Consider the following 49,241-nt stretch of genomic DNA (forward strand, 5'->3'; position numbering starts at 1 on the left):
AGATCGGGATCATTTTGAGGTTCGCGATCCCCAGCGGGATGCCGATGATCGAGATGAACAGCGGGATCGCGGTGGCGATGTGCCCGATCGCCAACCAGATCCCGGCGATGAGCAGCCAGATGACGTTGCCGAGCACCGACCACGCGCCGGCGGACGGCTTATCGGCGACGGTCCGGCCGAACGGCCACAGCGCGTAGCCCGCGATCCGGAACGACGCGATGCCGAACGGGATGGTGACGATGAGGACGCAGCAGATGATCCCCGCCACGACGTAGCCTAACGCGAGCCACAGGCCGGCGAAGATCAGCCAGATGACATTAAGGACGGTGTTCATAGGGCTAACTGTCCCACCCGGCCGGACTCAGCAGGTAGTGGAGGCTCCGGGGGGCAGATCGGGGTCAGACGATCGAAAAGCCGGATCCTCGCTCTTAGGATCCGGCCGCTGACCTGGGAAAATATGGTGGGCGATACTGGGATCGAACCAGTGACCTCTTCGGTGTGAACGAAGCGCTCTCCCGCTGAGCTAATCGCCCGGGACGACCGGCGCCTTGCGGTGCCGACGGGGAAAACCATACCGCACCATCGGGGGTGCTGGCGAAAGGACGCCCGTCGCGGAGGAGGTTCCCCGGACCGCCCCCGGCGTGACGGTCTGGTGGCATAGCATCGTGATACTTCATGCTCGACCGATACGCACCACCTACCCGCAACGACGGCGCAAGGAAGGCCACATCGACGCGCAAACCAGAGGTAAGTATGTGCCTGTCAGCGATGTATGAGCAGGTAGATGACCGAATGTCAAGCTGTGATGTGCGTTACAGAAGGGCCTGGAGGCGGAATCTTTCCTACAGGTCTCATCGTTCGCCTCGTAGCACGAGCAGCGGACGGAGCCCGTCCGAGCAGCGAAAGCCCCGGTCAGGGGACCCGACGACGAAGAGGTTTGGCTGACGATGAACAGCACCAGCGTCTCTGCCGAGCTGGGCCTTCGGCTTGTGGTCCCCGACCGTACGACCGTCCCGCTGCTCGCCGGGCTGAGCTACACCGCGGACGACCCGTACGCCATCCGGATGGCGTTCCACGTGGGGAACGACGAACCGGTCGAGTGGATCTTCGCTCGCGAGTTGCTGACGGTGGGCATCGTGCGTCGAGTGGGAGATGGGGACGTCGAGGTCTGGCCGGCCCGCTCCGACCGGGAGCGATCGCTGCACATCAGCCTCACCTCCCCCTTCGGGCAGGCCCTGTTCGAGGTGCCGCTCGCCCCGCTGACCGAGTTCCTGCACCGCACCTATGAGCTGGTCCCGGCCGGCCGCGAGACCGACTTCATGGATCTCGACGAGGAGCTCGGCAACATGCTCTGGAGCTCCTAGCTTCCAAACCGTTACGAAACTCGCCCGCATCGTCCTCTCGCGCCGCATAGCCTCCGAAGTGGATCATCTCTTCCCTCCGGAGGGCGCGCGATGAGTCGACCGAGGCCGTTGATCGCACTGGCCGGGCTCCTCCTCATGACCGCCGCCTGCACCACGGCCCCGCCTTCATCCCAGCCTCCATCGCAACCCCCGTCCCAGCAATCGGTCCCACCCTCGACGGACGAGATCAAGCACAGCGCGAACATGAAGCTGGTCGCCAACGTGCCGCTCGATCCGCCGTTCGACGGGCCGAACGCGTGGGGCACCGATCTGGCTTTCCAGGGCGGCTACGCCTTCGTCGGCAACTTCGAGGGCTTCACGATCCACGACATCAGCGACCCGACGCAGCCGAAGGTGACGGCCCGGGTGAAGTGCCCCGGCGGGCAGAACGACATCTCGGTCTCCGGCGACCTGCTGTTCGTCTCGGTCGACATGGCCCGCAGCAACGACACCTGCGAGAGCGGCAGAGGCTCGTTCGCCGACACCAACTGGGAGGGCATCCGGATCTTCGACATCTCGGACAAGGCTCGCCCCCGCTATGTGAAGTCCGTGCAGACCGATTGCGGCTCGCACACGCACACGATCGTTCCGGGGAAGCAGGCGGACCGCCTCTACCTCTACACGTCCTCCACCGGGCAGCCCGAATCCGCGATCTGCCCGGCGCCGCAGGGCATCTCCATCGTCGAGGTGCCGGTCCAGAATCCCGAGGCCGCCCGGGTCGTGGCCAAGCCCCGGCTGTTCAAGACCTGCCACGACGTCACCTCCTACCCGGAGAAGGACCTGGCCGCCGCGGCCTGCATCGGCGACGGCTGGCTCCTCGACATCTCCGACCCGGTGAAGCCGCGGGTGCTCCAGCGGATCACCGACAAGGTCAACTTCTCCATCTGGCACTCGGCGACGTTCAACGACGCCGGAACCAAGATCGTCTTCAGTGACGAGCTGGGCGGCGGCGCGCAGCCGACCTGCAGTTCGCCCGACGAGCGCACGAAGGGAGCCGCCGCCATCTACGACCTCACCCCGGACCGACGGCTGGAGCTACGCGGCTACTACAAGATCCCACGGCTGCAGGGGCCGACGGAGAACTGCGTCGCCCACAACGGGGCGCTGATCCCCGTACCGGGCCGGGACATCATGGTCCAGGCCTGGTATCAGGGGGGCGTCTCGGTCTGGGACTTCACCGACTCCCGACGTCCGCGGGAGATCGCCTTCTTCGAACGCGGGCCGCTGGACCCCAAGCTCCAACTCGGCGGGTCCTGGTCCGCCTATTACTACAACGGCTACATCTACTCCAGCGACATCACCAAGGGTCTCGACGTCCTGCGCCTCGACGACCCGATCACCGATCCCGCCGAGTCCCTGCGACTGACCGAGCTCAACGCCCAGACCCAGCGGTCGTACGGCGGAGCCTGAGCGATCAGGGATCGAGGTCGGCGGCCGACCGCTCGGCGAAGGCCTTCATCGCCGCCAGCGTGATCGGGCCGGGGGCCTGGGGCAACGCCGTGCCGTCCACCATCCGGATCGGTTGGATGTTGCGGGTCGTGGAGGTGAGGAACGCCTCCTGTGCCTCGTGCAGCGCGGAGATCGGCACGTCGACCTCCTCGCCGCCGCACCATTCCAGCGTCAGCGCCCTGGTGACCCCGGCCAGGCAGCCCGAGGCGAGGGTGGGGGTGATCAGGCGTCCGCCGGTCACGATGAAGATGTTGCTGCCCGTGCCCTCGCAGAGGTTCCCGGTCAGGTTCTCGAAGATCGCCTCACTGGCGCCGCGCTCCTTGGCGTAGGCGAGGGCCTTGGCGTTGTCGCCGTACGACGTGCTCTTGACCCCGGCCAGCGCGCCGCGCTCGTTACGCGGCCACGGCACGACGGCGACGTCGGCGGTGGCGGGGAACTGCTTCTGCTCGCCCACGATGACGATCGTGCTCGGACCGGCGGCGCCCCGGTCGGAGCCCAACGGGCCCGGCCCGCTGGTGTAGGTGATCCTGATCCTGGCCAACGGCCACTTCGGCGCGGCGGCCAGGCAGCGGCGTACGCCGTCGGCGATCGCGCCGAGGTCCGGGTCGGGCAGGTCCATCCGCTTGGCCGACAGAGCCAGGCGGTCCAGGTGCCGGGTCAGGGCGAAGGACTCCCCGTGCGTCGCCTTGACCGTCTCGAACACCCCGTCGCCGACCATCAGCCCGTGGTCGTAGACCGAGACCACGGCCTTGTCCGGCTCGTACAGCTCCCCGTTCACCCAGATGGGTACCGACATCTCCCTCTCCGTTCTCGCCCTCACGGCCCGCCCCCCGAAGCGAGCCCGATCAGCCGGGCGGCCTTCAACTCGGTCTCCTGCCACTCCAGCCCGGGGTTGGAGCCCCATGTGATGCCCGCACCCGTGCCGAAGCAGATCATGTCGTGCTCGACCCAGAATGTGCGGATGCCGACGGCCAGCGCCGCCTGCCTCCGGTCGGCGTCGACCCAGCCCACAGCCCCACAGTACGGCCCCCTGGGCTGTGGTTCGAGCTCATTGATAATGCGCAGCGCCGAGGACTTCGGTGCGCCGGTCACCGATCCGGGCGGGAAGGTGGCGGCGAACAGCTCCGGCCAGCCGGCTCCGCGCAGCAGCCGCGCCCGGACCGTCGACACCAGGTGGACCAGGCCGGGATGCTCCTCGATCTCGAACAGCGAGGGCACCGAAACGCTGCCCACCTCCGCGACCCTGCCGAGGTCGTTGCGGACCAGGTCGACGATCATCAGGTTCTCGGGGTAGTCCTTGTCGAGCAGGTCGCCGGCGGTGGCTCCGGTCCCCTTGATCGGCCTGGACTCGATCACGTCGCCGTGCCGTGACAGGTACAGCTCCGGCGAGGCCGACACGACGGTCAGGCCGGGCACGTCGATCACGGCCGCGTGGGGGGCGGGGTTGCCCTCCGCCAGCCGTACGGCGAGGCCGAGCGGGCCGGCCCGCCCGCTCCCGGGCAGCGGCGCGGACAGGACCCGGCACAGGTTGGCCTGGTAGACCTCGCCGCGCTCGATGTGGTCCCTGATCCGCTGGACGCCGCGTTCGTAGCCGTCCTGGTCGAGCGAGCTGCGCCAGGCCGTACGGTCCGGCCCGTTCCAGGGGGTCGCGGATCGGGGCAGCGGCGCGCGGCGCACGTCGTCGAAGCGCGCACAGGTGACCTTGCCCTCGTAGGAGACGACGACCGCCCACCAGCCGGCCCCGTCTAAGGCGGCCAGGTCCGTGGTCACCTCCCGCAATCCGGTGGCCAGGAAGCCCCCGATGTGGGCGAAGGAGTCGTGCACGGATCCCATTCTCTCAGCGCGGCCCGGGGTCTCGGCCCGGCGTCTCGGCGCGGAGCGACTCCAGCAGGGCGGCGGCGGCCGGCAGGGGCGTGGTGCGCGGCAGCGCCGCGTAGACAGTGCGGCGCGGCGCGAACTCACCGAGCGGGCGCAGCGCCAGGTCGCCACGGACGGCGGATACGGCCAGGGCCGGCACGAGGGTCACGCCGAGCCCGGCGGCCACATATCCCAGCTTGCCGGTCCACTCCGCGATCCGAATGTCGACGCGCGGAGTGAAACCGGCCTTGGCGCAGGCGGCGGCGAGCATGGTGAGACGGCCGGGCGGCGTCCCCTCGATCCAGCTCTCGTCCCGCAGATCGCGCAGGTCGACCACCTCGGCGTCGGCCAGGCGGTGATCGGCGGGAAGGGCGACGAGCAACTCGTCCTCCATCAGCGGGGTGATCTCCACGTCCTCGGCCGGCCCGAGCCCGGACGGGTAGTCGCTCACCACCGCGACGTCGATCTCCGCGCGCCGCAGGGCGTCGATGAGCGTGCCGCTGAGCCCCTCCACGATGCCGACGGCCACCTCCGGGCGGGCCTTCCGGAAGGCCCGCAGCGCGTTGGGGACGAGCACGGCATTGGCCGTCGCGAACGCCCCGACCCGCAGCCGCCCGCCGGTCCCGTGGTGGATCGCGGCCAGTTCCTCCCGGGCCCGGCCGAGTCGTTCCAGGACTTCACGGGCATGCCGGCGCAGCGCCTGACCGGCCGGCGTGAGCCGTACACCGCGGGGAAGCCGCGCGAAGAGCGGACCACCGGCGGTCACCTCGAGCGAGGCGACCCGCCGGGAGACGGCCGACTGCGTGTAGTTCAGCTCCAGGGCGGCCGCCGTGAACGACCCGGTGCGGGCGATGACGTCGAGCAGAAGCAGCGCGTCGGTCTCAAACATGAGAGAATCGTATGGCTTCCATGCCATCCAGTCGTTGGTGGAATGGGTCAGCCGCCCCGGCCTGATGATCGAGGTCGAGGTGGCGGCGGCGACTGACGTCAGGCCAGCGGGCCGGTGACGGACTCGGCGGCGGCCGGCACCGAGCCGTCGGCGACGAGCCGGACAACCGCCTCGATCTCCGGGGCGAGGAACCGGTCCGCGCCCGGTCCCGCCACCGCCTCGCGCAGCAGCGCCACGACCGAGCCGGTACCGGGGGCGGGCTCGTGCGGCCGGCGCAGATCGATGGCCCGGGCGGCGGTCAGGATCTCGATCGCCAGCACCCGGGTGAGGCCGTCCAGGGCCCGGCGCAGCTTGCGCCCGGCGGACCACCCCATCGAGACGTGGTCCTCCTGCATCGCGGAGCTCGGGATCGAGTCGACGCTGGCGGGCGCGGCCAGGCGCTTGAGCTCGGACACGATCGCGGCCTGCGTGTACTGGGCGATCATGTGCCCGGAGTCCACGCCCGGGTCGTCGGCCAGGAACGGCGGGAGGCCGTGGCTGCGCGCGACGTCCAGCATCCGGTCGGTCCGCCGCTCGGCCATCGACGCCACGTCCGCGACCGCGATGGCCAGGAAGTCCAGGACGTACCCCACGGGGGCGCCGTGGAAGTTGCCGTTGGACTCCACCCGCCCGTCCGCGAGCACCACCGGGTTGTCGATGGCGCTGGCCAGCTCCCGCGAGGCCACGAGTGCGGCGTGGGCGACGGTGTCGCGGGCCGCCCCGGCGACCTGGGGGGCGCAGCGCAGCGAGTAGGCGTCCTGGACGCGTGTGCAGGAGCCGTCCCGGTGCGAGGCCATGATGCCCGAGTCGCGCAGCAGGGCCCGCATGTTGGCCGCGGCGGCGGCCTGGCCCGGGTGCGGGCGCAGCGCCTGCAGGTCGGCCGCGAACACGTGGTCGGTGCCGAGCAGGGCCTCCACGCTCATGGCCGCGCCGATGTCGGCGGTCTTCAGCAGACGGGTCAGGTCGTCGATGGCGAGCACGAGCATGCCCAGCATGCCGTCGGTGCCGTTGATCAGGGCCAGCCCCTCCTTGGCGGCCAGCTCGACGGGCTCGATGCGGCATTCCTTCAGCACGTCCGCTGCGGGCCTGACCTGCCCGCCGGCGTCACGGACGACGCCCTCCCCCATGATCGTCAAAGCGACGTGCGCCAGTGGGGCGAGGTCGCCCGAGCAGCCCAGGCTGCCGTACTCGTGGACCACCGGCGTGACGCGGGCGTTGAGCAGCGCCTCCAGCACCCGCGCGGTCTCCGGGCGGACTCCCGTGTGCCCGGTGGCGAGCGTGTGCAGCCGCAGCAGCATCAGCGCCCGCGTCACCTCGGTCTCCACCTCCGGGCCGGAGCCGGCCGCGTGGGAGCGGACCAGGCTGCGCTGGAGCCGGGCCCGCATCGACGGCTCGATGTGCAGGGTCGCCAGGGCTCCGAATCCGGTGGACACGCCGTAGGCGGGGGTCTCGGCCCGCGCGAGCTCCTCCACCCTGCTCCGGGACGCGGCCATCTTCGCGATGGCGTCGTCGGTCAGCCGTACGGCCGTGCCGTACCTGGCGACCTGGACGACGTCGGTGAAGGACAGCGGCTCTGGCCCGACCGCCACGACCTCGTTGTCGCGCATCTTCCAACTCTCTCGCACCGGGGGAAGTCATCTGTTGTAACCAGCGTATCGGAGGTTGGGTCCTTACTTCGCGGCACGATTTGGGGAGCGGACGGGAATTGGATAAGGTGCTCTGCGTGAGTCCGGCTCACGGACGACACGCGGAAGTGGCTCAGTTGGTAGAGCATCACCTTGCCAAGGTGAGGGTCGCGGGTTCGAATCCCGTCTTCCGCTCGCGGCTACACCTGGTGGAGTGGCCGAGAGGCGAGGCAGCGGCCTGCAAAGCCGTGCACACGGGTTCAAATCCCGTCTCCACCTCTTGAGGGCGATTAGCTCAGCGGGAGAGCGCTTCCCTGACACGGAAGAGGTCACTGGTTCAATCCCAGTATCGCCCACCACGAAGTCCCACATCAGAGGCCGGATCCCAAGACCGCGGATCCGGCCTCTCGATCGTTTGACTGTCACGCTTCATCCTGGCGGTGTCGTTGGAATGGTGCCGACGGCCCGATGCCGCCGGTGGGCGAGCGCCAGGACGAGCAGTCCGAGCAGCGCCGTCCAGACGGCGGCGAGCAGCCAGCCCGCCACGACATCGGTGAGCCAGTGCACGCCCAGGTAGACGCGGCTGGCCCCGACGCCCAGCGCCCACAGCCCCGGCACGGCGAGCAGCACGGGACGTGCCCGCCCGCGCACGCCACGCGCGATCCCGACGGTGAGGACGACGGCGGTGATCACGGCGGTCGTGGTGTGTCCCGACGGCATGGCGAACCCGCTCGCGGTCCAGGCCCAGTCCACCGAGGGCGGCCGTGGCCGGTGAAGGCCGACGGCGAGCACGAAGCGCACGATCTGGCCCAGGCCGAGAACGGCCACACCCGCGAGGGCGCCGCACCACCGGATGCGGCGGCAGGCCAGTAGACCGCCCGCCGCCGCGAAAACGTAGGCCGCGAATCCGGTGCCGGACGTGGTCACCACCACCGCGACGTTCACCGCGACGCGCCCGCGGTGGGTGAGCGCCCAGCGATGGGCGTCGACGTCCACCGGGTAGGGCGCTCCGTGCCGTTCCACGGTCGCCACCGCCAGCACGGTGAGCAGCACCGCGGACAGCACGGCGAATCCCGCCAGCACGTGTACCGCCCGGCGCCGCGGGCCTGGATGTCTGTCTTCGCCGTCCACCACCCCAGCATCCCGCCCAGCATCCCGCCCGGCTTCGTCATCAGGCGAGGATCACGCGAAGAGGCCCGCGAGGGCGTGGCCTCCGGCGGCGGCCAGGACGCCGAGGAACAGGCTGCCGACGGCATTGAGCCCGGCTTCCCGAGCCGATCCTTCCTCAAGCAGGCGCATGGTCTCGAAGCCGAAGGTGCTGAAGGTGGTGAGCGCCCCGCAGAAGCCGGTCCCGGCAAGCGCGACCACCCCCTGCGGCAGCCCCAGGCCGGATCTCGCGCCGAGCAGGAATCCGAGGATGAGCGACCCGACGATGTTGACCGTGAGGGTGCCCCAGGGGAAGACGTTGTCGTGGCGACGCTGGACGAACCGGTCGATCAGGTAGCGCGCGGGCGCGCCGACGGCTCCGCCGAGGAAGACGAGCAGGAGGGTCATGAGGCCGTCTCCGCCGCCGGTTCCTTCCCCTGCCGTACGGGCAGGCCGGCGATGGTCCGGGCGAGGACGATGCCGGCCCAGACGGCGGCCAGTCCGACGATCAGGCTCGCGGAGGTGTACATGGCGACCGGCGTCCAGGCCGCGCGGGATACGAGGTCGACGATCTCCGCGGTGAAGGTGGAGAACGTGGTGAATCCGCCGATGAAGCCGACCCCGAGGAAGGGCCGCGCATAACGGCTGGGCGGCCACACGTCCAGGACGAACACCATCAGGGCGCCGAGCGCGAAGCAGCCGATGGCGTTGACGAGGAACGACGCCCACGGGAAGGCCCCGGGCTGTACGGGGATCGCCTGGCCGGCCAGGTAACGGGCGAGGCTGCCCAGGCCGCCGCCTGCCGCGATCATCGCGAGGATGTCCCAGGTCCGTCTGCGACCTCTCGGAAAACGCGACGCCGGTGGCCGGAAGGCATCCCGTTCCGGATGAGCGCGTTCATCGCGGACATCTACGTCGGGGTCGATGGGCAGGTCGCCTGAGGATTCGTTCAACCGGCGTCGGCGCATCGGTCCTCCTTGGGATGAGCTGATGAAGGCACGCAAGGGTGGACCGTTGTGGCATCGGACGGTGAAGGGTCACCAGACGATGAGAACGGAGCAGTGGGCGTGCCGACCCCCATGTTCCGCCCTCCTCCGAAACGACAAAAGCTCCCGACGTGTCGTCAGGAGCCATCAGCCGTCAGTGGCGGTTCGGGCGGCAGTGGATGGAGTGATCGAAGAATGTCGCCCCGGCGGGATCCATCGCCGTACGGATCAGTCTAGGCGTACGGATTCGCGAATCGTCAATCCCCACGGGGGCACGATGACTGATTCCGGAGGGATGTTTCAGGAGGTGAATGTGCTCGCGTGAGCGAGATTCTCAAGCATCTGATGGCGGACTACCCTTGAGAACGAAGAGCATGCGGCGGTGGGGCCCGCGCCGTCGACCATGGGGCGTTCCGGCTCCGCCGACGGTCCCTGGCCTCGAATGTTTGACTCTGCAGGAGGAGGCAGCCCGGTTGACCGAGCTGATCCGGACACTGGAGAGCCACGAGCCAGGCCACGGAAGCCGATGACGCAGGGGAAGGAGCCGGAGGTGAAACTGCGTGGTCATGCCAAGAGACTGATGATCTTTATCGGGGAGACCGATCAGTACCGGCATCGGCCGCTGTACGCCGAGATCGTGCACCGGGCGCACAAGATGGGCCTGGCCGGGGCGAGCGTCTTCCGCGGCGTGGAAGGCTACGGCGCCTCCTCGCTCATCCACACCAGCCGCCTGCTGTCGCTGAGTGAGGACCTGCCGGTCGCCATCGTCATCGTCGACACCCGGGAGAAGATCGATGCCTTCCTCCCCGAACTCGACGAGATGGTCGCCGAGGGCCTCGTCCTCGTCGACGAAGTCGAGGCCCACCGCTACACCGACCAGCACGGAAGCCGCGTTCACTCCTCGCGGTGGCGCCCATGGCAGTCCGCCGGATGACACGCGGACCGCAGTCCCGCGTCGGCTCGTCCAACTATGCCCGCAACCATTCGGCGTCACGCCCATGGCAGGCGAGACGTACGATTCTCGGGTGACCAGCAGACCCGTCTCGGCGCAGCGTCTGCGCGACCTCGCGCTGCTGCGCCGCGTCCGTGACCGCATCGACCGGGAGTACGCGCAGCCGCTGAACGTCGAGGAGCTCGCCCGCGGTGCGAACATGTCGGCCGGCCACCTCAGCCGCGAGTTCCGGCACGCCTACGGCGAATCGCCGTACAGTTACCTGATGACGCGGCGCATCGAACGCGCGATGGCGCTGCTGCGCCGCGGTGACCTCAGCGTCACCGAGGTCTGTTTCGCGGTCGGCTGCTCGTCACTGGGCACTTTCAGCACACGCTTCACCGAGTTGGTCGGTGTGCCGCCCAGCGTCTATCGGCGCGAGGCGACGGGTGCGACGGCGGGCATGCCCTCGTGCGTCGCGAAACAGGTGACCAGGCCGATCAGGAATCCGATCAGGAATCGAGAAGCGCCGGTCGGCGAGCCGCAGCTAGCGTGACCGTCATGGACATCACCATTCACTCGGCTTTCCTCCCCCACGACGATCCGGACACCGCTCTGGCCTTCTACCGCGACACGCTCGGCTTCGAGGTCCGGGGCGACGTCGGCTACGGAGGGATGCGCTGGATCACGGTGGGCCCCGTCGGCCAGCCCGGTACGTCCGTCGTCCTGTATCCGCCGACCGCAAGCCCCGGCATGACCGACGACGAGCGCCGCGTCATCGCCGAGATGATGGCCAAGGGCACCTACGGCATCATCACTCTGGCCACCACCGACCTCGACGGCACCTTCGAGCGGCTGCAGTCCGGCGACGCCGAGGTCGTCCAGGAGCCGACCGAGCAGCCGTACGGCATCCGTGACTGCGCCTTCCGCGATCCCGCGGGCAACCTCATCCGCATCAACGAGATGCGCTGAGCCGTCCGCGCCGACGACGGAGAACCAGACGTACCGTTCGAGGCTGGTCGGATCGAACGGGCGACACCGACGGAGACCGCGAGGCGGTCCCGTCCGACAGACGTTCAAGATGTTCAACAGATGTTCAAACGACGTTCAAACGATGGAGACAGGGTGAGCATGGCCACGAGGACGGATGAACAGCCGTCTGTGCCGCACGCTGCGGACAGCCACGATCTGATCCGCGTGCACGGCGCGCGCGTGAACAACCTCAAGGACGTCAGCGTCGAACTCCCCAAGCGCCGGCTGACGGTGTTCACCGGCGTCTCCGGCTCGGGCAAGAGCTCCCTGGTGTTCGACACGATCGCCGCGGAGTCGCAGCGGCTGATCAACGAGACCTACAGTGCCTTCATACAGGGCTTCATGCCGACGCTGGCGCGGCCCGAGGTCGACGTACTCGATGGGCTGACGACCGCGATCCTCGTCGACCAGCGGCGGATGGGCGCCGACCCCCGCTCCACGGTCGGCACCGCCACCGACGCCAACGCGATGCTGCGCATCCTGTTCAGCCGGCTCGGGCAGCCGCACATCGGCTCGCCCCAGGCGTTCTCCTTCAACGTCGCCTCAATCAGCGGAGCGGGCGCGGTCACACTCGAGCGCGGCGGGAAGACCGTGAAGGAGCGGCGCGACTTCAACATCACCGGCGGCATGTGTCCACGTTGCGAAGGCCGGGGGTCGGTCACCGACTTCGACCTGTCCCAGCTGTACGACGACGGCAAGTCGCTCAACGAGGGCGCGCTCACGATCCCCGGCTACAGCGTCGACGGCTGGTACGGCCGCATCTTCAGCGGCTGCGGCTTCTTCGACCCGGACAAGCCGATCCGCGAGTTCACCAAGAAGGAGCTCCACGACCTGCTCCACAAGGAGCCGACCAAGATCAAGGTCGACAACGTCAACCTGACGTACGAGGGCCTGATCCCGAAGATCCAGAAGTCGTTCCTGTCGAAGGACGTCGACGCGCTGCAGCCGCACGTCCGCGCCTTCGTGGAGCGGGCGGTCACCTTCACCGCCTGTCCCGACTGCGACGGCACCCGGCTGAGCGAGGCGGCCCGGTCGTCGAAGATCAAGGGGCTCAACATCGCCGACGCCTGCGCGATGCAGATCACCGACCTGGCCGAATGGGTCCGTGGCCTGGACGAGCCGTCGGTGGCGCCGCTGCTCGGCAAGCTGCTGCACGCCCTCGACTCGTTCGTGGAGATCGGGCTGGGCTACCTCTCGCTCGAACGGCCGGCGGGAACGCTGTCGGGCGGTGAGGCGCAGCGCGTCAAGATGATCCGCCACCTCGGCTCCTCGCTCACCGACGTCACCTATGTCTTCGACGAGCCCACGATCGGGCTGCACCCCCATGACATCCAGCGGATGAACCGGCTGCTGCTGCGGCTGCGGGACAAGGGCAACACGGTGCTCGTCGTGGAGCACAAGCCGGAGGCGATCGCGATCGCCGACCACGTCGTCGACCTCGGCCCCGGCGCCGGTACGGCGGGCGGCACCGTCTGCTTCGAAGGCACCCTCGATGGGCTGCGTGCCAGCGGCACGCTGACCGGGCGGCACCTGGACGACCGGGCCGCCCTCAAGGAGAAGGTGCGGACACCCACCGGCACGCTGGAGATCCGCGGCGCGACGGCGAACAACCTGCGCGATGTCGACGTCGACATCCCGCTCGGGGTGCTCGTCGTCGTCACCGGCGTCGCCGGCTCCGGCAAGAGTTCGCTCGTGCACGGGTCGATCCCCGCCGGCGCTGATGTGGTGTCGATCGACCAGGGCGCGATCCGCGGTTCACGACGGAGCAACCCGGCGACCTACACCGGACTGCTCGACCCGATCCGCAAGGCGTTCGCGAAGGCCAACGGCGTGAAGCCGGCGCTGTTCAGCGCCAACTCCGAGGGCGCCTGCCCCGGTTGCAACGGCGCCGGCGTCATCTACACCGATCTGGCGATGATGGCGGGCGTCGCCACCATCTGCGAGGAGTGCGAGGGCAGGCGCTTCCAGGCATCGGTGCTGGAGTATCACCTCGGCGGCCGCGACATCAGCGAGGTGCTCGCGATGTCGGTGACCGAGGCCGCGGAGTTCTTCGGCGCCGGCCAGGCGCGCACCCCGGCCGCGCACGCCATCCTCGGCCGGCTCTCCGACGTCGGGCTCGGCTACCTCAGCCTCGGTCAGCCGCTCACCACGCTGTCCGGCGGCGAGCGGCAGCGACTCAAGCTGGCCACCCACATGGCCGCGGACGGCGGCGTCTACGTCCTCGACGAGCCGACCACCGGCCTCCACCTCGCCGACGTCGAGCAGCTGCTCGGCCTGCTCGACCGGCTCGTCGACTCCGGCAAGTCGGTCATCGTCATCGAGCACCACCAGGCGGTCATGGCGCACGCCGACTGGATCGTCGACCTCGGCCCCGGCGCCGGCCACGACGGCGGCCGGATCGTCTTCGAAGGCACACCCGCCGACCTCGTCGCCGCCCGCTCCACCCTCACCGGCGAGCACCTCGCGGCCTACGTCGGCCGATGATCAGGACTCGGGTGCGGCGGACAGCCGGTCGAAGAGTTCCAGCGCGGCCTTGCGGACGTCCTCCGGTGTGAGGCCGTCCAGGGTGGTCCGCGCCTGGTCGGCGTCCCGGGTGGTGGCGCACGTGATCGCGACGGATCTGGCCGCGGCGTGGTGGAGCGACCCGGCGGGCGCGCGGTCGGCCAGCTCCTGGGCGCTCGCGGCCAGATCGAGATTGTCCCTGCTGAACGAACCGGTCAAGGCGATCTCCCTGAGGTCGTGGCGGCTGTGCCCATTATTCCGCGACACCTCCGTCACCATGCGTGATCCCTCACAACGACGCCCTTCGTACATCCGTCAGGAACTCCTCGACCGCCTCTCGATCTGGAAGCTCCGGCAGCGTGCTTTCGGCCGCACCGATCTCGGCCAGCAACCCGTCACGCCACCCGCACACTTCGCCCCAATCCAGATCGCCGTTCCGTACGGCGAGCAGGCGGTCGCGGTGCTCACCGACCTGGACCAGCGGCTCACCATGACGGACCAGGTGCAGGCCGCTGAGCAGCAGCCGGATCACGTGCATGGCCGCCTTCCTCTGCCGAGGACGGCCGAAGTCGGACCAGCGGAACAGCCGCTCCGCGTAGCCGACGAACGTCTGCTCCGCCCTTCGGGGCAGGAACGCCCGCCGGATGGACAGCAGACGATCACCTACCGAGGTGGAACGCTCAATCAACGGCGACCACAGGCATTCCAGGACCGTGGGGTTCGCCCGGAGCGCGAGCAGGCAGAAACGCTCGATCTCCCAGGAGAACTGCTCGGGCAGCGGTCCCTCGACATGCGTCGGCGGCTTGTCCAGGCGCCAGAACAGCTCCGTCGGAGTCACGAACACGCCCCGCCGGTCGACGTCGGAGCCGTCGACGGCCAGGCCGTACGCGCGCGAGCCCGTCACCACGGACAGCACCGTCCACTGTGGCATCTGGAGCTCCATGGTTCATAAATCTTGCCATGAGCCCCGTCCCGGTCAATCCGTCACGTGGTAGGTGGCACCGGTCCTGGTGGTCCAGATGAGATAGCCGGGGCGGACCTGCTGGACCCGGACCCCAGGGATGGTGCCCTTGATCCGGTGATGGCGACGGTGGAGGGCGGCGAGGTTGCCGTAGGCAGTTGGCCCGCCCCGGTCGTAGGGGCGGGTGTGATCCAGGTCGGCGTGCCAGGCCGAGCGGTTGCACGAGGGGGCGCGGCAGGTGGCGTCCCGGGCCCAGACCTTGGCCTGCATCCGGGCCGAAGGCCGATATCCGGCCTCCGGCGGCGGCACCCGGTCGACCTCGCGGACGGCCTTGCGCACCCGCAGTTCCTGTTGTTGCGGAGCTTGATCGAGGTAGAGCTCGGCGTGCAGGAGGATCCGCCCGGCCGGGTCACGGGTGGCGACCCAGCGACGGGCATGCGGGATCAGCTCCTGTGCCTGGGCGGCGGTGACCAACCCGAACCTCTGTAGCTGTCCGGGCAGTTCCTCATCTCCGGCATAGGCGGCGTACGGCAGCGTCAGCCAGTACGACCGCCGTCCGGACAGATCCGCGTCCGCGGCCCAAGACGGCCCCAACCCCGCCAATCGCAGCCCTGCCAGCCCCGCCTCGGCCAGTCCCGTTCCCGCCGACTCCCTTGTTGGGCCGGTCTGCCCTGGACTGACACCGTGAGCCTCCGGCCCTTCGGAATCTCGTAGGTCTGCGAGGTTGTCCGGGCTCTGCGGTTCTCTCAGTACCACGTCGGTGGCATCAGGCATCGGGGCGCTGGGCCAGGGGACGTCCTCCTCCCCAGTCGGCCACCCCGCAGTTGTGTCACCGAACGTCCACTCCATGCTCGTCGCCCAGCCGTCGCCATCGATCGGGAAGCCGCCGTGGTGTTCCTCTCCCGGCCGGCAGGGGTGGGCCGCTTGATCCGGACGCGGTCCACCGGGGCTGTCCCCGACGGAGCCATCGCCGCCGAAACCGTGTTCATGCGAGCCATCACCCTCGGGTTCGGGCCCCTCACCGCCCGAGGCGTGGTCGTCCCGGTAGCCGCCCCCGTCATCCGCGTCAGAGCCGCCCGGGTCGCCATCGCGGAATGTGCTGCCACGGGAACTGCTGGAGGGCATGGGCGATGGGTCGTTGTCGGAGGCGATCGGGCCGAGCCGTTCGGGGTCATGGCCCAGCAGCAGGGCGTAGGCGATGATCAGCCGCAGCCGCTCGACGGGACGGGCATCACCGTTGTCGCGGGCGGCCCTGGCGAGCGCGTCCACCCGGGAGGATGCCGCCAGCGCCCATCCCACCGGGGACCCGATCAGCGCCAGCGTGGCACTGCCGTCGTCCTGGTTACGCCACACCCGCAGATGCGCGCGGTTCTCCGCCTCCCGGCGCTTCTTGTCCGCCAGGTCTGGGGCGGCTTCCACCGCCAGCCGGTTGACCCTGGCACGCAACTGGGCGGAGGTCAGTTCCCCGGCGACGGGCAGCACCTGAGCCTGCACCACCCTGGCCTGCTCGTCGGCGAGCAGAGCGGTGCCGTTGACCAGCACCAGCACCTTGGGCACGTCCACCAGCCCCGCCCGCAACAACGCGAGCATCTCCGGAAAACGGCCCGTGAGCGTGGTGCCCAGCCGCACCAGGCGCGCGGACGTGCCCTCGGTCACCCGCAGTTTGGCGGCGATCTCCTCCACCACGCACACCCGGTGCAGTTCTTCGAGATCTCGCGAGGCCGGCAGAATCCGTCCGTCCTCACCGCGCACGGGCCGGTTGTACAACTCCACGGCCGCGATCATCTGCACCGCCTCGGCCCAGGAAGCCACCCGCCGTGCGGCCTCCAGCACGTCAAAGATGTACGAGTCGGGTAGTTGAGCGAACCGGGGCAGGGCGGCTTCGATCTCCGCGGCGGCCCGGCCTCCCGGGCGCATCCCCGCCACCACGCAGAACGGGCCCTCCGGCCAGGCCAACGGCGGCACCTGACCCTCGCCAGGCTCCCTACCAGACCCATCAGCCGGTCGGACATCGGTGGATTCGACCGTGCCCGCCTGGGTGCCCACGCCCGACCGCGCCCCGGGAAGGAATCCCGGGACCACCTCCGCGATCGCGAGCATCCACTCCGGCGCACCGTCCAACGGATCCTCGACCGGATCCGCCCATGCCTCCTCGTCCGGCACCGCGGAATCGTCCCACCGCACCATCGGCTGAGAATCGAGCGAATCGGAGCAGGACACCGGCAGTTGGGACCCAACCTTCAGGCTCATCCGACGCCCCCTTCCCCTCGCCCTCTCCTGCCCCAATTATGTCCAACACTCTCCGAAAATACGAACGAACAAAACCGACGAACATGGGTATTTCACAACAGTTTTCGAAGATTTTTTCCAATCACGTCGGTCGTACGGGCAGCTCCGTCTGGGCCCGGTCCTCATCGTCATCGAAGTGAGCCCGGGTTTCCCCCACATGCGGCCGTGCCCTTCTGGGATGATCCCGATGAAAATCTCATCGGACGTCGAGAGACCGTGACTGATGCCCCCCATTGACCAGATAACAACCTTCGTTTCCGATCACCCGATCGAAACGGTCATCATCTCCGTCTTCGCCCTCATCCTGCTGGCCCTGGCCTTCTTCGCGCTGCGCGCGGTCTTCCGCGTGGCGAGCCGGATCCTGCGCGGCTGGGCCGTCGGCCGCCCCGCCGAGGACATCCTGACGATCATCGCCGCCAGCATCGCCACCGGCGTCTCCGCCCAGGGCATGTGGCGCTTCTCCGGCGACGTGCTCGGCTTCGACGGCCCGCTGCGGCTGCTCCTCTTCGCGTTCATCGAAGTCGCCGTGATCACCAGTGCCGTACGGGCCCGCCGCAACATGCGCGAGAACTTCTCGGCCGGCATCGACGGCATCGCCGTGTGGGCGCTCACCTGCCTGTCCGCCGTGCTGTCGAGCATGGACGCCCGCAGTGTCGCCGAGGCCGTGTTCCGTCTCGCCGCGCCGCTCGTGGCCGCCTGGCTGTGGGAGCGGGGCATGGCGATCGAACGGCACCGCATCACCGGCCGCTCCCGCATCAACTGGCGGATCACCCCCGAGCGGATGCTGGTCCGCATCGGGCTGGCCGAGGCCGGCGACCGGACCACGAGCGAGGTGGACGCCCACCGCAGGCTCACCCGGGTGGCCCTGGCGGCCAAGCGGGCCCGTGCACTGCGCGAGGCGGGCGCGTCGGACCGCAAGATCCGCAAGGCGCTCGCCGAGCTCGACAAGGCGATGGACCGCGCCGTCGAGCACACCGGCCTCGCGGTGGACGAGAAGCGGCAGGAGGCGCTGCTCTCCCAGATCGGCGCGCTCTACAACACCTCCGCCCTGATCGACCTCAGCCCACCGGTGCCGTGGGCTCCCGAGCAGCCGCAGGCCGGCGGAGGCGGGGCGGTCGCCGCTCCCCCGGCGGCCCTGCCGGGATCCCGGGTCACCTATCTGGTCGACGACGAGGACGACGAGCACCGTCCCGCCGACCCCGCCCCGCCCGTCGTGGACACGGCCGAGCGTGCGGCGCGGATCCGCGCCGCACGGCAGTACTGGGACCAGCAGATCGAGCGCAGGTACGTCCCCCGGGCCGCGGACATCGCCCAGGAGGTCGGCATCCCCCTCGCGACGGCGAAGAAGTACCGCGCACTGTGGAAGTTGGAGCCCCAGGCACACGCGCTGCTGGAGGCGGCCTACCGGGAGCACGGCATCATCGACACCGGAACGTTCCCGGCCATCGAGGTGCCCGAGCCCGTGCTCACCGTGAACGGTTCGGCCCCTAACGGGAACTGAGGTCGGCGGCGACCTCGGCCGCGGTCGCCAGGTCGGCGGCGAGCGCGTGACGATCGTCGGCCGTCAGTTCCATGGCGCCGACCTCGGTGAGCAGCGCCGCCGCGGCGTCACGGTCACCGGTGCGCAGCCGCAACTCGGCGAGGTAGACCAGCGCGGGCAGGCGCTGGGCGGGTGGGGCGTCGGCGTGCCGGGCGAGGCCGGTCTCCAGCACGCGGATCCCCGCCGCCTCGTCGCCGTGAGCGTCGGCCTGACGTGCGGCGGCGGCCATCACACGCGCCAGCCTGCCCTCCGACGGATCCGGCCCGTCACGGGTGTCCGCGCTCCTGCTGATCCGCAGCCAGTTCCCGCCGGGATCGACGACCGTGAATCCGCCCGGGGTGCCCTGCCTGCGCCGCGGCCGGGTCATCCGCGGGATCCCGGACACCGGGATCTTGCCGAAGGCGGCGCGCAGGCCCGCGGCGAACGCGTCGTACAGCGCCTGTGTGTCGGGGACGAGCACGACCACGCTGCCCATGGAGTCGGCGGGATCGAACTGGGGCACGCCGAAGAAGTGCAACTCGATCCCGCCCCGGCGGACGGCGGCGTACGGATTGGGGCGCTCCTGGCGATAGGTCACCTCGAACCCGAGCGCGGTGTAGAAGGGCAGGACGTCGTCGAGGTGCCGGCAGGGCAGGCCGGGGATGACGGTTTCGGTGCTCATACCGAAACATTCTGAGCGCGCCGTCAAGAGATCGAGTCGTCCCGTTCCGGCATCTGAACACGCCTCAGTGCTTCGGTCCCCGTAGGTATATGACTAGAGGCATGGACAAGGCAGATATCGGAGTGACCGGGCTGGCGACGATGGGGCGCAACCTGGCGAGGAACTTCGCCCATCACGGCCATGTGGTCGCGGTGCACAACCGTACCCAGAACCGCACCACCGCCTTCATGGACCAGCACCGTGACGAGGGCGCCTTCCTGGCGGCCGGCTCGGTCGAGGAGTTCGTCGCCTCCCTGCGGCGCCCCCGCAAGGCGATCATCATGGTCAAGGCCGGGGCGCCCACCGACGCCGTGATCGAGGAGCTCGCCGCCCACATGGAGCCGGGCGACATGATCATTGACGGTGGCAACGCTCTCTACGCCGACACCCGGCGCAGGGAGGCCGCCCTGCGGGAGCGGGGCCTCCACTTCGTCGGCGCCGGGATCTCCGGCGGCGAGGAGGGGGCGCTCAACGGCCCGAGCATCATGCCGGGCGGCGCTCCGGAGGCGTACGAGACGCTCGGTCCGCTGCTGGAGGACGTCGCCGCGAAGGTCGACGGGACGCCGTGCTGCGTGCACGTCGGCCCCGACGGGGCCGGGCATTTCGTGAAAATGGTGCACAACGGCATCGAATACTCCGATATGCAGCTCATCGTGGAGTCCTACGACCTGCTCAGGCAGGCACTCGGGCTCAGTCCGCAGGAGCTGGCCGACGTCTTCCGAGAGTGGAACCGGGGCGACCTGGAGTCGTACCTCATCGAGATCACCACCGAGGTGCTCGGCCACACCGACGCGGCGACGGGCCGGCCCTTCGTCGACGTCGTGGTGGACCAGGCCGAGCAGAAGGGCACCGGCCGCTGGACCGTGCAGAGCGCGCTCGACCTCGGCGTGCCGGTGACGGGCATCGCCGAAGCCGTGTTCGCCCGTGCCCTGTCCGGCCACCCCGACCAGCGGACGGCCGCCCGCTCGCTCGCCGGCCCGCAGGAAAAGGGCGCCGCGGACGGCGCCGACCTGGTCGAAGACGTGCGGCGGGCGCTGTACGCCTCCAAGATCGTGGCGTACGCCCAGGGCTTCGACCAGATCGCCGCGGCGAGCGCGGAGTACGGCTGGAGCATCGATCCGGGCGCCATGGCGACCATCTGGCGGGGCGGCTGCATCATCAGGGCACGATTCCTGGATCGGATCCGGGAGGCGTACGAGGCCCGGCCGACGCTGCCGACGCTGCTGGTCGACCCCACCTTCGCGGCCGCCCTCGCCGACGCCCAGGTCTCCTGGCGGCGCGTGGTCGCGACGGCGGCGACGATCGGCGTTCCGACGCCCGGGTTCTCCTCGGCGCTCGCGTACTACGACGCGCTGCGGCGGGACCGGTTGCCCGCGGCGCTCCTGCAGGGCCTGCGTGACTACTTCGGCGCCCACACCTACCGCCGGGTCGACCGCGAGGGCGCCTTCCACACGGACTGGTCGGGCGACCGGGTCGAGCGGCCCGCCTGATCTCCGGCCATCGGGTACGCGTACGGCTCACGCCCCGCCGGGCATGAGCCGTACGTGACGTGACCGGCGGCCGTCACTCGGCGGCGGCCATCGCGGCGGACTCGGCGGACTCGCCGCCCGGCTCGCCGTTCTGGTCGTTCTGGCCGTCCCGGCCGCTGCGCAGCGGCACGTGCTTGATGAAGGCGGCGATCACCGGGACGAGTGCGGCGAACAGGACCGACCACAGGAAGACTGAGCCGATCGCGTTGGCGAGCGCCTCCAGGAACCCCGCCTTGACCGGCGGCGGGAGCTGCTCGAGAAAGCTCTTCTCGATATGGCCGCCTCCGGCGCCGGCCACGGCGGCCGCCTCCGGGCCGAGCTTGGCGGTGATCTCATCGGCCAGACGGTTGTTGAAGACCGCGCCGAACAGCGAGATGCCGAACGACCCGCCGATGGAGCGGAAGAAGGTGGCGGCGCTGCTGGCCACACCCATGTCCTTCTGCTCGACGCTGTTCTGCGCGATCAGCATGGTCGTCTGCATCAGGAAGCCCATGCCGAGGCCGAGAACGCCGATGAACACGCCGGTCTGCCACAGCGGGGTGTGCACGTCCTGGAATGCCAGCAGGACCATGCCGACCGCCATGATCGCCCCGCCGATCACCGGGAAGCTCTTGTACCTGCCGGTCTGCGTGATCGCCTTGCCGACGAACAGTGACACGACCATGGACGAGGCCATCATCGGGAGCAGGAGCATCCCGGAGTTGGTGGCCGTGGCGCCCTGCACGATCTGCTGGAACATCGGCAGGAACGTGATCGCGCCGAACATCGCGAAGCCGAGCAGGAAACCCAGCACGTTGATCAGCGCGAAGTTCCGGTCGCGGAACACGTGCAGGGGCATGATCGGCTCGGCCGCCCGCCGCTCGACCGGGATGAACAGGGCCAGCGCCACGACCGCCAACCCCGCGAGCCCGAGGATCTGCCAGGAGCCCCAGGGGTAGCCGTGCTTCTGGCCGCCCCACGACGTGATCAGCACGATCGCGGTGATGCCCACCGTGAGCACGGCCGCGCCGGACCAGTCGATGCGGTGCTCGGTGCGGTGCTTGGGCAGGTGAAGCTTGAGGATCAGCCAGATCAGCGCCACCCCGCCCAGCGGGAGGTTCACGTAGAAGGCCCAGCGCCAGTTCAGGTGGTCGGTGATGAAGCCGCCGACGAGCGGGCCCGCGATCATCGCGAGCGACATGATCGCGGCCATGATGCCCTGGTACTGCCCGCGCTCGCGTGGCGGCACCAGGTCGCCGACGATCGCCATCACCCCGACGATGAGCCCGCCGGCGCCGAGGCCCTGCACCGCCCGGAACGCGATCAGCTCGATCATGCCGCCGTCGGTGCCGCCGAACAGCACCGAGCCGGCCATGCCGCACAGCGCGGAGCCGACGAGGAAGATGACGATCGAGCTCAGGAAGATGTTCTTGCGTCCGTAGAGGTCGCCGAGCTTGCCCCAGATCGGGGTCGAGACCGTGGTGCCCAGCACGTACGCGGTGGTGACCCAGGTGAAGTAGTCCAGGCCCTGCAGTTCGCCCACGATCCTCGGCATGGCGGTGCCGACGATCATGTTGTCCAGCATCGCCAGCATCATCGCCAGCAGCAGGCCGGGTAAGACGATCATCACTTCCCGGGACCGGCCGGCGGGTGCGGCCGAGGTCTCCGTCATGGTGGGTGCCCCCTATTTTAAGAAACTTTGCTTACTTGCCGACCGGCTAGTTACCAGCGTTACGGTATTGTCCTTACTTGCCGGCCGTCAAGTTGAATTAAGGAACCAAAGCAGGCATGGGTGCACAGTCAGACACGCGGTCGCGTATCCAGGATGTCGCCATCCGGCTCTTCACCGAGCAGGGATACGAGGCCACCTCGCTGCGGGAGATCGCCGAGGCCCTCGGCGTGACCAAAGCGGCACTTTACTATCACTTCAAGTCCAAAGAAGACATCATCGCCAGTCTCATCGAGGATCACACCCAGGCACTCGATGAGCTGATCGACTGGGCGCGCCGGCAGCCCGCGACCCCGGAGACCCGGCGGGAGGTGATCCGGCGCTACGCCGGGAAGATGACGGGTGGACGCCACCATGAGGTGATGCAGCTCATGCAGCGCAACCAGGCGGCGCTGCACAGCATGCGCAAACCCGAGCGGGTGCGTGAGCGGATGGCCGAGCTCCTCGATGTGCTCACCCGGCCCGAGGATCCCCCGGCGACCCGGCTGAGGCGCGCGATGGCGCTGTTCACGCTGCACGCCGTCTGGTTCGCCCTGCCCGACGACGACCTGACGCCGCGGCAGCGCATGGAGGCGGCCCTCGAAGTCGCCGTGGAACTCGCCGACGCCGCCGATCAGGGTCGAACCAGTGGGACGGCTTCGGCAGGATAGGAGGTGTGAGCGAAAGCATGAGCCTGATCCGGCGCCTCCCCTCTGACCCCGAACCCGACTCGCTGTTCGACACGTTCGTGGCCTGGAACGCCGAACGCGGGCTCACGCTCTATCCGGCCCAGGAGGAGGCGCTGATCGAGGTCGTCTCCGGGAACAACCTGATCCTCGCCACCCCGACGGGGTCGGGCAAGAGCCTGGTCGCCGCCGGAGCTCATTTCGCCGCGCTGGCCAAGGACGAGGTGAGCTTCTACAGCGCGCCCATCAAGGCGCTGGTCTCGGAGAAGTTCTTCGACCTGTGCGCCCTGTTCGGCACCGAGAACGTCGGCATGATGACCGGCGACGCCTCGGTGAACGCCGACGCCCCGATCATCTGCTGCACCGCCGAGATCCTCGCGCAGATCGCGCTGCGGGACGGCGCCGACGCCGACGTCGGCACAGTGATCATGGACGAGTTCCACTTCTACGCCGAGCCGGACCGCGGCTGGGCCTGGCAGGTGCCGCTGCTGGAGCTGCCGCAGGCCCGGTTCGTGCTGATGTCGGCCACCCTCGGCGACGTGGAGCGCTTCGAGAAGGATCTCACCCGCCGCACCGGCCGCCCCACCGCCGTGGTCAAGCACGCCGAGCGCCCGGTCCCCCTGCTGTACTCCTACCGGGTGACGCCGCTGCACGAGACGCTGGAGGAGCTGCTCGCCACCCAGCAGGCCCCGGTGTACGTCGTCCACTTCACCCAGGCCGCCGCGATGGAGCGGGCCCAGGCGCTGATGAGCATCAACATGTGCTCGAAGGCGGAGAAGCAGGCGATCGCCGAGCTGATCGGCAACTTCCGGTTCACCACCCGCTTCGGCCGGGCGCTGTCCCGGCTCGTACGGCACGGCATCGGCGTCCACCACGCGGGGATGCTGCCCAAGTACCGCCGGCTGGTGGAGCGGCTGGCCCAGGCGGGGCTGCTGAAGGTGATCTGCGGCACCGACACCCTGGGCGTCGGGGTCAACGTCCCCATCAGGACGGTCCTGTTCACCGCGCTGTCGAAGTTCGACGGCAACCGGGTGCGGCGGCTGCGGGCGCGGGAGTTCCACCAGATCGCCGGGCGGGCCGGCCGGGCCGGATTCGACACTGTCGGCTACGTCGTCTGCCAGGCCCCCGATCACGTCGTCGAGAACGAGCGGGCCCTGGCCAAGATCGGCGACGATCCGAAGCGGCGGCGCGGCTACGCGCGCAAGAAGCCGCCGGAGGGCTTCGTCGGGTGGAGCGAGGAGACGTTCGAGAAGCTGCAGGCGGCCGAGCCGGAACCGCTGACGTCCCGGTTCAAGGTGAGCAACGCCATGCTGCTGGCCGTGATCAACCGGCCGGGCGACTGCTTCCAGGCGATGAAGCGGCTGCTCACCGACAACCACGAGGACCGCAAGGCCCAGCGGCGGCACATCAGCCACGCGATCGCCATCTATCGCTCGCTGCTGGCCGGCGGCATCGTGGAGACGCTCGAGGAGCCCGACGAGCACGGCCGCCGGGCCCGGCTCACCGTCGACCTGCAGGAGGACTTCGCGCTCAACCAGGCGCTGTCGACGTTCGCGCTCGCCGCGTTCGAGCTGCTCGACGCCGAGTCCCCGACGTACGCGCTGGACCTGGTCTCGATCGTGGAGTCGACGCTCGACGACCCGCGCCAGATCCTGCACGCCCAGCTCAACAAGGCGCGTGCCGAGGCCGTCGCGCAGATGAAGGCCGACGGGATCGAGTACGAGGAGCGCATGGAGCGCCTCGCCGAGATCACCTACCCGATGCCGCTGTCCGATCTGCTCTTCGGGGCGTACGAGACCTACCGGCAGGGTCACCCCTGGGTCGGCGACCACACGGTCAGTCCCAAGACGATCGTGCGCGACATGTACGAGCGGGCCATGACGTTCACCGAGTACATCCAGTTCTACGAGCTGGCCCGCTCGGAGGGGACGGTGCTGCGCTACCTCGCCGACGCGTACCGGACGCTGTCGAAGACGGTCCCCGAGCACCTCAAGACCGGTGACCTGCTCGACCTGATCGAGTGGCTCGGCGAGATGATCCACCAGGTCGACTCCAGCCTGATCGACGAGTGGGAGAAGCTGGCCAACCCGGAGGCGGCGCTGGAGGCCGCCGACGAGCTGGAGGCCAGGACCAGGCCGGTCACCGCCAACACCCGCGCCTTCCGGGTGCTGGTGCGCAACGCGATGTTCCGCCTGGTCGAGCTCGCCGCCCTGGACCGGGAGGAGGAGCTCGTCGAGCTCTACCCCGACTTCGACTGGGGAGCCGCGCTCGACGCCTACTACGAGGAACACGACGAGATCGGCACCGGACCCGCCGCCCGGGGCCCGGCCCTGCTCCTCATCGAGGAGGAGAAGGAGCTGTGGCGGGTACGTCAGATCATCGACGACCCGGCGGGCCACCACGACTGGGGCATCAGCGCCGAGGTCGACCTGGCCGCCTCCGACGAGGAGGGCCACGCCGTGCTCCACATCACCGGCTTCAACCGGCTCTGACCGCCGCATCGCCGATATGCAGCTCTGATCAGCGGATTCGCGGTCAACGAGGATGCGCCGGGCGACGCGTTCAAATGTCCTGTCCGCAGCCCCGTCACTTTGGTGGGGATTGTCCTGCCCACGTCGGGGCGGCGACTCAGAAACCTACGCCGTGAAGGGCGCGGGCGAGGAACCGCACGAATCATGGCGGGCCCGACCACATCCCGCTCCCCTGCGAACCGCGATCACGGACACCGATCACGATTTCGCGAATTCCATATTATGCGGGTATCTCGCCGGCCTTCCGGCTCTACGATTCCTACCGCCCAACCGCGTAGGGATGGGGGTGCGCGAATCTCGGGAAGATCCGCATGTCACACCACCTCGCGTGGCCGAGGGCGATTCTATGACCTGCTCCGCAACCCGACAAACTTCGCATGCGACGCGCGAGCGCGTTTCACCGGCCAGCGAAACGGACGATTCAGCATTTGAAGCGCCGGAAGGATAGTTGGTGACAAGCGACATAGAAGACATCCGAACCCGCCGAGACAGAGTCGAAACCCAACTGAGCAAGATCACTCAAAAGCCCTGGCTTCCCTTGCTCCCCGCCGAACCACTCGCCAACCTCCGCCAAGCCCGAAACGCCCTCGTAGAGGTCGCGGACGGCCCACTCGGCATCGGCGTGCTGGGCGCGTACAACGCGGGCAAGTCGAGCCTGCTCGGCGCCCTACTCGGTGATCCGGACCTGCTGCCCACAGGCAAGACCCCCACGACCGGCAACGTCACCGCGTTGCGCCTGGAACCCACCGACGCCCCCCGCCCCTCCCGGCCGGACGAGGTGCTGGTCACGTTCCTGACCCGCCAGGAGGCCGCGAGCTGCAAGCGGTTCCTGGTGTCGCAGATCGCCGAGCACGCCGGGAAGGTGAAACGGCCGGTGACCGAAGTCGAGGAGGCCCTCGCACTGGCCGAGGACGCCGAGGACGCGCCGCTGGACCGCTGGCAGCGATGGTGCGACCAGACCTGGGGCACCACTGACGACAACGTCCCGAGCCTGCGCCTCAAGATCAAAGAGCTGGTCGACTTCCTCCAGGCCGAGCTGATCGGCGGCGAGGTCATCGGCGGTGACGACAGGGTCGCGGTCCGCGTGCCGTGGAACGTGGTCCGCCAGGCGTCGACCCTCGGCACTCTCCTGCCGATCGGCAGCATGCCGCCCCAGAAGATCATGCGGGCCCCGGCGGTGAGCAGGGGATCGGCCACCGATGCGAGCGGACTGCGCACGGTGCTTCCCCTGATCCGGCGGATCACGGCCGAAATCGGCGTCCCCCGGTCCGTCTGGCCCCTGGACGGCCTGCGCAGCCCGAACGATGTCGTGCTGGTCGACTTCCCCGGCCTCGGCTCCAGCCAGTCGGGCCTGCGCGACAAGTTCCTCGCCCGCCTCGAACTGGCGGACATCGCCACCGTCCTGGTGGTCGTCGACGCCACCGACCCGTTCCGCGGCGAGGCGATGGAGATCAGGACCGACTACCTCACCGGCGTTGAGGACCCCCAGCGGCGCGGCGAGAGCATCCTTTTCGCCGCCTCCATGTTCGACCTCCTGGACCCGCCGTCCCGCGACCTCACCCGCCCGGAGGGCGGCCTGACCGAAGCCCAGGTCATCGGCGCGCACCGGCAGCTGCAGAGCCTGATCAACCTCGCCGACGCACTGGTCAGCCAGGGCCACCCCGAGCGGATCGTCTTCACCAGCGCCCAGATCCACCGCCTGGCCGCCGCCGGCCCGCGCGACGGCGACGGCACGCCGCCCTCCGGGCCCTGGACGGCCGTGGCGGAGCGGCTGGCCATCGGCGGTCCCGGCTTCCTGAACCGCGCCCTGGAGTCGGTAGCCGCGGACGGTGGGATGGACGGGTTGCGGCGCCTGATCGAGTCTCACGTCGAGAGCCACGGCCTGGCACAGCGGGCGGCCCTTGTCCGTCAGCGGGACGCCGAGTTCCACGTGTGCATGCGGGAACTGGCCGACTCGCTGGATGACGAGAGGGCCGTGCCCGAACCGGAGGTCTCCTCGCGGCAGGCCCTGAGCAAGGTGCTGGGCGACGTCGCGGCCGAGCTGCGCAGGATCATCGACTCGGCCCGCAGCGAGCTGACCGACATCGACCGTCCCATCGTCCGTCCCGGCTCGGCGTCAGACGAGGCGGGGCACGGACCGACCCCGCGCCGGCTGGTGGAGGAGATCGCCGCCGACCAGGTGGCGAGCTGGGCGCTGTGGACGGAGTTGCTGGAGGCGCTGGAGGAGCAGCGCATCCCCCGGGGCCGCCCCGACCTGCCCGACACCACGGGCTTGTTCCACCGCAGGTTCGACTCGGCCCTCCAGGACATGGACCGTTCCGTGGCCGAGGTGTCCGACAAGATCGTCCGTTCCTGGGTCCACGCGGCCAAGCGCCGGATGGAGCCGCTGGACACGGCCCTGACGCCTCTGCTGGTCCCGGTGGCCGGCCGTCTGAAGGGCCGCGAGGACGTGCGCGCGCTCGCCCGCGCCCTGCGCCTGTCGACGATCGAGCACGAGGCCGCGGAGGGGGGTCGCGAGTTCGACGCCGCCCCCGCCGAGGGCGCCTTCCCGCTCGCCGACGCCGAGGGCTCCGACGGCCGGTGGCTGCCCTGGCACCCCGACTTCCCCGTCGACAGGGACGCCGACTTCGACCTGTCCAGCCGCAACGGCCACCATCAGACGCGTCTGATGCTGCTGCGCAGGGAGCTGACCAACGCGCTGCTGCGGTCCGGTGTCGTGCGCCTGCGCCGGCGACTGCAGCGGCAGAGCGCCCAGATCGTCTCCACCCTGGAGGCGCTGAGGACGGCCATGCCCCGCAGCACCAGCGGCGAGGACTTCGTCGGCTTCGTCTGCGGCCGCGGCGACCACCTCGGGCCCGCAGACGTGGCGCGCGAGATCGATCTCATGCTCGGCGAGTACGAGGCGTCGACGGACGGCCCCGCGGGATGGAAACCGGACGACGAGGACGACACCCCGGACTGGATGAAGGGAGCGGGCCGGTGACCACTCGGCTGGAATGGGCGCCCGAGCCGCGTCGGGTCGCCAAGAACGACCGGCACAGCGGGTTCGTGGCGATCGACTTCGGCACCACCAACACCACGATGACCCTGTACGACCGCAACGTCGCCGAGCGCCCGCCTCTGCCGGCGGCGCAGCACGCGGCGCTGCTGGAGGCCGTCACGTCGCTGCTCACCGACGGCCTGCCGGTCACCGACATGCCGCGGGAACGCCACCACAAGGAGTGGAAGGGCGTGCTCGACGGGATCGCCGCCGACCGGCTGGACCGTCCGGACGCGACCGCCGCTGCGCTCGTGCAGCTGATCAAAGGGACCACGGCGACCTCGCCAGGAGAGTTGCACGACCTGATCCGCGATCTGGACCGGCGGGCCGCGACCTGCACCGAGGCCGTGCGCCGCTGGTTGCGCTACCGCCTGCACCGCTGCCATGAGGCGGCGTTCACGGCGCCCGCGCTCGAACAGCGCTGGCTGCACGTGGTGACGTTCGGCGACCTCGAGAGCAGCGAGGTGATCAGCCGCGCCGAGGTGCGGCAGGAAAACCCGCTGCTGGTGCGGCTGCGCCCGCAGACGTTCGAGGGGCAGGAGAAGACACCCGTGGCGGTGCTCAACCTCAAGCAGCTCGTGACGCGGGTGCCGCCGGAGAGCCACATCGACCAGGAGAACCGGGCGATCGGCGCCGAAGGGCTGTTCGCGGGCGTCGTCTCGTCCCTTCTCGGCCGGGGTGACGGGTTCATCGAGGAGGGCCGCCCGGCGTTCGGTCCCGGCCGCCTCGACCATGTCGTCCTGACGTACCCCACGATGTCGTCGCCGGACGTGCGGCGGAACCTGCGGCGCATCGTCCACGAGACACTCGGCGTCACCCTGGTCGACACCGACTACGACGAGGCGATCGCCGCCGCCCTGTTCTTCCTCATGCGCGACCTCGGCCCCCACTACGGCACGGGCCTGGAGGCGCTGCGGGCACGCTACCGGCCGGTCAAGGGCGCCACCGGCGCCTACGAGGAGAACGTGCTGGTCATCGACGTCGGCGGCGGGACGACCGACATCGCCCTGGTGCGCTTCCTGCTGAAGGACCGCACCGCCCGCCACCGGGTGGAGATGCTCCCGTACACGGGCCGCGACTACAGCATCGTGCCGACCCTGCGCGGGACCAGCGGCAAGGCGCAGCGCGGCGGCAACTTCCTCACCCTGCGCGTGTTCCACTGGCTCAAGGCCGTGATCGCCGACCTGGTGCTCCGCTCGGCCGCCGAGAGCGGGTCAACCGACGTCCGCCAGTGGCTGGACCTCACCGTGAGCGAGCTCCACCCGTCACGGCGCGACGGCAAGAAGTACCTCGCGGGCAAGCTGCAGGGGGACATGCTGGCCGTCCTGCGGGGCGGAACCGCCGGGCGGCGCATGCACGACCCGGACCTGTTCGCCGACGTCGAACGCGTGGTACGGACGCACTACCGGGGCGACCCACCCCTGGACGAGACCTCGGCCGACCGCGCCGGCCGCCTGTTCGACGGCCTGTGGAGGCTGGCGGAGAAGGTCAAGCTGTCACTCAACGAGCAGCCCGAGCACGTGATCGACGAGCTGGACCTGCGGCCCCTCATCGACATCGCCTTCGAGGAGTCGCAGACCTCGCAGCCCGGGATCCTCCAGAAGCCCGTCCTGGGCCAGGCGACGCTGCACGACATCACCCGGCCGATGTTGGAGGAGATCGCCCAGCTCGCGTTAGGCCTGGCCCAGGCGCGGCTGGACGGGCCGGACGACCGGCTGGACCGGATCGTGCTTACCGGCAAGGCCGGCATGACCCCGCTGCTGCGCACCGTGATCAAGGAGCGTTTCTGCGCCCGCGACGCCGACCCGGCCAAGTTCGACTCGGTGGAGATCGTCGGTGAGCGGCGGTACGCGAAGAACGCGGCGTCCATCGGCGCGGCCTGGGCCGCCGTGGTCCGCGGCTACCACCTGTCCGACGACGAGGTCAGGAACATCGTCGTGCACGGCGGCACGGACGTGGACATCGACATCGACAACCTCTTCCGCAACCTGCCTTACACCCTGATCCGCGGCGGTGGCGGCGACCACGACTCCACCCTCTTCAAGGTCGGCGACGAGTTCCCGCAGCACCGCGGCGGCCGGTCGTTCCTGCGTAGCCGCCTGCTCCGGCTGGGCGACGGCCTCACCGTCCAGAGGGTGGTCTACGGGGGCACCAACCAGGAGTGGGGCTCGTTCAAGTGGGAGAACGCGCTGGTGGACCAGCAGCGCGCCGACCCCTCGTTCGAGATCAACCGCACCATCTGGCCCGCCCAGATATCGGCGCAGGTGGAGGTGGACGACCACCAGGAGCTCCGCCTGCACCTGTGGCGCGGCGAGGAGCCAGGCTACCTGGTCATGGACCGCGACGCCATCGAGGTGGTCCACATGGCGGACCGGCTCGCCGACCAGGACATCGCGTTCGGCCTGGACATGGCTGAGAGGATCACCGTCAACCGGCCGACCGGCAACGACGACCTCGGAGGGTCACGGGTCTTCACCACCCACGACTCCGCGGCGGGCCCGTTCTTCCAGCGGTTCACCGACGACTCCGGCCGCAGCGTGGACGGGGTGATCAGCGGCTGTCCGCTGCCCGACCCGCCCCGCAACGGGCAGTGGGCGTTCTTCCTCGACCAGGACGAGCGCAGCCTCGAACTGGGCACCGTGACGGCGCCGGCCGACGCCGCCTACACCTCCTACTGGGCCACTCTCGACGAGACCGGAAGCTTGCGGATCCACGCGGAGCGGCCGGACTACTGGAAGGCCAGGGACGTCGCCGATCTGCAGGACCATTCCGGAAAGGTGCTGACCCTGGACATCTCCGTGCGCCCGCAGCGCGGCGTGGACCCCGACGACCCCTACAACGGGCAGCAGTGATGGCATTCTCCGACGAACAGGCGATCGCCCTGATCAGAGCCCTGGAAGAGCTGCGCGGCACGCCGGGCCACGAGGACATGGTGCTGGACGTCATGGTCTACGTGCTGGGCCGTCTCCATGAGGTGAGCATGACGACGCTGCGGGCCGGGCCGCCCGACCCGGGCAAGCGAGCGCGCCACGAGCTGAGGTCCCTCGTCGAGGAGTTCCTGGGGGACCGCGGCCCCATGCGGGACTCCCACACGCCCTCGCAGGGCGACGAGCAGCGCGCTGAAGACGACGAGGACAGGTCGAACCCGCGTCCGCGTCCTTCGGGCCCGACGCCTTCCGGCGAAGACACCTCGCTGCTGAGATCGCGCGAGTCCAAGCCGCCCATCTCCCTGGAAGCCGCCGGGGAGGTGACCGCCCTCTACCGGAAGGTCCGCCGGGCCTGTGGGCTTCCCGACGATTCCGACCCCGACTTCGACCGCGACGACCTCACGGCGGAGGGCCTGGCCGGACGGTGGCAGCGGCTGAACGTGATGCTGCTGCGCCTGCCTCGCGATCCCGTGTCCGAGTTCATGCGCGAGGTCGACGCCATCGCCCGCACGTACGCCGGCACCGGCTTCAGTGCGGAGAACACGCTGCTGCTGCCGCTGGTTCCCGGCGACAAGCCGATGGTCATCGTGCGGGGATGGCCGGAGCTCGACGTGCCGACGGTCACCACGCACCATGAGGGACGCCGACGCGCCGGGCTGCCCGGCCCGGGCGACGACGATCTTCTGGGCAGGATGTCGGACCTGGCGACCCTGGTGCTGGCCGTCGCGGACCTCGACCCCTCGCTTTTCTGGTACCGGATGAACCGTGACCGTCCCTACCCGCTGGCGGAGAAGCGAGCGGAGTACGACAAGGCGCTGACGACGGCGATCCGCCGGGTGATGAACGTGAACCCGCCCGGCGGCGACAAGGCGTGGGAGCGCCTGAGCGGCCTGTACGAGATCGACGCCCATCTCGCCTCCGTGGCCCATTATCCGCCCGCCTTCCCCGGAAGCTGGTGGGACCACCTGCGCGATGTCGCCTACAGCATCGTGAACGACGCCACCGCGGAACTCGAGTCGCGCAACGTCGTCGTGCGCCGGTGCACCGGCACCCTGTCCCGCGATGACGAGGCTGACCGCGTCCCCATCGACGTCCCCATGGGGGGCGCGTACCCGATCAGCGGCGTTCTGGCCTGCCTGCGCCTGGAGATCGTCGAGAACGACAGGGTGAGAAAGCCCGCACGCGTGCTGTACCGGGAGGGGCAGCGTTGACCATGTCCGCGAGCCTGCTGCGCCGGGCGGCCTCCCTGACCGGAGCACTGCTGATGATCCTCACCGTCATCCTTGCGGGCACGGCCGCGTCCGCGCCGACCGCGTTCGCCGAGCCGCCACAGAGCAGCCTGGAGGAGGTGCTCGATCGGCTCGGCGTGGACAAGCTGCCCGCCGACTACGTGGTGCTGATCGACACCTCCGGGTCCATGCAGGACGACAAAGGGCCGGATCTGTACCAGAGCGCCCGCGAGGGTCTGGCACCGCTGCTCGACGCGCTGGACGACAAGGACCGGCTCACGCTGATCAACTTCGACAGCCTGGCGCAGATCGACTTCTCCGGGCCGCTGAACGGCGCCGGCAGCAAGGCCCTGCAGAACCTGCCCGACCGGGCCACAGGGACCAGCACCGACATCGGCGCCGCGATCAAGTCGGCGATCGACGCGCTCGGGCGGGCGGGCGACGACCCGGCGATCGTGATCATGCTGACCGACGGCGACCACTCGCCGCCGCCGGGGTCGCAGTACGTGAAGGACACCGCGCAGTGGGTCCCGGGCCTGCGGTCCGAGGCGCAGGCGGTCACCGAGCGGCGGCCCCTGCGCAGCTACGCGCTCGCGCTGGCCGACGATCAGAAGAAGGGGGCCCAGCTGTTCGGCGAGATCTTCGGCCACACCGAGGTGCTGAACCTGCCCGCGGACCAGGTCAAGCCCTACCTGTACCACGTCAAGGACCAGGTGCGGCTGGACAAGGCGGCCGCGGTGCTGCAGGGGGAACGGCTCGCCGTCCAGGCGACGCTCCCCGGCGAGGTCACGGTCGGCGCCGAGGGCAGCGAGATCACGGCGGAGCTGACCTCCCTGGCCGAGCGGGTGCCGTTGCACGTGTCCGGGTTGACGCTGCGTGTCGGCGGGGCATCCGGGCGGGCCGTCGCGCCGGACGTGGACCTGCCGCCCAAGGGCAAGGCCACGGTCCGCTTCAAGCTCACCGCCCCGCAGACCTTCCGGTGGCGGATCGGTGTGCAGGAGGAGGTCGTCCGGGGCGCCGCGCGGCTGTCGGGCACGGTCGAGTCCCCCTGGTTGTCGGTGCTCGCGCGGGACATCCGCGTCCCCTTCTCGCCTCCCGCGGTGAAGGCCGAGGCGAGGTCGCGGGCGGTCAGCATGGTGGGCATCCCGTATTGGCAGATCGCCCTGGCCCTCCTCGCCCTGGTCCTGATGGTCCTGCTGGGCCGCTACCTGACGCAGCGCCGGTGGGTGACGATGAACGGCGAGCAGTTGACGGTGTCCCCGCAGAGCGCCTACCCCGAGGACTTCCGGCTGGCCGGCCGGCGCATGAGGCTGCCGTACCAGAGCCGGTCGGAGGGACCGGCCGGGCAGGTCGAGGTTCGGGCGCAGCGCCGGCGCCGAATCGGCAGGCCCGGCACCGAGAGAGTGCTCTACCTCTGGTACCGGCGCGACGGCCGCACGGCGCACGCGCAGCTGCACCCGGGCCGGTCGGTGATCCTCCTCGATGACACCGAGTTCGCCTACGTCGATCGTTCCAGCCAGTGACACCCGAATCTCGAACATCCGTCCCGGAAGGGGTATCCGATGCGTCCTACTCTCATCGTGGGGCTCGGCGGCACGGGGAGCCAGGCCGTCGTCCAGCTCAAGCAGCGTCTGGACACCCATAAGCGGTGGCGGGAGCTGGAAGGCCGTCCCGAGCGAAGCCCCGCGGTGGTCCTGCGGGCCTTCGACGTGGACCAGGCCCGGCCGCAGGCGGGACGGGTCGGCCTGGACGACGGCAACGAGGACGTCCTGCTCAATGCCGAGGTCGGCCCGGTCATCCGCCGTCTGAAGGACCCTCGGCCCGGGGAGCGGCCGAGCTTCGTCTCCCGGTGGTTCAAGCCCGCCGACGCCCGGCAGATCCGGGAGGCGCAGGCGACGGCGTTCATGAACAACGGCGCCGGACAGATCCGCGCGTTCGGGCGAATCGCCTTTTTTCAGGACATGGGCGGCGATGGACGGGTTCGCCGACACCTGACCTCGGCCTTCGACGAGCTCACCCAGAGGCACTCCGAGGTCGACGTCTACGTGGTGACCTCGATCGCCGGCGGCACGGGGGCCGGGCTGCTCATCGACACGCTGGTCCTGCTGCAGAAGGAGGCCGCCAGGCGGCCCGGCCTCGCGGTCAGCACCTCCCTGTTCTGCGTGATGCCCGCCGCCTTCCGCGGCACGCTGAGCGACCTCACCTACAAGGCGGGCGAGGCCAACGGCTTCGCGGCGCTGCGCGAGCTGCACCGCCTGATCACTACCGAGGACCCGGTGAAGTTCGCCTGGGCCCCCGGCCAGGACTGGGAGATGCGGGAACCTCCGGTCCGGGCAATCTACCTGATCGACGGCACGCGCGGCGGCAACGCCCGGCGGCTGCAGGAGGGGTATCCGGTGGCGATCACCGACGCCATCTACGCCCAGCTCCTGCCGAGCTCCCGCTCCAGCCGCAGCCGCAGGGTGAACGAGGAAGGCCGCCTCAAGGGGCACGAGGACCTGTACTCGACGTTCGGCGTCTACACGGTCGAGTACGCCTGGCAGCCGATCGTCTCCGCGCTCGCGGTCCGCGCGGCGGCCCGGTTCACCGCCGACCTGCTCGACGAGACCACCGTACCGGTGCCGGAGATGGTGGACCGCTTCCTGAGCGGCACCCTGGACGGCGCCACCGGGGTGCCGTACCTGCTCAGACGGGAGCTCGGGGGCAGGGGCGTGCGCCGGGCGGCCCCCCGCTGGCTCGATCCGGCCGAGGAGGCCGCGCCGTTCCCGCTCCTCCCGAACCTGGAGGAGTCCTACCAGGACATCGGGACGTCCATGCTCTCGCGCACCCGACACGGCAACACCGACCTCGACGCCGACATCACACAGCAGGTCCAGCGGTACCTGGGCAAGGCCACGGGCACGCCGGCGGCGCAGCGACAGTTCTACCCGGTCGCCGACCGCAACACCGAGCTGGCCCGCCGGCAGTGGACCGTCGCGCTGCACTCCGCCGTCGGGATCATGCTGAGCGGCGGGCAGGACGGCGGGCAGGGCGGCGTGACCGCCGCCGAGCGGTTCCTGGACGCCGTTGGCGCGCGGGTCCGGCAGTACGAGACCGAACTGCAGCGCGCGCCCGCCCCCGAGCCCGGTGCCAAGCAGGCCCTGGCCGAGCAGGAACGGCAGAGCATGCTGAGCTCCGGGCGCTCGGGACGCAAGCAGCTCCGCTACCTGGCCGCCCGGCAGGGCGCCCTGGAGGCGGAGGTCGAGCGCGAGTGCTGGGAGCGGGCCACGCAGCTGCTCGGCTACATGATCGGCACGATCGGGGCGGCCAAGGCCGAGCTCGCGCGGGTCCGCGACACGCTCGGGGAGGTGTCTCGCGGCTTCGAGGCCGAGTCGGCCGCGGTCGCCGGCGACCGTTCCGAGCTGGACGCTGCGCCGCTGCGCCGCATGGTGCCAACCGTGGAGGAGCAGGTCATGGAGCGCTTCTACGCCCGCTGCGTCGGCGATCCGCCGCAGAAGGGCGGCCTGCCCGAGCGGCTTGCCGCCCGGCGCCGAGCCCTGCTCTGGACGCTGTCCCCGGACGAGCGCGGCGAGGTACGCCTGCACGTCCAGCGGGGGGAGGAGAAGCCGCAGCCGTGCACCCCTGAGGTGCTGACCCGGGCGATCGGCGGTGCGACCGGGCGGCTGTTCGACCGGCTCCGTCACATGTCGGTGTTCGAGGTGCTGGAGACCGCCGGGGAGGACCCCGAGGCGCTGGCGCGCGAGATGATCGAGGGCGGCGCGCTGCTGTCTCATTACGACCGCGACCGGCATTTCGACCTGCAGAGCGGGTACGCGGCACAGGTCCCGCCGCAGATCAGCGAGTACGTCTACGCGGACGTGCCGGCAGAGGGGCCCGGGCACGAGTTCGGCACGCGGTTCACCGACCGGCTGCTCGCCCAGGGGGTCACGCTGATGCCGATCACCGAGCCCGGGGAGCAGGTCGACTACCCCACGACCGACAAGATCCTCTACTTCGCCGTGCAGCACCGGATGGTGCTGCCCGCGTTCACGGGCGTCGAGGGGCTGCGCGAGTCCTACCGCGAGCGCTCGGACGGGGGCATCTCCCCGCACGTCATGGTGGAGGAGAAGGGGGCCGCCCGGCTCGAATTCCACTCGGCCCGGCTCGCCCGAGACGGGGTCCTGGACGATGCCCTCCCCGACCTGACGGGCACGGCGCTCAACCTGTGCGCCGACGTGGACCTGCTGCGGTGTGCCGCGATCGTGTTCGCGCACGGCAGGCTGGAGTTCCGCAGGAACCCCGACCAGGCCGGGGGCACGTGGTACGCCACTCCCCAGGGACGCCAGGAGATCCCCGTCGGCCCGCACCGCGACCTGGCCAAGACCCTGGAGCCGCTCGCCCTCGCCCGCACCACCAGGGACGCCGACCGCGCCAGCGGCATCAAGAACCTCGCCGCCGAACTCTCCGAGGCCTACGACGACGACCAGGACGCCGCCCGCTGGACCCGCGACTTCTTCCTCAAAGGCCCCCCCACCCAACCCGGCGTCCCCATTCCCCCCTGGCTCTGGACCGTTTTCACGGTGGCCTCCCACATTTCATGAGGCCGCGGCTCGCGGTCCATGGCGAGGTCGCTATCTGCCCACCAGGAGTCCGTGCAGGGGCGGCTCTAACCGCCGGAAGTGGCGTCCTCGGCGTCGGCGCCGGGAACGGTCATGTCGCACGGGTCGTCCAGCCACCCGTGCGGCAGCGCCACCTTGGCCCGCTCCCCGCTCTTGCCGCGCGGGCCGTCGGCGACCCCCTCCGGCCATGGCTGACCGCGGTCCAGCTCGGCGAGCCGGTCGCGCAGCTCGGTCAGGGTGGTGACGGCGGTGAACGCGCGGCGGGCGTCCGACCCGATCTCGAAGCCTTTCAGGTACCACCCGATGTGCTTGCGGAAGTCGGCCAGGCCGTACCGCTCGCTCCCGATCACCTCGCACAGCAGCTCGGCGTGCCGGAGCATCATGTCCCCGACCTCCCCGAGGTCGGGCCGCACCCGCTCTGCCGAGCCGTCGAAGGCCAGCGCCAGGTCACGGAAGAGCCACGGCCGGCCCAGGCAGCCGCGCCCGACGACGACGCCGTCGCAGCCGGTCCGCTCGACCATGCGCAGCGCGTCGTCGGCGCTCCAGATGTCGCCGTTGCCGAGCACCGGGATCTCCGGCACCGCCTCCTTGAGCCGGGCGATCGCGTCCCAGTCAGCGGTTCCGCCGTAGTGCTGCCTGGCCGTACGGGCGTGCAGGGCGACGGCGGCGACGCCCTCCTCGGCGGCGATCCGGCCCGCGTCGAGGTAGGTCAGGTGGTCCTCGTCGATGCCCTTGCGCATCTTCATCGTCACCGGCAGCGGCCCGGCGTTGGCGACCGCCTCCCTGAGGATCGCGCGCAGCAGGTTCCGCTTGTACGGCAGGGCCGACCCGCCGCCCCGCCTGGTGACCTTGGGCACCGGGCAGCCGAAGTTCAGATCGATGTGGTCGGCCAGGTCCTCCTCGTGGATCATCCTGGCCGCCCTCCCGATGATCACCGGGTCCACGCCGTAGAGCTGGATGCTGCGCGGCGTCTCGTGTTCCCCGAAGCGGATCATGTGGAACGTCAGCGGCACCCGTTCCACCAGGGCCCGGGAGGTGATCATCTCGGAGACGAACAACCCACCGCCCTGCTCCCGGCACAGCGTGCGGAAGCCGATGTTGGTGATGCCCGCCATGGGGGCGAGCACCACAGGAGGCCAGACGTCGAGCGTGCCGATTTTCACGCCTTACATTGTCGCGGCCCCGCCGGGGTGACGGCGCCGCCTCACGGCTTCGAGTACGCATCCGCATCGAAAACCCGATACAGTTATCACGTCGCCGCGAGGCGGACGCGGAAGTGGCTCAGTTGGTAGAGCATCACCTTGCCAAGGTGAGGGTCGCGGGTTCGAATCCCGTCTTCCGCTCCGAGAGGTCTTTTACGTCAGGGCCTCGCTCGGTGGAGTGGCCGAGAGGCGAGGCAGCGGCCTGCAAAGCCGCGTACACGGGTTCAAATCCCGTCTCCACCTCTATGAACCGTCGTGTGACGGGCGCACACTGGAATCAGACCCGATGGGCGATTCTGGTGGAGTGACTCGTGCACAGTGACATACCTCCGGTGCCTCCTGTCATGCCGATGCTGTCCCGCGGCAAGCATCGCAGTCCCAGCAAGGGCGCGTGCTTCATGGAGTTCGTGTCCTATCTCGCGGGCGAGCGGTGGAGCGACCACCCGGCCTGCACCCACCCGCTGCTCGCCGGAGTGGCACGCCTCGTCAACGATCACACCTCCGACGCGGCGCGGCCCCACCTGGCCACACTGATCCCGTCCGTGATCGGGCTGACCGGCGACGACCCCCGGCTGGACGTGCGGATCGCACTGCGGTGCGCCACCACGGCGCTGCCGGTGGTCGCGCACGAGCGGCAGCTCGCGATGGCGGTGTCGATCCTGTCGGCCGAGCACGTCCTCGCCGAGCTGGAGGGAAGACCCGGCATGGCGGAGCGCAGCCGGGAGGCGCTGGCACAGGTGCCCGACGCCGCGCGGTGGGCGTCGGCGTTCGGCCGCGGCATCCGGGTCTCCGTGAAGGGGTTCCGCCGGTATGCCGCGCCCAACACGGCGCAGCTCGCGGTGCGCGGGATCGCCCAGGCCTGCGTGCCGGACCCGGACGCGCTGCTGCGCGGCCTGCTCGCCGGCGCGATCGTCGACTGCCGCGCGCTGGTCCGGCCGCCCGCGGAGAGGGTCGTCGACCCGGCGCGGTGGGCGGACGCCTGCCGCCTCACCACGCGCTGAGTCCCCCCGCGGCCGTGACCGCCGTCAGTCGCAATCGGCGATCCGGCAGATCTTGCCGAGCATCGTCCTGGCGTCCCTGAGCTGCCGGGTGAAGTCGCTCCTGGCGGGCTTTCCGGTCTCTCCGCCGATGTTGTAGACGACGACGGCGTTGGCCCGGCGGGTCACCAGGGCCCGCTCACCGCCGATGGCCCACTTCCTGCCCCGGTAGCTCTGGCCCGTGATCTTCAGCGCGTCGTCGCCGATGGCGGCCTTGGCCGAGGTCACCCGGTAGGTCAGGCCCGAGGCGCGGGTCGACCGGCACCTGGCCACCGCGGCGCGCAGATCGCGCATGGCCTTTTCGGCAGCCCTGGGCGAGGCGTACAGGATCACCTGCTCGGCCCGAGCGTAGCCCGGGACCGCTGTGTAGGTGGCGGTGCGGGCCGCCACCCGGCCGGACCGGCTCAGGGTGGCCTTGTCACAGAGGTTGACCGCGAACCGGGCGCCCGTCTTCTGACTGACCTCCCACCTCGCCTCGTCGTCGTTGTGGTGCTTGGCCGCCTCCTTCTCGTACAGCAGGAAGCCCTTCGGGATGTGCCCTGCCGCCATCGCCGGCGGTGCCGCCGCGAGGGTCATGCCGAAGGCGACGGCCACGGCCGCGGCACCCAGGATCCTCTTCATCGTGATCTCCTTCCGACGCGTGCGTTGCTGAATGATCAGATGCACGCAACACCGGAAAGGTTCGCGATCTACGAGTGGATCCAGATGTAACCGGCGAATCGGCCGGTGTCCCGCTCGCGCCGGTAGGAGTAGAGGTCGGGTGTCTCGATCGTGCATCGGCCGTCGTGCCTGACGTCGGCGACGCCCGCGCGCCCGAGTTGGGCCGCGATCCCGGCGCGGAGGTCGAGGGCGGGGGTGCCCCGCCGGGTGACGGCCCACGTCTCGGGGACCTGGGCGGCCACCCGATCGCGCATGTCGGCGGGGACCTCGTAGCAACGCCCGCAGGCCGCCGGCCCGACCGCGGCCACCATGCGCGACGGCTCGGCGCCCCGGGCGGCCATCGCCGCCACCAGTGCGGGGACCACCCCGACCTCGGTGCCCGGCCGGCCCGAGTGCGCGCCGCCGACCAGGCCGGCCACCGGGTCGGCCAGCAGCACCGGAGCGCAGTCGGCGACCAGAACCGCGAGCCCGAGGCCGGGCCGGTCGGTGAAGACACCGTCGAGCGCGGGCGGCTCACCGGCGAAGGGCTCCACCGCATAGGCCACGTCGGCGCCGTGGACCTGGCGCATGAAAACGACCCGGTCGAGGCCGAACTCGGCGGCCGTCTTCGCGCGGTTCTCGGCCACCGCCGCCGGATCGTCGCCGACCGCTCCGCCGAGGTTGCGTGAGCCGTACGGCCCGGCACTCACGCCGCCGTGCCGGTCGGTGAAGGCCATCCGGACCCGGTCGATCGCGATCGTCGTCATGCGCGGATCTCCGTGTACAGCTCGTGCGTGCGCTCGGCGATCCGCTGCCAGGAGAACAGGTCGACCGCCCGGCGGCGGCCGGCCCGGCCCATCTCGGCCGCGAGTGCCGGGTCCGCCAGCAGTGTCCCGACGCGCTCGGCGATGGCCGCGGCGAACGCCTCCGGATCGCACGGCTCGCCGTCCGCACCCTGTTCTATGGACACGAGCAGACCGGTCGTGCCGTCGTCGACGACCTCGGGGATGCCGCCGGTCGCGGTCGCCACGACCGCCGTCTCGCAGGCCATCGCCTCGAGGTTCACGATGCCCATCGGCTCGTAGACCGACGGGCACACGAAGACCGTCGCGTGCGTGAGGATCTGGATCACCTCGGCCCTGGGCAGCATCTCGGAGATCCATATGACCCCGGTGCGGGCCGCCGAAAGCTCGCGGACCAGGCCGGTGACCTCGGCGGCGATCGCGGGGGTGTCCGGCGCGCCCGCGCAGAGCACGAGTTGCGCCCCGGGGTCGAACGATCTGGCCGCGTGCAGCAGGTGCACCAGCCCCTTCTGCCGGGTGACGCGCCCCACGAAGACGACGTACGGCCGCCCGGGGTCGATGCCGTGCTTGAGCAGCGCCTCGGCGCCGTCTGACGGGGCGTACTCGTCGGTGTCGATCCCGTTGTGGATCACGCGCACCCGATCGGGTGATATTTCGGGATATGCGGTGAGCACATCGTGGCGCATGCCCGCCGACACCGCGATGATCGCGTCGGCCTCCCGCAGCGCGGTCCGTTCGGCCCACGACGACAGCGTGTACCCGCCGCCGAGCTGCTCGGCCTTCCACGGGCGCAGCGGCTCCAGGCTGTGGGTCGTCACCACGTGCGGCACGCCGTACAGCATCTTGGCGACATGCCCGGCGAAGTTCGCGTACCAGGTGTGGCTGTGCACCACGTCGGCGCCATCGCAGCCGGCGGCCATCTCCAGGTCGACGCCGAGCACCTGGAGCGCGGCGTTGGCCTCGGTCAGCCCTTCGGGGACGCGGTAGGCGCGCACTCCCGGCTCCGTCCGGGCCGCCCCGAAGCAGCGCACCCGTACGTCGGCAAGTTCCCGCAGTTCACGGGCGAGGTATTCCACATGGACCCCGGCCCCGCCGTAGACCTCGGGCGGATATTCACGACTGAGCAGATCGACCCGCATATCGAGGAGCTTAAGTCGTAGGTGTTTGTTTGGGGTTCGGCGGGTTAAGGTCCTGCCTATGAAGGTCCTGGCGATCGTGCTCGCCGGTGGTGAAGGGAAGCGGCTGATGCCGTTGACCGCGGACCGGGCCAAGCCCGCCGTCCCCTTCGGGGGGATCTACCGGCTCGTCGACTTCGTGCTGTCGAATCTGGCCAACGCGGAATATTTCCGGATAGTCGTGCTGACTCAGTACAAGAACCACAGCCTGGACCGGCACATCTCCCGGACGTGGCGGCTGTCGTCGATGCTGGGCAACTACGTGACGCCGGTCCCCGCACAGCAGCGGCTCGGCCCGCGCTGGTTCGCCGGTTCGGCCGACGCGATCTTCCAGAACCTCAACCTGATCTACGACGAGGAACCCGAGCACGTCATCGTCTTCGGCGCCGACCACATCTACCGGATGGACCCGCGGCAGATGGTCGCCCAGCACATCGAGTCGGGGGCCGACGTCACGGTCGCGGCCATCCGGCAGCCCCTGAAGCTGGCCGACCAGTTCGGCGTCATCGAGACCGACCCCCCTTCTCAGGGAACGCAGAGTCGCAGGATCGCCGCGTTCCGGGAGAAGCCGACCGACGCGGTGGGCCTGCCCGACGCGCCGGACGAGATCTACGCCTCGATGGGCAACTACGTGTTCCGGACCCAGTCGCTGATCGCGGCGCTGCGCGAGGACGCCCTGGACCCCGGCAGCAGGCACGACCTCGGCGGGAACATCATCCCCATGTTCGTCAAGAGCGGCGGCGCCGAGGTGTACGACTTCGCGAACAACGTGGTGCCGGGCTCGACGGAGCGTGATCGCGGCTACTGGCGGGACGTGGGGACGCTCGACGCCTACTACGAGGCCAACATGGACCTCATCGCGGTGCATCCGGTGTTCAATCTGTACAACGGCAGGTGGCCGATCTACACCGGCCACGATCCGCTGCCGCCTGCCAAGTTCGTGCACAACGACGGCGATCGGGTCGGACGGGCGATGGAGTCGCTGGTGTCGCCGGGAGTCATCGTCTCCGGGGGTACGGCGCTGCGCTCCATCCTGTCCCCGGGCGTCGTGCTCCACTCGCACTCGCTCGTCGAGGACTCGGTGCTGATGGGCAACGTCCGGATCGGCCGGAACGCGCGGGTCCGGCGGGCGATCATCGACAAGAACGTGGTCGTACCGGACGGCGCCAGGATCGGATTCGACCCCGAGCACGACCGCGAACGCTTCGCGGTCACCAAAGAGGGGATCGTGGTGATCGGCAAGAGCGAGGTCATCGACCTCTGATCGGCGACCGATCAGAACTGATCAGAGGTCGGTCAGCGGCCGTTGATGCGCCAGGTCGGCTCGACGACCGTCCACTGCGCCTCCCACACTCGCTTGGCACGCCGCTGGTTGATGCCCCGGGTCGCGGCGACGACCAGCGCCAGGCCCGTGGCCGCGGCCAGCGGAACGCCGAAGCCGACGGTCAACGCGGACACGACGGTGGTCTCCCGCTCCTGCGGGCGCGGGACCGGCGAACCGCGGCCGTCGGTCCAGATCCGGACCGTGTCACCGTGGTGCTTGCTCGTCGAGGCGTCGATCGTTCCCTCCCACTGCCGCCCGTCGGGTGCCCGCCACTGGGCCTTCACGTGGCCGATCGCCGCTCCGGCCGGTGACAGCCGGGGTGACTTCGGCTCCTCGATCAGGTGAGCGGTCACCTGGTGACGGGTGTGCCGCTGCTGGGCCTCCGTTTTCAGGCCGTCGCCGTACGTTCTGGCACCGAGCGTCACTCCGAAGGCGACGGCGACCATGACGCCCAGCATCGCGGCAAGCCGGACCACCGCCTCGACCCGGTCGCACCGGCGGCGAAGCGGGTTCCTGTCGAGGCCGAGCCATCTGGCGAACCTGGCGAATGGATTCTGCGTCATCTCACACCTCACAGGGTCATTACCACTGCGAGTCACGCTTATGCCTATTTCGCCGCCCAAGAGAGTACGTGGTCAGGGCATGCCGAGCTCTTCAAGCACCCGGCTGGTGCGGCGGGCCTCGTTCGCCAGCCAGCGGCGGAAATCGTCGCCGTCCAGGTACATCGGCACCCATCCGTTGCGGGCGCACAGCCTGGACCAGACGGGCGAGTCGGCGATGGCCCGGCACAGGCGCGCCAGCCCATCGTGCCTGCGCTCACTCAGGGCCTGCGCACCGACCAGCCCTGACCAGTTGGCGTAGACCAGCCGCACCCCCGACTCCATCAGCGTGGGCGCGTCCAGCCCCGCCATCCGCTCGGGTGACGAGACCGCCAGCGGCCGCAGCCGACCGGCGCGGATGTGGGGCGCCATATCCCGCTGCGCGCCGACTCCGACGGCTGCCCGCCCGTCCAGCATCGCCGCGACCGCCTGGTCCCGGTCGTGGTACGACGCGTAGTTGAGCAGCCGGGGATCCGCCCCCAACCCCAGCGCGGTCAGGCCGTACAGCACGTGCTCGGGACCGCCGGCCGTCCCGCCGGCCGCCCTCGGCCCGGCGGGATCGCGCAGCAGGGCGGCGGCGAACTCCTCGAACGTCCGGAAACTCGAATCCCGGGCGGCGACCAGCACCTCCCACTCCCCCGCCAGCCTGGCCAGCGGCGCGGTGCGCGAGACGAGCGGCACGGCATGCCGGATGGCCGCCGCGCCGAGCAGGGCCGGGTCGGTGACCATCAGGTCACCGGAGCGCGCGGTCGCGACGAACCTGGCGAGCGCGGCCGCGCCGTCCCCCTGCTCACGTACCGTCACCCGCCTGGCCCAGCGGCGGCTTTCGATGACGGCCCGCAGCGCCCTGGCGAAGCCGTCCCCCCGGCCGCCCGCCCCACCCGGCACCACCAGGGAGATCTCGGTCTGGACGGGTGGGGCCTGCGTCCCGCATCCCGCCGTGAGGGCCAGCGCTCCCAGTACGAGGACGGTACGGCGTCGCACCTCGGCATCCTCCCCCGAAGAAGCCTTGCACGCTCAGAACCGGACTAATTACACATTGTGACTATATCGGACACTCCGGGAGAGGGAGGGAGCGGGCTCACTCCACCGTGACGCTCTTGGCGAGGTTGCGCGGCTTGTCGACGTCCCGGCCGAGCGCCACGGCGGCGTGGTAGGCGAAGAGCTGGAGCGGGATCGTGAGCAGGATCGGGTCGAGCTCGTTCTCGTTCTTCGGCACCACGACGCAGTCGTCGGCGGCCTCGGAGGTCCGGTGGCCGACCATCAGGATCCGCCCGTGCCTGGCCCGGATCTCGCCGAGCGTGGTGAGGTTCTTGTCGAGCAGTTCGTCGTCGGGGACCACCGCCACGGTCGGCAGCTCCGGGCTGATCAGCGCGAGCGGGCCGTGCTTGAGCTCGCTCGCCGGGTACGCCTCGGCGTGGACGTAGGAGATCTCCTTCAGTTTCTGGGCGCCCTCCCGGGCCACCGGGTAGCCGCGCACCCGGCCGACGAACATCATCCCCGGCGCGTCGGCGTACTTGATCGCCAGTTCCCTGATCTGCTCTTCGAGGGTGAGGATCTCCTTGATCTGCTCGGGCAGCCGCCGCAGCCCCTCGCAGACGCGCCTGCCGTCCGCCGGGGACAGGTCCCGTACCCGGCCGAGGTGGAGCGCCAGCAGCGCGAACGCGACCGCGGTCGAGGTGAACGCCTTGGTCGAGGCGACCGACACCTCCGGCCCGGCGTGCAGGTAGATGCCGCCGTCGGTCTCCCGTGCGATGGCGCTGCCCACCGTGTTCACGATGCCGAGCACCCTGCCGCCCTTGCGCTTGAGCTCCTGGACCGCGGCGAGGGTGTCGTAGGTCTCCCCCGACTGGCTGATCGTGACGTACAGGGTGTCGGGCTCGACGACCGGGCCGCGGTAGCGGAACTCCGAGGCCGGCTCGGCGTCGGCCGGCATTCGTGCCAGCTCCTCGATCAGCTGCGCGCCGATCTGCCCGGAGTAGTACGCCGAGCCACAGCCGATGATCTTCACCCGGCGGAAGGAACGGGTCTCGCGGGCGTCCATGTTCAGGCCGCCGAGATGCGCGATGTGGAACCGGTCGTCGATGCGGCCGCGCAGCGTGCGCGCGACGGTGTCGGGCTGCTCGGAGATCTCCTTGAGCAGGTAGTGCTCGTATCCGCCGTTGTCGTAGTGACCGGCGTCCCAGTCGACCGTGAACGGCTCCTTGGCGGTCTCCCTGGCGTCGCTGGTGAAGGTGTGGAACCCGTCGGCCGTGAGGACCGCGAGCTCGCCGTCCTCCAGGTGCACGACCTGGCGGGTGTAGCGGATCAGCGCGGCGACGTCGGAGGCGACGAACATCTCCTTCTCACCGATGCCGAGCACGATCGGACTGCCGTTGCGGGCGACCACGATCTCGCCGGGGCGCTGCGCGTCGACGACGGCGATGCCGTACGTGCCGACCACCCCGGCGAGAGCCTTCCGGACGGCCTCCTCCAGCGACTCGGCCTCCTTGGCCATGAGCGCGATCAGATGCGCGAGCGTCTCGGTGTCGGTCTCGCTCTGGAAGACGACGCCGTCGGCCTCGAGGCGGCGGCGCAGCTCGTCGGCGTTCTCGATGATGCCGTTGTGCACCACCGCGATCCGTCCCTCGTGGTCGAGGTGCGGGTGGGCGTTCACGTCACTCGGGGCGCCGTGCGTCGCCCACCGCGTGTGCCCGATGCCGACCGTGCCCTTGAAACGGGCGGGTACGGCCGCCGCCAGGTCGGCCACCCGGCCCTTGACCTTGCGCGTCTTCAGGCCCTTGGCGTTGACGACGGCGAGGCCGGCCGAGTCGTAGCCCCGGTACTCCAGGCGCTGGAGCCCTTCGAGCAGGATGGGCGCCGCATCCTTGGGGCCGACGTAAGCGACGATTCCGCACATATCCGCTCCTATCCGTAAACAATCCGGCGGAGCTGGCGCAGCGACAGCTCCGGTGCCGCGACACGCCTTCCAGTGAGCTCGGCCGAGATTCTGGGGAAGATCTGGTCGTTGGTCAGCCCCCTCGCCTTGAGCTCGCCGTGGCGTCGGCGTACGTACTCCTCGGCGGACTCGCCGAAGTACGCCAGGACATCGGCCACCACCCGTGCGGCCTCTCCCGGGCCGAGCGGCGTCGTCCGGGTGAGGTGACTGATCAGATCCTCGAAGGGATGCCGTGCCGTTGACACAGAGCAGGACCCTAACGCAGCGAGGATGCCGACTATCAAGTTTTCTGCCCGAATCCGGGCAGGATCAGTCCGAGTCTCCTCATGGAGGGGTTTTCCTCACATCCCTGCCATCGGCGGCACCGGCACCCCTCGACATCCGCTAGAGTTAGCCATGCGTCGCCGGGGAGATCCCGGGGATCGCGCGGAAGTGGCTCAGTTGGTAGAGCATCACCTTGCCAAGGTGAGGGTCGCGGGTTCGAATCCCGTCTTCCGCTCGCAGTACTCGGGCGATTAGCTCAGCGGGAGAGCGCTTCCCTGACACGGAAGAGGTCACTGGTTCAATCCCAGTATCGCCCACCAGTTCGAAAGGCCGCCGAACCGACAGAGTCCGGCGGCCTGGTTATTTCTTGGCTCGGACACACGTTCCGGCAGTAGCGTGATCACATATGAGACCACTCGTGCTGCTCGACGTGGACGGCGTCCTCAACCCGTTACGACGTCCTTCCCCGTCGTTTCGCCGACATACCGTGGTCGTGGAGGGCACGGCGTACCAGGTGATGCTCGACCCACGCCACGGTGACCGCCTGCTGGAGCTGGCCCGTGCCACCGGAGCCGATCTCGCGTGGGCCACCACCTGGGAGGACCACGCCAACGAGGAGATCGCCCCGCGCATCGGCCTGCCGCGCCTCCCGGTGATCCCGGTCTTGGGCGACCCGGCGTCATACTCCGGTGAGCACATGAAGACCCGCGCCATCGCCAAATATGTGCGGCGCCGTCCGTTCGTCTGGTTCGACGACGACCTCGATCAGGCCGACCACGACTACCTGGATCGGCATCCCGGTGTGGGTGATTTCCTGCTCGTGAAGGTCGATTCCCGCTTCGGACTCACCGCCGGCCATCTCGGCCAGGCCCGCCGATGGCTGAGTAGAGGTGTTCAAGCTTGACCCGTCCGTGGCCGAGCACTGTGGCGGAGGCGGAGGCCGTACAGGAACAGCTCCGGCCACTGGTCGATCTGGCCGACTCCGGACCCGAGCACGTCAGGCTCGTGGCCGGGCTGGACGTGGGATACGCCGTCAAGGGCGACGAGGTCACGGGTGCCGTGGTCGTCCTGGACGCGGACACCCTGCGAGTCGTGGACAGGGCAGTCGTCCGGGAGCGTGTGAGGTTTCCGTACGTGCCGGGGCTGTTCGCCTTCCGCGAGCTGCCGCCGCTCCTGGCCGCCCTGGATCGGCTCCCGGTCACCCCGGACCTGCTGATCTGCGACGGGTACGGCTTGGCTCACCCACGCCGGTTCGGGCTGGCCTGCCATCTGGGCGTGCTGACCGGGCTGCCGACGGTCGGCGTGGCCAAGACCGCGTTCGTGGGCAGCCACGATGCGCCGGGCCGGGAACGCGGCGCGTGGAGCCCCATCCGGATCGACGGCGACGTGGTCGGCCGCGCGCTGCGCACGCGCGAGGGTGTCAAGCCCGTCTACGTCTCCCAGGGCCACCGGGTCGGGCTGGACACGGCCTGCGCCCACGTCCTGCGGTTGACCCCGGCCTACCGGCTGCCCGAGCCGATCCGCCAGGCCGACCGCCTGTCCCACTCCTGATACCGGTCGGGTGGGGCTTGCCGTTATGGGATCATCTGTAACGGCTGTGATGGTTTTAGACGGATGGTGTGATCGTGACGTCTGCTCCCAGTCTGGTGATCGGTGGCCGTTACCGGCTGCTCCGCCGGCTCGG

General features: G+C 69.9%; 40 protein-coding genes and 8 tRNA genes (1 of these 48 cut by a window edge). 26 read left to right on the forward strand and 22 right to left on the reverse strand.

Translation table 11 applies throughout. From position 1 onward, the window contains the following. A protein-coding gene (locus ACFHYQ_RS16890) for a YccF domain-containing protein (RefSeq protein WP_394302103.1) crosses the window boundary here: on the reverse strand, positions 1–334 show its 5' portion. The gene continues 47 nt to the left of window position 1, outside the view; the window shows 334 of its 381 coding nt (coding positions 1–334); it begins with the start codon at positions 332–334; the stop codon falls past the left edge of the window. A gap of 124 nt (positions 335–458) precedes the next feature. After that, positions 459–533, reverse strand: a tRNA-Val gene (locus ACFHYQ_RS16895). Positions 534–947: 414 nt separating this feature from the next. Here ACFHYQ_RS16895 and ACFHYQ_RS16900 point away from each other — a divergent pair. Together ACFHYQ_RS16900 and ACFHYQ_RS16905 are read left to right on the forward strand one after the other, a co-directional pair. After that, positions 948–1,364, forward strand: a complete 417-nt coding sequence (locus tag ACFHYQ_RS16900) for an SsgA family sporulation/cell division regulator (protein WP_394302104.1) — start codon at positions 948–950, stop codon at positions 1,362–1,364. Between the two features lie 90 nt (positions 1,365–1,454). Beyond that, on the forward strand, positions 1,455–2,813 hold the full coding sequence (locus ACFHYQ_RS16905; RefSeq protein WP_394302105.1) for an LVIVD repeat-containing protein: 1,359 nt from the start codon (positions 1,455–1,457) through the stop codon (positions 2,811–2,813). 4 nt (positions 2,814–2,817) lie between these two features. Here the strand turns inward: ACFHYQ_RS16905 and ACFHYQ_RS16910 are convergent, their stop codons facing one another. The 4 genes from ACFHYQ_RS16910 to hutH form a co-directional block, all read right to left on the reverse strand. Continuing rightward, positions 2,818–3,648, reverse strand: coding sequence for an aminotransferase class IV (locus ACFHYQ_RS16910; protein ID WP_394302106.1), 831 nt, complete (start codon positions 3,646–3,648; stop codon positions 2,818–2,820). A 20-nt stretch (positions 3,649–3,668) separates the two neighbouring features. Beyond that, the gene (locus tag ACFHYQ_RS16915; protein ID WP_394302107.1) at positions 3,669–4,685 is read right to left on the reverse strand and encodes an anthranilate synthase component I family protein; all 1,017 of its coding nucleotides are present in this window, start codon (positions 4,683–4,685) and stop codon (positions 3,669–3,671) included. A 4-nt stretch (positions 4,686–4,689) separates the two neighbouring features. Continuing rightward, positions 4,690–5,598, reverse strand: coding sequence for a LysR family transcriptional regulator (locus ACFHYQ_RS16920; protein ID WP_394302108.1), 909 nt, complete (start codon positions 5,596–5,598; stop codon positions 4,690–4,692). Positions 5,599–5,696: 98 nt separating this feature from the next. Further along, positions 5,697–7,244: a histidine ammonia-lyase gene (gene hutH / locus ACFHYQ_RS16925; RefSeq protein WP_394302109.1), complete on the reverse strand. Its 1,548-nt coding sequence runs from the start codon at positions 7,242–7,244 to the stop codon at positions 5,697–5,699. 140 nt (positions 7,245–7,384) lie between these two features. Between hutH and ACFHYQ_RS16930 the strand changes: the two genes are divergently transcribed. From ACFHYQ_RS16930 to ACFHYQ_RS16940, 3 genes are all read left to right on the forward strand, one after another. Next, positions 7,385–7,457, forward strand: a tRNA-Gly gene (locus tag ACFHYQ_RS16930). Positions 7,458–7,470: 13 nt separating this feature from the next. Then, positions 7,471–7,541 (forward strand) — tRNA-Cys (locus tag ACFHYQ_RS16935). Positions 7,542–7,546: 5 nt separating this feature from the next. Then, positions 7,547–7,621: transfer RNA gene (locus ACFHYQ_RS16940), tRNA-Val, on the forward strand. Between the two features lie 70 nt (positions 7,622–7,691). Here the strand turns inward: ACFHYQ_RS16940 and ACFHYQ_RS16945 are convergent. Genes ACFHYQ_RS16945 through crcB (ACFHYQ_RS16955) form a run of 3 tightly spaced genes read right to left on the reverse strand, consistent with a single transcriptional unit; the run spans position 7,692 to position 9,376 of the window. After that, positions 7,692–8,393, reverse strand: coding sequence for a phosphatase PAP2 family protein (locus ACFHYQ_RS16945; protein WP_394302110.1), 702 nt, complete (start codon positions 8,391–8,393; stop codon positions 7,692–7,694). Positions 8,394–8,444: 51 nt separating this feature from the next. Continuing rightward, positions 8,445–8,816, reverse strand: coding sequence for a fluoride efflux transporter CrcB (gene crcB, locus ACFHYQ_RS16950; protein WP_394302111.1), 372 nt, complete (start codon positions 8,814–8,816; stop codon positions 8,445–8,447). After that, positions 8,813–9,376, reverse strand: coding sequence for a fluoride efflux transporter CrcB (gene crcB / locus ACFHYQ_RS16955; protein WP_394302112.1), 564 nt, complete (start codon positions 9,374–9,376; stop codon positions 8,813–8,815). The genes crcB (ACFHYQ_RS16950) and crcB (ACFHYQ_RS16955) overlap by 4 nt, the downstream gene beginning before the upstream one ends. Positions 9,377–9,944: 568 nt before the next feature. Between crcB (ACFHYQ_RS16955) and ACFHYQ_RS16960 the strand changes: the two genes are divergently transcribed. From ACFHYQ_RS16960 to ACFHYQ_RS16975, 4 genes are all read left to right on the forward strand, one after another. After that, positions 9,945–10,328, forward strand: coding sequence for a DUF190 domain-containing protein (locus ACFHYQ_RS16960; RefSeq protein ID WP_394302113.1), 384 nt, complete (start codon positions 9,945–9,947; stop codon positions 10,326–10,328). 64 nt (positions 10,329–10,392) lie between these two features. Then, positions 10,393–10,881: a helix-turn-helix transcriptional regulator gene (locus ACFHYQ_RS16965; RefSeq protein WP_446746300.1), complete on the forward strand. Its 489-nt coding sequence runs from the start codon at positions 10,393–10,395 to the stop codon at positions 10,879–10,881. A gap of 5 nt (positions 10,882–10,886) precedes the next feature. Further along, a complete protein-coding gene (locus ACFHYQ_RS16970; protein ID WP_394302115.1) occupies positions 10,887–11,297 on the forward strand; it encodes a VOC family protein in 411 nt (136 codons plus the stop codon). 159 nt (positions 11,298–11,456) lie between these two features. Next, positions 11,457–13,841, forward strand: a complete 2,385-nt coding sequence (locus ACFHYQ_RS16975) for an ATP-binding cassette domain-containing protein (RefSeq protein WP_394302116.1) — start codon at positions 11,457–11,459, stop codon at positions 13,839–13,841. Here ACFHYQ_RS16975 and ACFHYQ_RS16980 read toward each other — a convergent pair whose 3' ends face one another. Genes ACFHYQ_RS16980 through ACFHYQ_RS16990 form a run of 3 tightly spaced genes read right to left on the reverse strand, consistent with a single transcriptional unit; the run spans position 13,842 to position 17,070 of the window. Beyond that, positions 13,842–14,126: a hypothetical protein gene (locus ACFHYQ_RS16980; protein ID WP_394302117.1), complete on the reverse strand. Its 285-nt coding sequence runs from the start codon at positions 14,124–14,126 to the stop codon at positions 13,842–13,844. 22 nt (positions 14,127–14,148) lie between these two features. After that, positions 14,149–14,790 carry a nucleotidyltransferase domain-containing protein gene (locus tag ACFHYQ_RS16985; protein ID WP_394302118.1) on the reverse strand — a complete coding sequence of 214 codons (642 nt, stop codon included), beginning with the start codon at positions 14,788–14,790 and terminating at the stop codon, positions 14,149–14,151. A 45-nt stretch (positions 14,791–14,835) separates the two neighbouring features. Beyond that, on the reverse strand, positions 14,836–17,070 hold the full coding sequence (locus tag ACFHYQ_RS16990) for an HNH endonuclease signature motif containing protein (protein ID WP_394302119.1): 2,235 nt from the start codon (positions 17,068–17,070) through the stop codon (positions 14,836–14,838). A gap of 262 nt (positions 17,071–17,332) precedes the next feature. Between ACFHYQ_RS16990 and ACFHYQ_RS16995 the strand changes: the two genes are divergently transcribed. Beyond that, complete coding sequence (locus tag ACFHYQ_RS16995) at positions 17,333–18,610, forward strand: hypothetical protein (protein ID WP_394302120.1); 1,278 nt, start codon at positions 17,333–17,335, stop codon at positions 18,608–18,610. Here ACFHYQ_RS16995 and ACFHYQ_RS17000 read toward each other — a convergent pair. Continuing rightward, a complete protein-coding gene (locus tag ACFHYQ_RS17000; protein ID WP_394302121.1) occupies positions 18,597–19,310 on the reverse strand; it encodes a bleomycin resistance protein in 714 nt (237 codons plus the stop codon). The genes ACFHYQ_RS16995 and ACFHYQ_RS17000 overlap by 14 nt on opposite strands. 101 nt (positions 19,311–19,411) lie before the next feature. Here ACFHYQ_RS17000 and gnd point away from each other — a divergent pair, with 101 nt between their 5' ends. Next, positions 19,412–20,839 carry an NADP-dependent phosphogluconate dehydrogenase gene (gene gnd, locus ACFHYQ_RS17005; protein ID WP_394302122.1) on the forward strand — a complete coding sequence of 476 codons (1,428 nt, stop codon included), beginning with the start codon at positions 19,412–19,414 and terminating at the stop codon, positions 20,837–20,839. 73 nt (positions 20,840–20,912) lie between these two features. Here gnd and ACFHYQ_RS17010 read toward each other — a convergent pair whose 3' ends face one another. Next, complete coding sequence (locus ACFHYQ_RS17010; protein WP_394302123.1) at positions 20,913–22,529, reverse strand: MDR family MFS transporter; 1,617 nt, start codon at positions 22,527–22,529, stop codon at positions 20,913–20,915. 116 nt (positions 22,530–22,645) lie between these two features. Here ACFHYQ_RS17010 and ACFHYQ_RS17015 point away from each other — a divergent pair, with 116 nt between their 5' ends. From ACFHYQ_RS17015 to ACFHYQ_RS17045, 7 genes are all read left to right on the forward strand, one after another. Continuing rightward, positions 22,646–23,236 (forward strand): TetR/AcrR family transcriptional regulator, encoded by a 591-nt coding sequence (locus tag ACFHYQ_RS17015; protein ID WP_394302124.1) that lies wholly within the window; start codon positions 22,646–22,648, stop codon positions 23,234–23,236. A 17-nt stretch (positions 23,237–23,253) separates the two neighbouring features. After that, positions 23,254–25,743: a DEAD/DEAH box helicase gene (locus ACFHYQ_RS17020; protein WP_394302152.1), complete on the forward strand. Its 2,490-nt coding sequence runs from the start codon at positions 23,254–23,256 to the stop codon at positions 25,741–25,743. Between the two features lie 577 nt (positions 25,744–26,320). Next, positions 26,321–28,765 (forward strand): dynamin family protein, encoded by a 2,445-nt coding sequence (locus ACFHYQ_RS17025; RefSeq protein ID WP_394302125.1) that lies wholly within the window; start codon positions 26,321–26,323, stop codon positions 28,763–28,765. Continuing rightward, positions 28,762–31,674, forward strand: coding sequence for a hypothetical protein (locus ACFHYQ_RS17030; RefSeq protein WP_394302126.1), 2,913 nt, complete (start codon positions 28,762–28,764; stop codon positions 31,672–31,674). Before ACFHYQ_RS17025 ends, ACFHYQ_RS17030 begins: the two co-directional genes overlap by 4 nt. After that, complete coding sequence (locus ACFHYQ_RS17035) at positions 31,674–32,960, forward strand: hypothetical protein (protein ID WP_394302127.1); 1,287 nt, start codon at positions 31,674–31,676, stop codon at positions 32,958–32,960. The genes ACFHYQ_RS17030 and ACFHYQ_RS17035 overlap by 1 nt, the downstream gene beginning before the upstream one ends. Positions 32,961–32,962: 2 nt before the next feature. Next, a complete protein-coding gene (locus tag ACFHYQ_RS17040; protein ID WP_394302128.1) occupies positions 32,963–34,501 on the forward strand; it encodes a vWA domain-containing protein in 1,539 nt (512 codons plus the stop codon). 39 nt (positions 34,502–34,540) lie between these two features. Further along, a complete protein-coding gene (locus ACFHYQ_RS17045; RefSeq protein WP_394302129.1) occupies positions 34,541–37,558 on the forward strand; it encodes a tubulin-like doman-containing protein in 3,018 nt (1,005 codons plus the stop codon). 65 nt (positions 37,559–37,623) lie between these two features. Here the strand turns inward: ACFHYQ_RS17045 and dusB are convergent, their stop codons facing one another. Further along, positions 37,624–38,739, reverse strand: a complete 1,116-nt coding sequence (gene dusB, locus ACFHYQ_RS17050; RefSeq protein ID WP_394302130.1) for a tRNA dihydrouridine synthase DusB — start codon at positions 38,737–38,739, stop codon at positions 37,624–37,626. A gap of 107 nt (positions 38,740–38,846) precedes the next feature. On the opposite strand from dusB, the gene ACFHYQ_RS17055 reads away from it, so the two are divergent. From ACFHYQ_RS17055 to ACFHYQ_RS17065, 3 genes are all read left to right on the forward strand, one after another. Further along, positions 38,847–38,919, forward strand: a tRNA-Gly gene (locus tag ACFHYQ_RS17055). 31 nt (positions 38,920–38,950) lie between these two features. Then, positions 38,951–39,021 (forward strand) — tRNA-Cys (locus tag ACFHYQ_RS17060). A gap of 89 nt (positions 39,022–39,110) precedes the next feature. Continuing rightward, positions 39,111–39,779, forward strand: a complete 669-nt coding sequence (locus ACFHYQ_RS17065) for a hypothetical protein (RefSeq protein ID WP_394302131.1) — start codon at positions 39,111–39,113, stop codon at positions 39,777–39,779. A 24-nt stretch (positions 39,780–39,803) separates the two neighbouring features. On the opposite strand, the gene ACFHYQ_RS17070 is transcribed toward ACFHYQ_RS17065, so the two are convergent. The 3 genes from ACFHYQ_RS17070 to glgA form a co-directional block, all read right to left on the reverse strand. Next, on the reverse strand, positions 39,804–40,436 hold the full coding sequence (locus ACFHYQ_RS17070) for a hypothetical protein (protein ID WP_394302132.1): 633 nt from the start codon (positions 40,434–40,436) through the stop codon (positions 39,804–39,806). Between the two features lie 68 nt (positions 40,437–40,504). Beyond that, positions 40,505–41,221, reverse strand: a complete 717-nt coding sequence (pgeF, locus tag ACFHYQ_RS17075; protein ID WP_394302133.1) for a peptidoglycan editing factor PgeF — start codon at positions 41,219–41,221, stop codon at positions 40,505–40,507. Further along, a complete protein-coding gene (gene glgA / locus ACFHYQ_RS17080) occupies positions 41,218–42,396 on the reverse strand; it encodes a glycogen synthase (protein WP_394302134.1) in 1,179 nt (392 codons plus the stop codon). Before glgA ends, pgeF begins: the two co-directional genes overlap by 4 nt. Positions 42,397–42,421: 25 nt before the next feature. On the opposite strand from glgA, the gene glgC reads away from it, so the two are divergent. Continuing rightward, entirely contained in the window at positions 42,422–43,696 is a 1,275-nt protein-coding gene (gene glgC / locus ACFHYQ_RS17085; RefSeq protein WP_394302135.1) for a glucose-1-phosphate adenylyltransferase, read from the forward strand. 32 nt (positions 43,697–43,728) lie between these two features. Here the strand turns inward: glgC and ACFHYQ_RS17090 are convergent, their stop codons facing one another. From ACFHYQ_RS17090 to ACFHYQ_RS17105, 4 genes are all read right to left on the reverse strand, one after another. Then, a complete protein-coding gene (locus ACFHYQ_RS17090; RefSeq protein WP_394302136.1) occupies positions 43,729–44,319 on the reverse strand; it encodes an Rv1733c family protein in 591 nt (196 codons plus the stop codon). A gap of 72 nt (positions 44,320–44,391) precedes the next feature. Further along, complete coding sequence (locus ACFHYQ_RS17095; protein ID WP_394302137.1) at positions 44,392–45,339, reverse strand: Bug family tripartite tricarboxylate transporter substrate binding protein; 948 nt, start codon at positions 45,337–45,339, stop codon at positions 44,392–44,394. Positions 45,340–45,436: 97 nt separating this feature from the next. Next, a complete protein-coding gene (glmS, locus tag ACFHYQ_RS17100; RefSeq protein WP_394302138.1) occupies positions 45,437–47,254 on the reverse strand; it encodes a glutamine--fructose-6-phosphate transaminase (isomerizing) in 1,818 nt (605 codons plus the stop codon). Positions 47,255–47,262: 8 nt separating this feature from the next. Then, a complete protein-coding gene (locus ACFHYQ_RS17105) occupies positions 47,263–47,538 on the reverse strand; it encodes a hypothetical protein (protein ID WP_394302139.1) in 276 nt (91 codons plus the stop codon). Between the two features lie 181 nt (positions 47,539–47,719). On the opposite strand from ACFHYQ_RS17105, the gene ACFHYQ_RS17110 reads away from it, so the two are divergent. The 4 genes from ACFHYQ_RS17110 (at position 47,720) to nfi (ending at position 49,108) form a co-directional block, all read left to right on the forward strand. Then, a tRNA-Gly gene (locus ACFHYQ_RS17110) sits at positions 47,720–47,792 on the forward strand. Between the two features lie 10 nt (positions 47,793–47,802). Continuing rightward, positions 47,803–47,877, forward strand: a tRNA-Val gene (locus ACFHYQ_RS17115). 86 nt (positions 47,878–47,963) lie between these two features. Continuing rightward, positions 47,964–48,461 (forward strand): HAD domain-containing protein, encoded by a 498-nt coding sequence (locus ACFHYQ_RS17120; protein ID WP_394302140.1) that lies wholly within the window; start codon positions 47,964–47,966, stop codon positions 48,459–48,461. Beyond that, positions 48,458–49,108 (forward strand): deoxyribonuclease V, encoded by a 651-nt coding sequence (gene nfi, locus ACFHYQ_RS17125; RefSeq protein ID WP_394302141.1) that lies wholly within the window; start codon positions 48,458–48,460, stop codon positions 49,106–49,108. Before ACFHYQ_RS17120 ends, nfi begins: the two co-directional genes overlap by 4 nt. Positions 49,109–49,241 lie beyond the last annotated feature (133 nt).

The organism is Sphaerimonospora cavernae (assembly GCF_042435035.1).
Lineage (GTDB): Bacteria > Actinomycetota > Actinomycetes > Streptosporangiales > Streptosporangiaceae > Sphaerimonospora > Sphaerimonospora cavernae.

Coding starts and splice junctions, on each gene's coding strand:
- ACFHYQ_RS16975 (WP_394302116.1), top strand. CDS start 11,457: ATGGCCACGAGGACGGATGAACAGCCGTCTGTGCCGCACGCTGCGGAC.
- hutH (WP_394302109.1), bottom strand. CDS start 7,244: ATGCGCGACAACGAGGTCGTGGCGGTCGGGCCAGAGCCGCTGTCCTTC.
- ACFHYQ_RS17000 (WP_394302121.1), bottom strand. CDS start 19,310: ATGAGCACCGAAACCGTCATCCCCGGCCTGCCCTGCCGGCACCTCGAC.
- ACFHYQ_RS17045 (WP_394302129.1), top strand. CDS start 34,541: ATGCGTCCTACTCTCATCGTGGGGCTCGGCGGCACGGGGAGCCAGGCC.
- ACFHYQ_RS16965 (WP_446746300.1), top strand. CDS start 10,393: ATGGCAGGCGAGACGTACGATTCTCGGGTGACCAGCAGACCCGTCTCG.
- ACFHYQ_RS17120 (WP_394302140.1), top strand. CDS start 47,964: ATGAGACCACTCGTGCTGCTCGACGTGGACGGCGTCCTCAACCCGTTA.
- ACFHYQ_RS16910 (WP_394302106.1), bottom strand. CDS start 3,648: ATGTCGGTACCCATCTGGGTGAACGGGGAGCTGTACGAGCCGGACAAG.
- ACFHYQ_RS16995 (WP_394302120.1), top strand. CDS start 17,333: ATGCCCCCCATTGACCAGATAACAACCTTCGTTTCCGATCACCCGATC.
- ACFHYQ_RS16920 (WP_394302108.1), bottom strand. CDS start 5,598: ATGTTTGAGACCGACGCGCTGCTTCTGCTCGACGTCATCGCCCGCACC.
- ACFHYQ_RS17015 (WP_394302124.1), top strand. CDS start 22,646: ATGGGTGCACAGTCAGACACGCGGTCGCGTATCCAGGATGTCGCCATC.
- ACFHYQ_RS16900 (WP_394302104.1), top strand. CDS start 948: ATGAACAGCACCAGCGTCTCTGCCGAGCTGGGCCTTCGGCTTGTGGTC.
- ACFHYQ_RS17070 (WP_394302132.1), bottom strand. CDS start 40,436: ATGAAGAGGATCCTGGGTGCCGCGGCCGTGGCCGTCGCCTTCGGCATG.
- crcB (WP_394302112.1), bottom strand. CDS start 9,376: ATGCGCCGACGCCGGTTGAACGAATCCTCAGGCGACCTGCCCATCGAC.
- crcB (WP_394302111.1), bottom strand. CDS start 8,816: ATGACCCTCCTGCTCGTCTTCCTCGGCGGAGCCGTCGGCGCGCCCGCG.
- ACFHYQ_RS16970 (WP_394302115.1), top strand. CDS start 10,887: ATGGACATCACCATTCACTCGGCTTTCCTCCCCCACGACGATCCGGAC.
- pgeF (WP_394302133.1), bottom strand. CDS start 41,221: ATGACGACGATCGCGATCGACCGGGTCCGGATGGCCTTCACCGACCGG.
- ACFHYQ_RS16905 (WP_394302105.1), top strand. CDS start 1,455: ATGAGTCGACCGAGGCCGTTGATCGCACTGGCCGGGCTCCTCCTCATG.
- ACFHYQ_RS16915 (WP_394302107.1), bottom strand. CDS start 4,685: ATGGGATCCGTGCACGACTCCTTCGCCCACATCGGGGGCTTCCTGGCC.
- glmS (WP_394302138.1), bottom strand. CDS start 47,254: ATGTGCGGAATCGTCGCTTACGTCGGCCCCAAGGATGCGGCGCCCATC.
- ACFHYQ_RS16990 (WP_394302119.1), bottom strand. CDS start 17,070: ATGAGCCTGAAGGTTGGGTCCCAACTGCCGGTGTCCTGCTCCGATTCG.
- glgA (WP_394302134.1), bottom strand. CDS start 42,396: ATGCGGGTCGATCTGCTCAGTCGTGAATATCCGCCCGAGGTCTACGGC.
- ACFHYQ_RS17035 (WP_394302127.1), top strand. CDS start 31,674: ATGGCATTCTCCGACGAACAGGCGATCGCCCTGATCAGAGCCCTGGAA.
- gnd (WP_394302122.1), top strand. CDS start 19,412: ATGGACAAGGCAGATATCGGAGTGACCGGGCTGGCGACGATGGGGCGC.
- ACFHYQ_RS17020 (WP_394302152.1), top strand. CDS start 23,254: ATGAGCCTGATCCGGCGCCTCCCCTCTGACCCCGAACCCGACTCGCTG.
- ACFHYQ_RS16985 (WP_394302118.1), bottom strand. CDS start 14,790: ATGCCACAGTGGACGGTGCTGTCCGTGGTGACGGGCTCGCGCGCGTAC.
- ACFHYQ_RS17090 (WP_394302136.1), bottom strand. CDS start 44,319: ATGACGCAGAATCCATTCGCCAGGTTCGCCAGATGGCTCGGCCTCGAC.
- ACFHYQ_RS17010 (WP_394302123.1), bottom strand. CDS start 22,529: ATGACGGAGACCTCGGCCGCACCCGCCGGCCGGTCCCGGGAAGTGATG.
- ACFHYQ_RS17040 (WP_394302128.1), top strand. CDS start 32,963: ATGTCCGCGAGCCTGCTGCGCCGGGCGGCCTCCCTGACCGGAGCACTG.